39 protein-coding genes and 1 pseudogene (2 of these 40 running past the window's edge) are annotated in these 57,671 nt (G+C 29.2%); 21 read left to right on the top strand and 19 right to left on the bottom strand.

What is annotated here, in order from left to right:
- The 3 genes and pseudogenes from V3255_RS02620 to V3255_RS02610 form a co-directional block, all read right to left on the bottom strand.
- Window positions 1-722 (bottom strand): annotated as a pseudogene (locus V3255_RS02620) (DUF3137 domain-containing protein) (its annotated part extends 86 nt beyond the left edge of the window); the annotation flags it as partial.
- Between the two features lie 108 nt (window positions 723-830).
- Window positions 831-2,078, bottom strand: a complete 1,248-nt coding sequence (locus V3255_RS02615) for a DDE-type integrase/transposase/recombinase (protein WP_303437772.1) — start codon at window positions 2,076-2,078, stop codon at window positions 831-833.
- Window positions 2,079-2,122: 44 nt separating this feature from the next.
- Complete coding sequence (locus V3255_RS02610) at window positions 2,123-2,398, bottom strand: hypothetical protein (RefSeq protein ID WP_341516230.1); 276 nt, start codon at window positions 2,396-2,398, stop codon at window positions 2,123-2,125.
- Between the two features lie 409 nt (window positions 2,399-2,807).
- Here V3255_RS02610 and V3255_RS02605 point away from each other — a divergent pair, with 409 nt between their 5' ends.
- Window positions 2,808-3,434, top strand: a complete 627-nt coding sequence (locus tag V3255_RS02605; RefSeq protein WP_333503579.1) for a hypothetical protein — start codon at window positions 2,808-2,810, stop codon at window positions 3,432-3,434.
- A gap of 226 nt (window positions 3,435-3,660) precedes the next feature.
- Here V3255_RS02605 and V3255_RS02600 read toward each other — a convergent pair whose 3' ends face one another.
- From V3255_RS02600 to V3255_RS02575, 6 genes are all read right to left on the bottom strand, one after another.
- Entirely contained in the window at window positions 3,661-4,656 is a 996-nt protein-coding gene (locus tag V3255_RS02600; protein ID WP_277446776.1) for an IS30 family transposase, read from the bottom strand.
- Window positions 4,657-5,264: 608 nt separating this feature from the next.
- The gene (locus V3255_RS02595) at window positions 5,265-6,170 is read right to left on the bottom strand and encodes a type I phosphomannose isomerase catalytic subunit (RefSeq protein ID WP_341516229.1); all 906 of its coding nucleotides are present in this window, start codon (window positions 6,168-6,170) and stop codon (window positions 5,265-5,267) included.
- On the bottom strand, window positions 6,171-6,440 hold the full coding sequence (locus V3255_RS02590; protein WP_333503578.1) for a hypothetical protein: 270 nt from the start codon (window positions 6,438-6,440) through the stop codon (window positions 6,171-6,173).
- On the bottom strand, window positions 6,440-8,428 hold the full coding sequence (locus V3255_RS02585) for a fructose-specific PTS transporter subunit EIIC (protein WP_318084987.1): 1,989 nt from the start codon (window positions 8,426-8,428) through the stop codon (window positions 6,440-6,442). The genes V3255_RS02590 and V3255_RS02585 overlap by 1 nt, the downstream gene beginning before the upstream one ends.
- A gap of 115 nt (window positions 8,429-8,543) precedes the next feature.
- Entirely contained in the window at window positions 8,544-9,377 is an 834-nt protein-coding gene (locus tag V3255_RS02580) for a MurR/RpiR family transcriptional regulator (protein WP_333503577.1), read from the bottom strand.
- Between the two features lie 109 nt (window positions 9,378-9,486).
- Window positions 9,487-10,701 carry a phosphoglycerate kinase gene (locus V3255_RS02575; protein ID WP_333503576.1) on the bottom strand — a complete coding sequence of 405 codons (1,215 nt, stop codon included), beginning with the start codon at window positions 10,699-10,701 and terminating at the stop codon, window positions 9,487-9,489.
- A 612-nt stretch (window positions 10,702-11,313) separates the two neighbouring features.
- Here V3255_RS02575 and V3255_RS02570 point away from each other — a divergent pair.
- The 5 genes from V3255_RS02570 to V3255_RS02550 all read left to right on the top strand — a co-directional run bounded on the left by V3255_RS02570 (window position 11,314) and on the right by V3255_RS02550 (window position 18,374).
- A complete protein-coding gene (locus tag V3255_RS02570) occupies window positions 11,314-11,442 on the top strand; it encodes a hypothetical protein (RefSeq protein WP_265347896.1) in 129 nt (42 codons plus the stop codon).
- Window positions 11,443-11,922: 480 nt separating this feature from the next.
- Complete coding sequence (locus tag V3255_RS02565) at window positions 11,923-14,922, top strand: hypothetical protein (protein ID WP_341516228.1); 3,000 nt, start codon at window positions 11,923-11,925, stop codon at window positions 14,920-14,922.
- A 658-nt stretch (window positions 14,923-15,580) separates the two neighbouring features.
- A complete protein-coding gene (locus tag V3255_RS02560) occupies window positions 15,581-16,192 on the top strand; it encodes a diadenylate cyclase (RefSeq protein WP_044283912.1) in 612 nt (203 codons plus the stop codon).
- A 6-nt stretch (window positions 16,193-16,198) separates the two neighbouring features.
- Entirely contained in the window at window positions 16,199-17,662 is a 1,464-nt protein-coding gene (gene mgtE / locus V3255_RS02555; RefSeq protein ID WP_341516227.1) for a magnesium transporter, read from the top strand.
- Between the two features lie 28 nt (window positions 17,663-17,690).
- Entirely contained in the window at window positions 17,691-18,374 is a 684-nt protein-coding gene (locus V3255_RS02550; protein ID WP_258824923.1) for a PQ-loop domain-containing transporter, read from the top strand.
- A 57-nt stretch (window positions 18,375-18,431) separates the two neighbouring features.
- Here V3255_RS02550 and V3255_RS02545 read toward each other — a convergent pair whose 3' ends face one another.
- Window positions 18,432-19,235 (bottom strand): HAD family hydrolase, encoded by an 804-nt coding sequence (locus V3255_RS02545; RefSeq protein ID WP_337892681.1) that lies wholly within the window; start codon window positions 19,233-19,235, stop codon window positions 18,432-18,434.
- Window positions 19,236-19,380: 145 nt separating this feature from the next.
- On the opposite strand from V3255_RS02545, the gene V3255_RS02540 reads away from it, so the two are divergent.
- From V3255_RS02540 to V3255_RS02510, 7 genes are read left to right on the top strand one after another with little or no spacing between them, the layout of a single operon-like run.
- A complete protein-coding gene (locus V3255_RS02540; protein ID WP_333503573.1) occupies window positions 19,381-20,922 on the top strand; it encodes an MSC_0624 family F1-like ATPase-associated membrane protein in 1,542 nt (513 codons plus the stop codon).
- Window positions 20,923-20,966: 44 nt separating this feature from the next.
- A complete protein-coding gene (locus tag V3255_RS02535) occupies window positions 20,967-21,512 on the top strand; it encodes a DUF2714 domain-containing protein (RefSeq protein ID WP_282861013.1) in 546 nt (181 codons plus the stop codon).
- A 25-nt stretch (window positions 21,513-21,537) separates the two neighbouring features.
- Window positions 21,538-22,404 (top strand): MSC_0622 family F1-like ATPase gamma subunit, encoded by an 867-nt coding sequence (locus tag V3255_RS02530; protein ID WP_337898897.1) that lies wholly within the window; start codon window positions 21,538-21,540, stop codon window positions 22,402-22,404.
- Window positions 22,405-22,875, top strand: a complete 471-nt coding sequence (locus tag V3255_RS02525) for an MSC_0621 family F1-like ATPase epsilon subunit (protein ID WP_341516226.1) — start codon at window positions 22,405-22,407, stop codon at window positions 22,873-22,875.
- Window positions 22,868-25,102 (top strand): MSC_0620 family F1-like ATPase-associated subunit, encoded by a 2,235-nt coding sequence (locus V3255_RS02520; protein ID WP_333503572.1) that lies wholly within the window; start codon window positions 22,868-22,870, stop codon window positions 25,100-25,102. The genes V3255_RS02525 and V3255_RS02520 overlap by 8 nt, the downstream gene beginning before the upstream one ends.
- Window positions 25,102-26,628, top strand: a complete 1,527-nt coding sequence (locus tag V3255_RS02515) for an MSC_0619 family F1-like ATPase alpha subunit (protein WP_333503571.1) — start codon at window positions 25,102-25,104, stop codon at window positions 26,626-26,628. Before V3255_RS02520 ends, V3255_RS02515 begins: the two co-directional genes overlap by 1 nt.
- A 2-nt stretch (window positions 26,629-26,630) precedes the next feature.
- Window positions 26,631-28,004: an MSC_0618 family F1-like ATPase beta subunit gene (locus V3255_RS02510; RefSeq protein WP_333503570.1), complete on the top strand. Its 1,374-nt coding sequence runs from the start codon at window positions 26,631-26,633 to the stop codon at window positions 28,002-28,004.
- 882 nt (window positions 28,005-28,886) lie between these two features.
- Here V3255_RS02510 and V3255_RS02505 read toward each other — a convergent pair.
- The 5 genes from V3255_RS02505 to V3255_RS02485 form a co-directional block, all read right to left on the bottom strand.
- Entirely contained in the window at window positions 28,887-29,933 is a 1,047-nt protein-coding gene (locus tag V3255_RS02505) for a zinc-dependent alcohol dehydrogenase family protein (RefSeq protein WP_333503569.1), read from the bottom strand.
- 748 nt (window positions 29,934-30,681) lie between these two features.
- Window positions 30,682-31,032, bottom strand: a complete 351-nt coding sequence (locus V3255_RS02500) for a hypothetical protein (protein ID WP_333503568.1) — start codon at window positions 31,030-31,032, stop codon at window positions 30,682-30,684.
- Window positions 31,022-32,335: a hypothetical protein gene (locus V3255_RS02495; RefSeq protein ID WP_333503567.1), complete on the bottom strand. Its 1,314-nt coding sequence runs from the start codon at window positions 32,333-32,335 to the stop codon at window positions 31,022-31,024. The genes V3255_RS02500 and V3255_RS02495 overlap by 11 nt, the downstream gene beginning before the upstream one ends.
- A 72-nt stretch (window positions 32,336-32,407) precedes the next feature.
- Entirely contained in the window at window positions 32,408-34,903 is a 2,496-nt protein-coding gene (mip, locus tag V3255_RS02490) for an Ig-specific serine endopeptidase MIP (protein ID WP_333503566.1), read from the bottom strand.
- Entirely contained in the window at window positions 34,887-36,998 is a 2,112-nt protein-coding gene (locus V3255_RS02485) for a putative immunoglobulin-blocking virulence protein (RefSeq protein ID WP_341516225.1), read from the bottom strand. Before V3255_RS02485 ends, mip begins: the two co-directional genes overlap by 17 nt.
- A gap of 176 nt (window positions 36,999-37,174) precedes the next feature.
- Between V3255_RS02485 and pepF the strand changes: the two genes are divergently transcribed.
- Window positions 37,175-38,998, top strand: coding sequence for an oligoendopeptidase F (pepF, locus tag V3255_RS02480; RefSeq protein ID WP_333503564.1), 1,824 nt, complete (start codon window positions 37,175-37,177; stop codon window positions 38,996-38,998).
- Between the two features lie 947 nt (window positions 38,999-39,945).
- Here the strand turns inward: pepF and V3255_RS02475 are convergent.
- Genes V3255_RS02475 through V3255_RS02465 form a run of 3 tightly spaced genes read right to left on the bottom strand, consistent with a single transcriptional unit; the run spans window position 39,946 to window position 43,252 of the window.
- Window positions 39,946-40,908, bottom strand: coding sequence for a hypothetical protein (locus tag V3255_RS02475; RefSeq protein WP_333503563.1), 963 nt, complete (start codon window positions 40,906-40,908; stop codon window positions 39,946-39,948).
- Between the two features lie 14 nt (window positions 40,909-40,922).
- Window positions 40,923-41,888 carry a DnaD domain protein gene (locus V3255_RS02470; protein WP_333503562.1) on the bottom strand — a complete coding sequence of 322 codons (966 nt, stop codon included), beginning with the start codon at window positions 41,886-41,888 and terminating at the stop codon, window positions 40,923-40,925.
- A gap of 20 nt (window positions 41,889-41,908) precedes the next feature.
- On the bottom strand, window positions 41,909-43,252 hold the full coding sequence (locus tag V3255_RS02465; protein WP_333503561.1) for an HAD-IIB family hydrolase: 1,344 nt from the start codon (window positions 43,250-43,252) through the stop codon (window positions 41,909-41,911).
- 159 nt (window positions 43,253-43,411) lie between these two features.
- Here V3255_RS02465 and V3255_RS02460 point away from each other — a divergent pair, with 159 nt between their 5' ends.
- The 3 genes from V3255_RS02460 to hinT are packed head-to-tail and all read left to right on the top strand — an operon-like array spanning window position 43,412 to window position 47,497.
- The gene (locus V3255_RS02460; RefSeq protein WP_333503560.1) at window positions 43,412-45,520 is read left to right on the top strand and encodes a HinT-interacting membrane complex protein P80; all 2,109 of its coding nucleotides are present in this window, start codon (window positions 43,412-43,414) and stop codon (window positions 45,518-45,520) included.
- Window positions 45,521-45,535: 15 nt separating this feature from the next.
- Window positions 45,536-47,137 carry a HinT-interacting membrane complex lipoprotein P60 gene (locus V3255_RS02455; protein WP_333503559.1) on the top strand — a complete coding sequence of 534 codons (1,602 nt, stop codon included), beginning with the start codon at window positions 45,536-45,538 and terminating at the stop codon, window positions 47,135-47,137.
- Window positions 47,138-47,161: 24 nt separating this feature from the next.
- Window positions 47,162-47,497 (top strand): histidine triad protein HinT, encoded by a 336-nt coding sequence (gene hinT, locus V3255_RS02450; RefSeq protein ID WP_044283894.1) that lies wholly within the window; start codon window positions 47,162-47,164, stop codon window positions 47,495-47,497.
- Window positions 47,498-48,202: 705 nt separating this feature from the next.
- On the opposite strand, the gene V3255_RS02445 is transcribed toward hinT, so the two are convergent.
- Window positions 48,203-49,894 carry an Mhp366/Mhp367 family surface (lipo)protein gene (locus V3255_RS02445; protein ID WP_333503558.1) on the bottom strand — a complete coding sequence of 564 codons (1,692 nt, stop codon included), beginning with the start codon at window positions 49,892-49,894 and terminating at the stop codon, window positions 48,203-48,205.
- 187 nt (window positions 49,895-50,081) lie between these two features.
- Between V3255_RS02445 and V3255_RS02440 the strand changes: the two genes are divergently transcribed.
- The 4 genes from V3255_RS02440 to V3255_RS02425 form a co-directional block, all read left to right on the top strand.
- Entirely contained in the window at window positions 50,082-51,575 is a 1,494-nt protein-coding gene (locus V3255_RS02440) for an APC family permease (protein ID WP_337903122.1), read from the top strand.
- Between the two features lie 1,466 nt (window positions 51,576-53,041).
- Window positions 53,042-54,817, top strand: a complete 1,776-nt coding sequence (locus V3255_RS02435; protein WP_337903121.1) for a hypothetical protein — start codon at window positions 53,042-53,044, stop codon at window positions 54,815-54,817.
- A 402-nt stretch (window positions 54,818-55,219) separates the two neighbouring features.
- The gene (locus V3255_RS02430; protein WP_333503503.1) at window positions 55,220-56,467 is read left to right on the top strand and encodes an IS3 family transposase; all 1,248 of its coding nucleotides are present in this window, start codon (window positions 55,220-55,222) and stop codon (window positions 56,465-56,467) included.
- A gap of 22 nt (window positions 56,468-56,489) precedes the next feature.
- Window positions 56,490-57,671 carry the 5' portion of a hypothetical protein gene (locus tag V3255_RS02425; RefSeq protein ID WP_337905388.1) on the top strand. 447 nt of this gene lie beyond the right edge of the window, so only the first 1,182 of its 1,629 coding nucleotides appear in the window; the start codon lies at window positions 56,490-56,492; the stop codon falls past the right edge of the window.

The following is a 57,671-nucleotide window of genomic DNA, read 5'->3' as shown; positions in this document are numbered from 1 at the left end:
TAATAAAGTCGTCCGCCGTTTTTATGTGTGTTGGAAAATCAACATACATAAAATTTCAGTCACATTTGTAAGTAAAATAGATCGCATTTCCTGAAGATTCAATGATAACATCCGTAACTTTAACGCCTTCACGGTCAAAATATCTTTTTAGCGAAAGTTCCATTGCAAGCGGGGTATACATTTTTCTGATTTTAAATCTGTCACTGGATTCTGGATTAAAAACCTTGTTAAATTCTTCGTTTTCAAGTTTGATTTTGTCTTTTTGAGAAAATCAGCCCCTCGGTTTTAAAAGTTTAAAATCAAACGCCTTTTTCACCTAACATTGAAGTATCAATTTTTAAAATTCCAGTAAAACTTTCCCTTGTTACAGTTTCTTTGTTTCTTATTTCTTTTCATTGTCAGCGGACATTTGTAAAGCTAACATGGAATTTTTCATCAATTAATAATTCTTTCAGAGGTCTAAGTTCACTAATTTTAGCCTTTGATGAGCCAATTATTTCAACAGGAGTAAGACTGCTAATTTCATTTTTTGAAATTTGAATACTGTTGCTAGGTTGGTCATTAAAGCCTAAATAATCCATTCCTTTATCTAAAATTGAAAAGGCAGCCTTGTAAGCAACTTCTGGTCTAAAATCTTCAAGGACATCTTTTGAAACTTCATTGCTGATTTTCCTAATTTCTTTTTTTTTGACTCCTAAGTAAAAAGTAGAAGCAACTGCAATAAATAAGTAGAAAAATCTCAGACAATTAGTTTTTTTTCTATGATTTTGATTGCTCCACTTTTGTTAATTTTTTCTAGCATGTTCATTTTAAAAATTTGGACAAATAATTTACCTCATATAATAACTTGGAGTTTTATATGATAAGCAACTTTGAGGCCTTTCATAGTTATACCAATCAATAAATGAACTTATTTTTTGATAAGCGGTAGGCACATTTTCAAAATTTTCGCCCTCAATATTAAGCAATTCTCGCTGAAAAACTGCATAAAAATATTCAATAGGCCGGTTTGCAAGGGCATAACCTTTTGGGGACATTGATTGTTGGATATTGTTTTGTTTTAAAAAATTAGCAAATTTGTAGTTTGCATATTCCACACCATGATCTGAATGGAAAAATTTTGGTTTAATATTATACTTTTTAATTGTTTCTTTTACTAAGTTTATAGTTTCTTCTGAAAATCTTGTTTTAGAAACTGAAAAATTTAGCAGGTAATTGGATTTTGTTTCAATAATTGAGTGTAGGTAAAATCATTCGTTGTTAATTTTGATAAATTTAATATCAGCAAACCATTTTTCGCCAAAATTTTCTGAGGAAAAGTCACCTTTTATATGATCTTCAGTCCAAATTCGCGTAAACTTTTTCTCTTTTGGTGCTGGTTTTCCTTGCTTTTTATAAGCTAGAGATTTTAATCCTAAAAATTCGTAATGTTTTTGAAACACGTACGTGCTTACATAATTTCCCTGATTTATGTAAATATTATATAGAACGTCGCGCCCTTTAACTTTTCGATTTAAATTGAAATTTTCACGAATTCACTCAAGTAACTTTTCATCATAAATCATTTTCTTTGGTGGTTTTTTCACCCTTATCTTTTCATAAATCGAAGTGCGATTAATGTTAAAAACACTACAAATTCTAGTGCAATTTTCGATTTTACCTTTATCTTTTTCTTGTTCTTGTTTTCGCTTTTTAAGCTCCTCAAGAACAATTGCGGGGTCAATCCCGTATCTTCTAAGAACATTCTCCATTATTTCTTGATAAACTTCACGATCATTTTCAGAAAGATCGTTAATTGTATATTTCTTCTTTGGTTTGCGCGGTGATTTGATTTTCCCGCGGACACTTATCAAACTTTTCATATCATTATTATAAAACTTTTTTTGCCAATTTCTTATCAAATTATTAGCATATATATGCAGCATTCATTCTTTATCCGCTTTTTTGCTTTTCGATTTGCTTTTGTAAATTTCTCTAAATTCTTCAGCAAAATGCAAAATTGCGTTTTTTAATCCTTTAGATTCGGCAATTTTTATGTATCTAAATTTGTCTTCAATTGTGAATTTGTATTGTTTCATTTTGACACACCTTTTTTCGAATGGTCTGAAACTAGTATACTAATTTAAGAAGCAACTGCAATTATTCCGAGAATAATTGCAAAAATGGTGCCACCAATCCCTAGATGGTAATTGAGAGTAACAAAAAAAGCAATCGCAGTTAAAAAGACTGAAATTGACGAGACAATATTAAGTGTTTTTGCCATACTTTGTATTCCAGCAAGTTTTTCAAGAGTCTTTGAATGTTTTTTCTTGATAATTTCGTCTAATTTAGGCCGAAATTCCTCTTTTGCCTTGATTTTATAGTCTTCAAATTTAGAATAATCATTTATTATTTTCATTTTTACTCCTTGGTCAATTTTAAAAGGAATTATTATAAAATACTCTTTTTTAATGCACTTTTTAGTTATTTTCCAATAAAAATTGCTAAAAAGTGGCTAAATTTGTGAAAAATTCAGACAGCTAGTTTTTTTATCTATGGCTTTGATTTTACCACTTTTATCAATTTTTGTAGTAATTTATTAGTAATTATTGCACTTTTTCCTTTGATTTTCAATAAAATATACCATGTAAATTTTTAAAATCCAAAAATATAAAATTTTTTTGCATTTTAGCATTAATAATTTAAAAATTAATAGTATAATATTGTAATTTAAATTTAAATTAAGGGTCTGTAAAATCTTATTGCTTTATTTAAATTCTTTGTTTTTCAAAGTAAAAAAATAGAAAACAGACCAAAAAAGGAAAAAAATGTTCAAAAATATAAAAAAAATTGCAAAATTAAGGCTTCTTCCAATCGCTTCTGTGTTGCCAGTTTTTATTGTCTTATCATGCCAACACAATAACCAAACAGCTCCTGAAACTAAAAAAGGTTCCCAATCTAGTCAAGAAGACAAAAATAAACCTGTAAAAATGGACACTCAAACAACAACAACTAGAAAAACCAACCAAACAATCGACTTTCATTCTGCTCCATTTAATATTCCAAAAAAAGATAATGTCAAAACTCGAACCTTATTATTTCCAGCTGCAAGAAGTGAAAATAGGCTAAATAGTGAAGGTGTTTTCCGTTTCCAATTGCATCACTCACCGGTAAAAGGTGTTACAGGAAAATGAAGTGCCTATGCTAGTGAAGTAAAATCACTGACTGACAACACTTTAGTTGATCCTTTAAAAGTTAAGGTCGCTCGTACAACCGCAATCGAAGGTGATAATATTGAATTTCCTTTAGTTTTTCGATGAGATGAGCAAGATCAGAAACTAGAAAAAGGTAAATTTTACACATTTATTTTCTGAAAAGATGATGGTTCAGAAAAAATTGTTTTTAAACCAGAACATGTTGAAAATAGTAGAGATACTTTTCAAGCAATTGAGTAAAATTTCAAAGTTTTTCAAAATAAAAACCGCAAATGCGGTTTTTATTTTTGCAAAAAAAACAAGGAAAATTAAATCCTGAGTTTGACAGCTTGATGGCAAAAATTCACTTTTATTGAGTATAAATATGCAAAAATACCCTGATTTACGGGTATTTTTCCCAAATTAAAAATATAAATGCAACACAAAGATATTTTTAAAACCGCCGTTTGGCGATTTTTTTTAAACCTTAAATCACCAAGTTATCATTAAAGACCTCTAAAGCGGATTTTCAATTAAAAATTTCCCTAGGCATTGAGTTAATTTTACCAATTGTATTTTGCAAATCATCATCGCTGATTAGGTTGAAATCAAAACCTTTTGGATAAAACCTTCTAATTAATCCATTGGCATGCTCGTTAGAACCTCTTTGAAATGAAGCATATGGCTCTGCTTTATAAACTATTATTTTTAACCAATATGCCAATAATGCAATTTGCTCAAATTCCAATCCATTGTCGCAAGTGATAGTTTTGATATGTAAATTATTTTCATTTGCAAGATCTTTGATGGCTTTATTGATGGCTCTGGGATTTTTATTTCGTACTTTTTTAGCAAATAATTTTCTGGTTTTTCTTTCTACTAAGGTAAGGATACTATCGTGTCCGCTAGTCTTTTTGCCAACAACTAAATCTAGCTCTCAATGTCCAAAATCTTGCCTTGAATCTATGGATTTATCGCGTGCTCAAATGGGTTTTACATAGCCTGCTGGAACTAATCTTTGCACGGCATTTCTGGTTCTTTTTCCACCTTTTTTGTAATATTGTCTGAGTCTGTCACTCCTAACTATTACCCATTTATTAGTTTTGATTCAGTTAAAAACAGTCTTTAAAGACGGTCTTTCAATGTTCGGAAAATTTTCTGCTATATAAAAATATGTCGCTTTAACTCCATGGACTTTTTTGTCGTATTTTATTGCAAAAATTTTGCTAAATTCCTCATATTTTCCTAACTCAACAAATCTAAAATAATACCTATGATAATATCTTTTTCGTCTTTTTGTTATTGCTAAATTAGCTTCATAAATTCCATATTCATTTAGATTTCTTTTAATTTCTCTTGAGACAGTTGAGGGCGAAACATTAAGTTGTTTAGCGATATACCTAATACTTTTATTGTTCTGCAATAAAAACTCAATTTTTACTAAATCTTCGAAACTAAAATGTTTAAATTTTCTTTTTTCCATGATACTTCCTAAATAAAAAAATGCAACAATAATATTATTATATCATACGTTGCATTTTTATCTTCTATTTAGGAAAAAATACCCTGATTTACGGGTATTTTTGCTTAAAATCTTAATTTTTGATATTTTCAAATTAAGCTTTTGCAAAAAAAAAAAAAAATGCTTGGTTTAAAATAAAATTATGTTATAATAAAACTCACTTAAGAATAATTAATAAATTTGATATTGAATTAAGGAGGATAAGATATGTTTTTTGGTGTGATAAAATAAGATATTGCGAATTTTCCATTATATTTTTAAATATGATGGTATGCCTTAAATTTAACCGTTTAGAAATCTACAAATTTAGAGCTTTTAGTTATTGTTCTTTCAAAACTTCATATATTTTTTTAGGCTCAATTTAAATAAAATGAGTTTTCTATTTGCATTGAGTTTAAATAGTAGTTGTATTTTTTATGATTTTTGTTGTTTTATCCGTAAATTGATTTTTGCCAGTGTTTTAAAATAGGTAATTAACTTTTGCCAAAAAAGTTAAAAAAGTGCCCAAAAATCGGACACTTTTTAAGATTATCTCATCAAACTGGGAAATTCGGGGAAAACAAGGAAAATTAAATTATTTTGTTTATTAAAATTAGTGCATTTTCTGCTTGAAATTCAATTGGTTTTTCAATTTGACCTGATATTAATATGGCATCAAACGGCTTAAAAGGAGCATCATTAATTTTTCCTTGACCAGAAATTATTATAATTTCATACCAAAAAACATCATTTTGGGGAAAAAGTAAAAATTTTTGGCTAATTTTTACTTTTTCAAGGTTAAAAAATTTATTTTTAACTAGCAATTGTTGATTTTTCTTGTTGTCATGAATAATTTTTGGACTTAATTTTGGTTTTATTGCGACCTTTGCAAGTTCAAAATGAAGTTCTCTTTTTTGTCCATTAGTGTCAAGTCGATCAAAGTCAAAAATTCGAAAAGTTAAGTCTGAATTTTGCTGAATTTCATAAACAAGGGCGCCTTGAGGAATAGAATGGATAAGTCCGGCGCTAATATAGGCGAAATCATTTTTTTCAAGATCAGAAAAATTACAGTATTTGTCGATATTTTCGTTATTAATTTCTGTAATTTTCTCAGCAAAATCATTTGATTTTGCACCAATTATAAAAGGATCATCGCCTTTGTTTAGCACGAGTCAAGCCTCATCTTTGCCAAAAGAATTTAATTTTTTTGCTAATTTATTATCAGGATGAACTTGGAGACTCAGTTTTTGCCCGGCATCAATAATTTTATGAAGATTTGGGTAAGTTTTATGTGGGTAAAAACCAAAAAATTGGCGGTTTTGTGCAAAAAATTCATCTAAATTTTGCCCACTAACACGTGAAAGACCGTGTTTTTGTGCTGAAATTAGTCAAAGTTCGCCAATTTTTTTGCTAGATTTCAGCTGATTTTGTAAATTTTGCCCAGCTCATAAAGTATTTTTTTGGTATGGTTCAACAAAAACAAAATAATCTTTCATTTAGTTAGATTGACCTAATTTTTTGTTAAAAACATCATTACCGATAAATGCTGATAAAATAAGTCCTAAAATTCCCATAACTAGTAAAAATACGCCATAAACAAAACCTTGACTTGGTACCGCTTCTTTTTTGGCAATTGTTGCGTTAATAAATTCTTGGTGTTCGGTAATATTTAAACTAATAAGGATAATTCCAAAAATAAGGACAGCTAAGGCCGAAAAAATCACAATATAAAACAGTTTTTTATTATCTATTTTCTTAATTTTCATTATTTAGCTCCTTTTTTGTGATTTTTTCGGGTTAAATTGCTAAAAATATTAAAGTTACGATCCTTTCAAAGTCCATAAATTAGTGCGGTAGTAAAACTTCCGACAATAACTGACAAAAAGAAAAAGGCAATTCCAAGACCAATTCCGTGTTTTATTGAACCAACAGCACCAAGAATTGCAACAATTGGTCCCCCATGTCCGGCTTGATTTGTAACAGCAAGAAGTCCAGCAAGTCCACCAGCAACTGCTGAACCAATAACATTAGCACTAATTACCCGTTTTGGATCAGCGATTGCAAAAGGAATAGCACCTTCAGAAATTCCAATAAACCCCATTATTATTGCTGAAAGTCCAAGTGATTTTTCTTCTTTTGTAAATTTTCTACGTCAAATTAAGGTTGTAATTCCCATTCCAATTGGTGCAACCGGTATTGCTGCTGCCATCATTCCCATTGGTTCATAAACTTGAGTTGAAACAAGAGCGGTTGAAGTTAAAAAAGCAACCTTATTTACTGGGCCACCCATGTCAAATCCGGCCATTCCACCAAGTAAAAGACCTAAAAGAAAGGCAACACCAATCCCAATTCCGTCTTTGTTTTCAAAAACATGCTTTAATCCAGCGATTAATTTGTCAAGCACTCAACCAATAGGAGCCCCAATTAAGAAAATTACGATTAAAGATCAAAATAGACTGACTCCAATTGGAATTACAAAAATTGGTAAAATTGCACTTAAAGATTTTTGGATTTTTAGTGAGTTAATGTATTTAACACTGTAACCAACAAGAATTCCAAAAATTACTGCGCCAATAAATCCCATCGGTGTTTGAACAGAAATTCCGCCAATTCCATAAAATAAATCGTTCGTATTACCGACAGTTGCAACAATAAATCCTGGAGCAAGTGCGGCCCGTCCGGCAATTGAGTAGGCAATGTATCCACCTAAAACACCGATCATTAATTTAAAGGCAATTACCCCAATTTCGAGCATTCATCAGAGAAAATCACCTTTTGGGGCTGCCTCAGCATTACCATAAATGGCTTTTCCAATTCCTAGCGAAAGGGCGATCATAATTCCACCAAAGACAACATAAGGAATCATGTATGAAATTCCGGTGATAATATGTTTAACAATGCTAGTTCGATTTTCCTGATTTTGCGTTTGTTTTTTTTGTTTATTATGTAAAATTGGTGCTTTTTTTGCTTTTTGGATTACATCTTCAGTTTCATGGATTGCGGCTTTAGTGCTTGTAAAATAGACCTTTTTTTGGTCAAAAATTGAGCTGTCAATTTCAAGATCACTGGCAACTATGACAAATTCGGCCTCTTCAATATCTTCTTTTGTTAAAACATTTTTAGGACCAACTGACCCTCGAGTTTCAATTTTAGGGATATAGCCATTTTGTTTTAGTCCCATTTCTAATTTTTCAGCTGCTAAATAAGTGTGAGCAATTCCAACGGTACAAGATGTGATTCCAACAACTTTTTTTGCATTTATGGGAATTTTTTGTGAATTTGTCTCGTGATTTTCCACTTGGTCTTTTTCAAAAATAAACTTTGAAATGCTATTAAAAATAACATTTTCATCTTTGGATAAAATTATTTCTTTAATTTCGGGATTAAGAATAATTCGTGCAACTTTTGCCAAAATTTCAACTTGATTTTGTTCAAAACCAGACTTTGGCAGCAAAATGCAAAAAATAAATTTTGCCTTAGAATCATCAAAATTTTGCCAATCAAGCCCAGATTTTAGACTTAAAAACAGCAGCGCCGGTTTTTCAATAGCGCTACTTTGAGCATGAGGGATTGCAAAATTTGACTCAAGTCCAGTAGAGATTTCATTTTCACGAGCCAAAAGATCGTCAAAGATTTTATTTTTTTCAGTTCCAATTCCAAGATTGACTGCTTTTTGAGCAATAAATTCAAAAACTTCTTCTTTTGAATTAAGATCTTGGTCTAAAAAAATAAAATCTTTAGAAAAAATACTCATAAAAACCTTCCTTTCTTTTAATTTTATATACTTAAATAATCCATTATTTAGTTAAAAATAAAAGAAAAATAAAAAAATTTTTGCAAATTTGAAGTTTTTTATGAATGTTTTTCAACTACTCGTTTCATTCTTTAAGAATTTCAAGGTTTTTCTTGTAATTTTCTTCATATTGCTCAGAAATTAAATTAGCAACACTGAAAAAAATAACATCAGAAATAAATTGTTGGTTAATTTTCGATGAGATCGAAATAAAACGGTTTTTTTGCTCGAGTGTTTGGTAAAAAATTAAATTTTTTTTGGGAATATCGATTTGTTTTTTTGCTGTTATTACAATAAAATTGTCGTTATTTTCAATAAACTTTTTAATAACAAAATTAATTTCTTTTGTTTTACAAGATTTTGAAAACAAAATTTTTAGCGCTTGAGATTGAACACTAACTAATAAAAAATTATGAAAATCACGAAAACTAACTGAATTTAGCCCTAATTTTTGCAAATTAATCGCTAGTTCGCTGGCCCCAATTGAAGAAGAACCAGCCCCATAAATAAAAATTTTTTTGCTCTCGATAATTTTACGGGCAAAATCCTGGATTTTTTCAAGATCAACAAGTTCTAATGTTTGAACTAGTGAATTATGATAATATTTATAAAGTTGTTCGATAATTAGCTTGTTTTTATCGGTTTTTTGCTGGTTTTTTACTTTATTTGAAATTTGTTCTGAATTAAGGAATAAATAATAAACATGAAACTGCATTTCTTTAAAACTAGAAAAGCTTAACTTTTTTGCTAAATTTGAAATGAGCGTTATTGAAGATTGGGTTTTATTTGCTAATGATTTTAGATTGGACTGATAGAAAAATTGTGGATTTTCTTCTGCCAATTTAATAATAATTTTTTCAGTTTTAGTTAGAGATTCAACAATTTTTTCGTCAAAGAAAACACTTTTCATAAAAATTAATCTACTTTACTTATAAAATAAAAAATGAACAAGTCCTGCTTTTTTGGTTTTAAAAAACAGGACTTGTTAAGTGAGAAAATTAAAAAAATGCTATAAATTCTTAGGCTTTTTCCTGAATTGGGCCTAGACCGATTAGATCGCCTTTTTCAATAAAACTAATTGAAGCACCACCACCAGTTGAAACATGACTAAAAGCATCACCTAATTTTTCAGCTTCAATTGCGGCAACTGAATCGCCACCACCAATTACGCTGTAGCAATTTTCAAGTTTTGAAATTACTTTTGCAATTTCACGAGTTCCGGTGGCAAAATTAGAAAACTCAGCAACACCAAGAGTCCCATTTCACAAAATAGTTTTTGCATCTTTTAAATGTGATTCAAATAATTTAATAGTCATTGGGCCAATATCTAAACCTTCAAGGTGATCTGGAATTTCAAGTGGATTTTTTTCGTTATAAACTGGGGCTACATCTTCAAATGTTTCAGACAAAGCAGCATCAAGCGGTAAAATTAATTTATCATTGTACTTTTTAATCAAACTTAGGGCTAATTCAATTTTGTCTTCTTCAACAATTGACTTTCCAATTTTGTATCCAAGGGCTTTTTTGAATGTATAACCCATTCCTCCACCAATTAAAACTTTGTCAGCTTTTTCAAGTAGAGTGGAAATTATCCCAATTTTGTCAGAAATTTTTGCCCCACCAACAATTGCATAAAAAGGCTTTTGTGGTTCAAAAACAATTTTTGACAGTGCATCAAGTTCTTCTTTTACAAGATAACCGATTGCTGACTCTTTGATGTGAGTTGCAATTCCGACATTGGATGCATGAGCACGGTGAAGTGTCCCAAAGGCGTCATTTATAAAAACATCACCTAATGAAGCTCAATATTTTCCAAGTTCTGGATTATTTTTTGATTCAGCTTTGTTTTCAAGATCTTGGAATCTTGTGTTTTCAAGCACTAAAATTTGTCCGTTTTCAAGTTGATTAATTGCTTCTTCAACTTCTTTGCCATGGTTTTGCCCAACAAATTTGACTTCTTTTTGTGAAATTTTAGCTAATTCTTCGGCAACAATTCGTAGCGACTTTTTTTTCAAATCTTCAGGGGTTTTAACCCTACCAAGGTGTGATAAAATTATAAGTTTACCACCATCAGTAACAATTTTCTCAATGGTTTTTAAACTCGCGGTAATTCTTTTTGTTGAAGTAATTTTCCCTTCAAGAATTGGAACATTAAAATCAACACGTAAAAGAACTTTTTTATTAAAAAATTTAATTTCATCAATAAATTTTTTAGTTTTATAGGTTGGTATCATTCTTTATTATTTTCCTTTAAAAAAAATTAATGTTACGCTTAAAATTATAAACTAATAAATTAATATATCTAAAAAAACTAGAAATAAATTTTGTGTTATGAATTTATAGCTTTTTTGTCTTATAACGGTTTTATTTAATATTCCCGCAAAAAAAAAAAAAATGCTTGCTCTAAAAAAAATTTCTGTTATAATATGACTCACTAAGAATAATTAATAAATTTTGATATTGAGTTAAGGGGGAATTAAGAATGTTTTTGCCATAAAAAAATCAGAAAATGCGAATTATCCATTATATTTTTAAATATGATGGAATGCCATAAATTTGACCGTTTAGAAATCTACAAATTTATGGCTTTTAGTTATTGTTCTTTCAAAACTTCATATATTTTTTTAGGCTCAATGCAAATAAAAACGAGTTTTCTATTTACATTGAGTTTAAATAGTAGTTGTATTTTTATTATTTATGTCAGTGTTTTAAACTAAAAAAGCAGTTTAAATATTTCATAATTTTGCTTTTTAAGCTAAAATTTTAGCTTTTTTAGTTTGTTTTATTTGATTAAAGAGTAGATTTTTCTTTTTATGAGTCTTAGATTTAAAATTTAGTGTTTTGCTTTGATAGTTATTTTTCCTGATTTTCCTAGTTTGATGGCAAAAATTAAGACAAAGCGTTGAATTTATACTTCAAATCAGCAAATCATGTTTAAAAATCGCGATGGTGTTCCTAGTAACCCGAATATTTAAAATAGGTTATTAACTTTGACAAAAAAGTTAAAAAAGTCCGAAAATCACACACACTTTTTTTAAGATTTTCTCATCGAACTGCGAAACTCGTGATAAACTAGTAAATTAACATATCTAAAAAAACTAAAAATAAATTTTGTGCTATGAATTTATAGCTTTTTTGTCTTATAAGCCTTTTAATTTTTATTTTTGCAATTTTTTTTGTTAAATGAAAAAAAATGCAAAAAATAATATATAAAAAATTAAAATATGCTTTAAAATTATAGTATAATTTTCAAAAAGGCAAAAAATCAAAACTAAAATGTAAAAACAGAAAAATTTGTGAAAATAACATTAAAATTTATTCGTTTTATGTTAAAATTGAAATAGATTTTGCGTTTGTTCAAAAGCAAAATTTATTTTTTATTAGTATAATTACAAATTTTATTCTATAATTTACATTACTTTAAATATAAAGATCAAAAAGAAGTCGCTAGAAAAATGAACAAAACCAAAACGTTAAGATTTTATCTCACAGAGATTTGTGACGAGTTTCACAATGAAAAAGACTGTTATTATAGGCTAAAATTCGCAAAGGAAACCGTTGGTCTTTTTAACTCTCTAGTTGATGTTTTTCTAAAAATTGAAAGTCTTAAAACACCAGTTCGGCTTTGAGTTTTGCGTAATAAGAAATTTGGATCTGTAATTTCCTTTCCTTTAGCGATTAATTTTAGGTCACTTAGTCAAGAAAAAAAAGAACAATTTATAGCTAAAATTTTGGCTGATGACCCGAATTTCAATCTAAATGAATCAACTCAGCCAAATCAAAAAACTAGTCAACCTAAAAATTTAACTTTGCACCAATCACAAGATTTTGATTTACAAAGTTTAAAATCTAAATTAAACAAAGAAAAACCAAAAACCGAAATTTTAATTACTGAAAATGAGAAAACTATCGAAGAAATTCTCTATGCATTAAAACAAAATAACACCGATCACCCAATTGAGTGTCCAGTTTGTGATGATGAAAATCATCTTGAAGAGCTTAATAGTGAATGTCCTTGTCATTTAGTTGAGCTTGAAATTATTGAATCAGCAGATGATTTAGACCAAGAAGATGACAAAAATTCTTCTTTAGTTAATTTAGAAAACTCAGAACTTTCAGCACAAAAGACTCATGAATCTAATCTAGATTTACAAGATTCTAAAACTTTAGAAGAATTTGACCAAGATCAAGACCAAGAAGATTACCTTAATTCATCAGATGAAAATGAGCAAAATTTAGCTAAAATTTCACCAAATTTAGTTTTTAATCAAGATATTTCTGATCAATTTGACAATGAATTACTTGAAAAAGTTGACTCAGTAAGTCAAGCATTAGTTGAAAAAGTCAGTGACCATGAATTTGAAGATGAACTTTTGGAAAAAGATAATCACTCTGATCATGATCAGTCCGAAAATCAAATTTATTCGTTAAAAACAGCTAATAATTTTGCTCAAGAAGAAAATCACCAAATTCATTCAGAATATTGCGATTTTTCTCCTGAAAATTCAGACTCATCTCATTCTTGTCAGACTTGTGGACATAATAAAAGTTGCTCTTGGTGTCAAAGATATCGTACTTATTTGATTGAAGCCAAAAATTGTCCAGCTTGCCTTGATAGATTTAAGCAAAAAAATTTTGACTATCTTGGAAAAATTTCCGAACTAAGACTTCCTGCCCAAAAAAGTCTTAGCTATTCCAAAAAAGAGCCGAAAATTTGCAAAACTTGTGTTCATAATGCCCTTTGTTCTTGGTGTCAAAGATATCGCACTTATTTAAATGAGGATCAAAATTGCCCTAAATGTAAAGCGCTTTTTGAAGCTAAAAATATTAGTATTAGCCAAAAAATTCGTGAACTTTCACATCCGAGCTATCCCTCTTATTTATTAAAAAACCCTTATTTTAGTAATTGCGTTGCTTGCAACCATAATGCAACTTGCCCTTGGTGTCAAAAATATCGTACCTATTTACTTGAGGCCAAAAATTGTCCAGCTTGCCTTGATAAATTTAAGCAACAAAATTTTGACATTGACGCTAAACTAAATTTACTTCGTGATAATTCATATTTTAGTCATTTAGCTTCATTAAAATTAACTGTAAATTGCAAAGCTTGCAACCATAATGCAACTTGCCCTTGGTGTCAAAAATATCGTACCTATTTACTTGAGGCCAAAAATTGTCCAGCCTGTCTTGCTAAATTTAAGGAGCAAAATTTTGACCTTGATGCTAAGATAAATTTACTCCGAAGCAATTCATATTATAATAATTTAGCAAATAATATCAAATGTAAAGCTTGTTTTCATAATGCATCTTGTCAGTGATGTCAAAAATATGCAACTTATTTACTTGAGGCTAAAAATTGTCCAGCCTGCCTTGCTAAATTTAGAGCACAAAACCTTGACCTTGAGAAAAAATTAAAAGAACTTCGAACAAATGATCTCCAAAAATTAACCTCATTAATTTGACAGCAAACTTATAATTCACCTTGTCCGGCTTGCAATCATAATTTCTTCTGTCCAAAGTGCCGTAAATTAGCTGCTTATTATCGTGAAGCCCGAAAATGTCAAGCATGCCAGCTAATTCTTAAAAGCAAAAATATCGACATTGAACAAAAAATTGCTGAACTTTCATTTTATCCTTATTATGAATCACGAGCACTTTTAAGATATAATTTATTTGAGTCAGATTCACTTTTTAATCAAAATTGTTCCTCTTGTCTACATGTTTATTCTTGCCGTTTTTGTCAAAAGTATCGTGCTTTTTTACTTGAGGCCAAAAATTGTCCAGCATGTAAATACCTTTTTGCCAAAAAAGGAATTTCAATTGACTATTTATTAAAAGTAATTAATTTCTGAAATCACCCTGATAGTTTCAATCACGTTGACCCACTTTCAGTTTTAAAACATGGACGCCCAATTGTTCATGAAAAAATTGTTGAAATAGTTGATATTCCTAAAATTGAAATAGTGGAAATTCCTCAACCTCAAATAGTTGAGATTCCGCAAATAGTTGAGCTAGTTCTTGATTATTCTTGAGTCAAAATTCACCCTTATTATCCACAAATTGGGACTTTTGAACTAAATAAATTTCCAGCAATTATCCCATTATTCCAGGGAATTGTCTATCAAGCTTTCCTAGATCTTAACCGTAGTGATCACAGTTCAATCGTTGATGATGAATTATTTAACACAAAACGTGGCTTTGGTGGTTATAATGTCCAATCATCTGGCGGACTTTCAGTTGGCCTTGGTGATTTAAGTGTTGATGAGGCTACCCGAGTAATTGCCGCTTCAACTTCAAGCGTGGATGAAGATGAAGAAATTATTATCGTTGCAACCGAAAAATCAACAATTTGAGGTCTTCCTTCTTATGTTTTATGATTTATCGTTTTTGCCTTGATTGCTGTAATTCTTGTTGTTGTGATTATGTTTATTTTATACGGCGCTGGTATTATTTAAAATTTTTATTTTATTTAACATTTTATATAAACTCCTTTTTCTTAAAAATTTTTAGGAAAAAGGAGTTTATATTTTTTAAAAAGTAAAGTCTGAAAAAAATAATTAAAAATAATTGTTTCTCCTGAGTTTGACAGTTTGATGGCAAAAATTCACTTTTTAGTGAATATAAATGCGGAAAAACCGCTAAATCCGTGTTTTTTGAACTAAAGTCCTAATCTTTATTATTTTAAATTTAACCCTTTGTAAAAAAAAAAAAAAAAATGTTTGGTCTAAAATAAAATTATGTTATAATAAACTTCACTAAGAATAAATTAATAAATTTTGATATTGAATTAAGGGGTAATCAAGGATGTTTTTGTCATAAAAAAATCAGGCAGTGCGAATTTTCCGTTATATTTTTAGATATGATGGAATGCCTTAAATTTAACCGTTTAGAAATCTATAAATTTAGGGCTTTTAGTTATTGTTCTTTCAAAACTTCATATATTTTTTTAGGCTCAATTTAAATAAAAATGAGTTTTCTATTTGCGTTGAGTTTAAATAGTAGTTGTATTTTTTTAAAAAGTAAAAAAACTGTAAAAAAATAATTAAAAATAATTGTTTGTCGAAAATAAAAAAATAATATATAATATTTTAAATAAAGTAAAAAGGGGCTATTATGGATTTAGATATTGTTGTTTTGATAATTTCAGCGTTAACCCTAGTTTTAGGTCTTTTTTTTGCAGTTTTTTTTATTTACAATCATATAAAAACACTGCATAAAAACAAGGTTAATCGTAGTTTTGTTGATTTAGGCATATCTACGCAAAGAAAAATAGTTTATGAACTTTATTTTGCAGTTAAATATTTATCCAAAAATAAAGTCGGTGCAATTATCACTTTGCAACGTAATATTCTTCTTGATAGTCTCCGTACTGACGGGGTAAAAATTGATTCCTTAATAAATTCCTCGCTTTTAATCGCTATTTTTCAAAAAAGTTCGCCATTGCATGATGGGGCAGTTATTATTGTTGATGACCGAATTTTGTATGCCTCTACATATTTTTCGGTTTCTGAATCAACACTTGAAGACCGATATGGCGCCCGCCACCGGGCTGCTTTAGGTATTTCTGAGGTTTCTGATTCAATAACAGTTGTTGTTTCAGAACAAAGTGGTGAGGTTGTGATTGTTCGTGATGCAAATTTTTTTAAGGTTACAAATCTTGAAACTTTTACTGAAGTTTTAACAAAAGAACTAAATTCAAGTCAAACAAATACTGCTAAAAAATAACTTTTAATGCAAAATTTTGAACCAAAAAGTTCTTTGTTAATTGATTTAGTAAACAATAAAAAAATTAATCAAGTCCGTGAATACACAAACCAAAAACCACTTTCAGAAGTAGCTGAAGAAGTATCTAAATTTAGTCAGTTTCAGCGTCTTTTATTTTTTAGAATGCTAGACACCGTTACAGCCGGCGAAATTTTTACCTTTTTTTCACCTGAAATTCAATCAGAATTAGTCATCAGTTTGCCAAATGAGATGATGAATCAACTTCTTGATGAACTTTATGCTGATGAAATTGTTGAGCTTTTAGATGAAGTTCCTGATAATGTTGCTAAACGAATTTTGCGTAATATTGATCCAGATACAAGAAAAAGGGTTAACCAACTTTTACAATATAATTCAAATCAAATCGGCTCTTTTATGTCCGTTGATATTGTTTATCTTTCAAATGAATTAACTTGTGCCCAAGCGATTGAAAAAATCCGTAAATATAAAGATATTTCTGAACTTGTGCATTATTATTATGTTGTTGATTCGCAAAAAAAAATGATTGGCGCTGCGACACTTGAAGATATAGTTTTTTCTGATCCTAATTTAAATATTGAAAAAATAGTTTTTCAAGTTCCTTTTTTAGTAACAACTGACAAAAAAGAGCATGCCGCTGAAGTTTTCGCTAAAAATGATTTTTCCGTTTTACCAGTTGTAAATACCGCCCAAAGATTAATTGGGATGGTTACAAGTGATGATATTATTGACATTGTTAAAGAAGAAGCAACAAGTGATATTTATAAATTAGCCGGAATTTTACCGCAAGAAGTTGAGGATTCTTATCTTAAAACCACAATAATCCAGATTGTTAAATCCCGTGTTTTTTGACTAATAATTTTAATGTTTGGTTCAACCTTGTCGCAATTTATTATTCAAAAATTCACTGATGCAATTAGCGAAAATGATTCAATTAAATCAATTGGCCTTTCATCTTTTATTACCACAATTGTTTCAATGATCCCGGTAATTTCTGGATCGGCCGGAAATGCTGGTTCCCAATCAGCAACAACAATTGTCCGCTCGATTTCATTAAAGGAAATTAATCGTTCTAACTTTTTTTCTAAGGTTCTTTTAAAAGAAATTGGCGTTGGAGCTATTGTTGGCACAGTTTTGATGGTTCTTAACTTTATACGGTTAGTAATTTATTTTACTCTCTCAGGTGAGATTAAAAACTCGCAAATTCCCGAAAATTCAATTTCAAATTTAACGATTCGCGATTATGTTTTAATTATTTCTTTTGCCTCATCATTTTCACTTTTAACTGTAATTATTTTTTCTAAAATTCTTGGCGCAATAATTCCAATGATTGCAAAAGCAACAAAAAGAGATCCTGCTGTTATGTCAGCGCCAATTTTAGCAACTGTAACAGATTCAATCTCTACTTTAATATTTTTTGGTGTAACAATTATTATTTTTTTATTATTGTAGTATAATGTTCATTTTTTAGGCAGGAGATATGACATATATAACAATAATTGGTTGAATTGCAGCTTCTTTAACTTCGATAATCGGTTTACCTTTAGTAATAAATACTTTTTTAGCAAAAAAACCACCAAAAGTTTCATTATTAAGCTGATGAATTTACTATTTGGGAATTTTTGGATTTGCACTTTTAGGCTTTGCAATTCGTGATTTACAAGTTTTTATTCCGCAAGTATTTAGCGGACTTTCTACTTTTATCTTTTTAGCTCAAATTTATATTTTTAAAGCAAAAACAACAAGAAGACAACTAATAAATTTTAGTTTTTTGTCTTTTGCATTAACAGTTTTTCTACTGATTGTACTACTTGGAATTTTCTTTTGGGCCAACATTTCTTTAGGAAATCTTGTTTTTTATGCTAAATATCTCGGAATTTTTGCCGGATTTTGCGTAAATATTGCCTTTTTACCACAAACTTTGTTAGGTATTAAAAACAAAACAACTAAATTTATCCCACTTACTTTTTTGCTAAATTTATTTCTCTTAAACTTTGCTTGACTGATCTACTTTTTCTTGCAATTTGTTATTGAAAAAAATGACGTTTACCTTCCGTCATTCATTTTTCAAATTATTGGTTTCTTGATTTCGACAATCCAACTTGTTGCTTATTTTTATCAAATCAAACAACAGAAAAAACCATTTAAAATTAATTGAATTTAAACTTTTTAATTATTTTAATATTAGAAAAACTAAACAAAATTTGACTAAAACACTTTTTTAGTCAAATTTTGTTCGATATAAAAAGTCTTTAATTGCATAAACTAGCCCTTGTTGATCGCAAGCGCTTGTGTTGAGTTTTGCTGTTTTTTTAACAATTTCATAGCCATTTGCCATTGCATAAGAAAAATTAGTTTTTTCAAGCATTGAAATATCATTAGGACTATCACCAATTGTCATTGTTTTTTGGACATCAATTCCAAAACTTTTTGCGACAAATTCAACAGCACTTCCTTTATTTGTTCCCTTTTTACCAATTTCAATACTTATGTTATTAATTAAAACCCCTTCAAGATCGCCATCTTCTTCTAATAATTTATAAGCCTTTTCTAAAGCTTGGCTTGGGCCAATTAGTTCTAATTTTATTACATCTTTTTGTGGGCTATCAGTAAAAAATACCTCATTTTCAGGATCTAAAAGCGGGTAGTTAAAATAGGAATAATTTTGCTCTTTAAAATTAAAGCTAAAATATTTTTGACTTGTTCAAAAATTTAGTTGCATATCTAAATCTCTGGCAATTTTAAAAACAAACTCTTGTGATTTTTGTGAAATTGGCCCGTGAATTAAAGTATGTTTGTCTTCTTTTAAATCACTAAATAAAGCACCATTAGATGTCAAAACATAACGAATTTCTAAGAGTTTTGCTGTTTGTAAAATTCTTGAGCCCAAAGGATTACCTGTATTTAAAATTAAGGTAAAGTTATCCTTATTATTTTTTAGAAAATCAATTGTTTCCTTATCAACGGAAAAATCACCGCAATAAAGAGTTCCGTCAATATCACTAAATATTAATTTTTTAACCATTTCTAAAATTATAAAATAAAACACTAAAAACAAAAATTATTTTAAATTAGATATTTTTTTAGGCAATTTTTTTTACATTTTTGTCAACAAAAAAAAAAAAAAAAGGTTATAATGTTAGCATTTCAACACGAAAAAGGAGGTCAAAATGAATGCGGTTAGTGCTGAGGCTTATAGCTTAAATGCAAAGCTAGCTAAAAAAGACAAGAAGAATTTAGCGCGTATTTTTCTTCGTGTCCTTTTTATTCTATTTTTGCTCGGTTTAAGCACAGCAATTTTCTTTGACGCCCGTCGATCATTCCTGAACATAGTAGATATTGACCAAAACGCCCCGATTTCAAGGGTTTCAAGTATTTCGCTAATTTTTAATCCTATTGATGATGAAATTCGGGAATTTATTGCTCCAAGAGTTGCAAGATCGGTTTTTTTGTTATTTTTTAGTATTATCTTTTTATTTAAAGGTTTAAAATTTTTAGGCCTTAAAAATAAAACGCATAAATACATAATTTTATCAGTATATTTGTTCCTTTCACTAGTCAATTTAGTTGTTTATTTTGCTTGACTAACGACAGAATGGAGTCATATTCTTGGCATTTCTGCCCAAATTTTTATTTATATTTTACTTGATTATTCCCTTTGACTTTGGCTAGGGCGAACAGATGACAAAATTAACTATGACTATAAAAAGCTTTTCACTTTTAAGCATATAAGTTTAGCGTCTGCCATTGTTACATCAGGTACTTTATTTGGAATTTTTGCTTCAATGGTGTTTTCTACCCCTGAAAACTCATCAGTTTCGACCGTTACTTATGACAATCCAGTTGCAAATTGAATTTATACTTTTATCACAGAAGTTGCAAAACTAACTAATTCGTTAATTTTAATTGCAATTTTAATGGGAGTTTTAGTATTAGCTTTATTATATTATAGTCCGCAAATTTATTTTTACCGTCAAAGTTTTATTCGACTTAAAAAATATACTCCAGCACTTTCGGTCTTAATTTTTATAGCTATTGGAATTTTTATATATAGTGTTTATATAACTGTTTATTCGATAAGTAATTTTGTTCAGTTTCTTCCTTTTGGAAATAATATCGTGCCCAATTATTTGCCGACAATAATTGGTATTTCGATTCATGTTGTTTTATTAATTCTTTATTTTGTTTTAAATCTTACTCGACTAAAAAATAAAATTAAAGATTATCAATTAAATACTCTTCCATTCATTTTTATTCTGCTATCTTTTATTGTAAGTTTTGTTGTTTCATATTTAAGTTATTCAGTTCATGAGACAATTTGGATAAACTCAACTCAGCTAGTATTTTTCCTTACCATTTATTTTGCTCTTGTTAGAATTAAACCCGAATTTCCACTTTGGATGAAATTAATGGTAAGTTTTTTTATTGTTTTATACACAATTTTTAATTTCATTTATTTATTGAATATTGATATTTATACATCAGTCGTTTCACAAGTTAAGCCAGAAGACTACCAAAAAGATTTAGTGTCAGTTTTTTATATTGACTATAGTTTCTATTTTCTTGGGATTTTAACTCTTTTACTAGCAATTTTTGTTTTGACAAATTTATTTATTGCAATTGGTAAAAATACTTTAATTCTAACAACAAAAAACAAATCATCTCAAGATCAAAATCAAAAAGTTGAAAATGAAAAAATAGAATCATCTTAGATCTAAGACTCCAAATCTAAAAGTTAAAAAATAAGGAACAAATCATGAAAATTTTAGGAAAGAAAAAGCAAGCAAATCCAACCCAAATTGATACAAAAACAGAATTTCGCGACTATTATGATTTAATTAATCATCCCAATTTTATTAGTTTTGATGCACTAATGAATTTAACTTTGCTTGTATCTTCGCAAAAAGCAAAATCCTCAATGAAGGAAAAATACCAAAAAAAAGTTGTTGACTCTTACAAGTCAACCACAGAGTTAGTATTTAAAAATTTTGTTATTTCTTGACAGCGCTCAAGTCGTTTTGGCTCAAAAGGGCTTGTTCCGATAATTGCTCAGGTTGAATCTTCAAATGTTAGAGCAAGTAATTTTTATTCAGACAGTTCTGATTCAAGATTTTCAGCACTTCTTGGGAATCTAAACACACTTGCTTGAGATTTTATTGCTAACAAAAGCCGTTTTGTTGAAGTTGTCGAAGGATGCATTGTTTTTCTAGATCCGCAAACAAAAACACTTAAAGTTATTTTCAGCGAAGTTTCTTTGGCATCAAGTTTAGAAGATCAAAAGGAACCAAATAAAAAAGGATAAATACTTTAATTTGGGAGTCTAAATTATGAACATAAATGAAAAAAAGGAAAAAAGAGACAATTTCATCAAAATTTATGATTTAGTGTCACTAAATCGAAATATTTCTCTAATCCAAATTAATCTTCTTTTAAGAACAATAAGAAATGTTTATGAATTTTTCTTGATTGGCCAGTTTTTACTTGCTCAATTTAGTCCGCAAAGATCTTTTAGCGCAAAACTGTCACTACTGACAAAAAAAGCTTTTGCCTGTCAGAATATTAATCTTTGAATTTATCCTTCATCAAATGAAAAATATACGCAAAACTTTTTTGATCAAATTGAAGCTAAAATTTTAGAAAATTATACTGAAAAAGATTTTATTGTTCCTCTTGGTGTTCGGGCAATTAATTTTGCAAAGAAAAACAATATGAAAATCATAACTAGTTTTGAAAATCTAGACAATTCCTTTGAAAATTCAGTAAAAATTGGTCAAGTTATTGAATATGGACTCAAAACTCGTCAGTTTTCATCAGTAAAAATGGCCGTTTATTCAAATAAAATCCCTAATTTTATTGCAACAATTTTCCCTTTAAACCAATTTGAATTTAAAATGGAAACAACTCAAGAAACAATTGACAAATTCAAAGCTAACCTTGATAAAGTTCGTTTTTTCCCTAATTTTGAAGAATTTTACCAAACCCAAATTCAGACATATTTTGCTACATCAGTGCAAGTTTTACTGCTTGAATCACAATTTATCGTCTATAAAAATAAACTTATTCACGAAAATACCCTTTTAAAAGAAATCGAGGAAAAAATTTTACGTCTTAAGACAACAATTTTAAAAATTGAACGTGAGCTAGAAATTGAGGAACTAAACTTGATTAAGAGCAAGCCGAAAGGAATTTTTTAAATGGAATCACAACTTTGAAATTTCCGAATTTTGACCCCTGAAAATAAAACTATAAATTTTAAAGATTGCAAAATATATATTAACATTGAACAGGAAAAATATTTTGCACCACTTGAACCATTTATTGTTTCAAATCTTGATTTTTCGCTCATAAAAATCGAAATTTCTTCCGGGGTTTTTTATTTTTTTGCCCACAAATCATTGCTTTTTTCCTTAGAAAACAGCGCTTCTATTCGACTTTATGATGATTTGATTTTTTATAAAACTGATAAAAAAGAATATTATATTCAGAAAAAATCAAATCAAAAAAGCAAAAACACACTTTTGCACAAATTGCAAATGCAAGCAAATTTAGAACTAGGCTCAAATTTGGAATTGTATAATAATTATATGCTTGCTAAACAAGAAAATGAACAAAACCGTTTGATGCAACTGTTTTTTTTAGTTCAAACCGAGGTGAATCATGTCTAAAAAATTAAAAAATAAACTAGTTTTTGCGCCTATTTTATCAGTCTTTTCAATTTCATCTTTATTTTTCCTTTCATCAGCTTCAACTTTTAGTCCTGCTGTTGTTGAATTTCAACAAACTACCCCATCTCCTGCAAATCCACCAGCAAACTCTGGCCAAAATCCTGGCGGACAAGGCCAAGCCTCAGCTGGCACAAGTGAAAAAAAGGCTGAGCCAATTACTGAAGAAGATTTAAGGCAAAATAAAGCATACTGAGAAGCCCAAAAAGAATCATTAATTGACCAATTTATTAATAAAGTTGACGAAGATATTAAAATTAAACTCGCTGATATTGCTTCAAAAACTCGTGATAATCTTGAAGAAAAACTACAGCAAAGTTTTTTCTGAATTCAACTTCGTGATTATTTTAAGCGAAACCGTGAAGGTCTAAAAAAGAATCCAAGTGAATTTGGCCTTAATATTATTAGCCCTTTTGCTTTTGCCAATAATCTAAAACTAAAACGTGGTGATGTTAGTTTTGACAAAGAAAACTACCAAGGTCTTGAATGAGGAACTAACAATGACGATAATTATGAAAAAATAAATAATGTTAAAACCTCAAAAGTAACAGAAGTCCCAAACACGCTTAAGGGCAAAGATTTTGAAAACCGAATTAAGACTTATTTTCAAGGGCTTACATCCCAATATAAACAATATCTTTTTAAAGAAGAAGAATTTCCTGTTTATAAAAAGAATTTTAACCTTGATAAATTTTCCGAAAGGTCTGATACTGAAGAAAACCTTTTGTTAGCTAGCAAGCCAATTGGCAAAGAAGGAATAACTTCTTGAAATGACTGAATTAAAAACTACTTTGAAAAACAGTCACTTTTACTTGATTTTACTTTAAATCAACTGCCAAATCCAAGTTCATCTCAATCAGCCCAGGAACAAATTAATTTTGCAATTAAAAAAATTACTAACCAAAATCCACCTGATGTGGCCGAAAAACCTGAATTTGAAGTGCGAATTGCCCCCGATTTGCCGCCAATTATTGCACCTCAATATGCAGCTATGACGCCTCAACAAGTAGTTCAACTCTATAATTCAGCATCACAAGAAGAAAAAAATAACATTTTTTTCTTCTTAAATCCGTTAAATTCACGTTTTAAATATTTTATTGAATCAGTCTCACTTGATCCGGCTGGAAATAAAATTAATGCAAAAGTAAAAATTGTTGACTTTGTTAATCAAGTTCGTGATCCAGCTGACAAGTCAAAAGCTGAAAAAGTCTATGATACTCCCCATTATACTGATTTTCCTGAAGGGGCGACTCCGGCACAAATACAAGCAATAACAACAAATTTATACAATTCAAATTTAGGTGTAACTGCTGTAATTGACCAGTTTTTCTCAACATTGAATATTCAAGACCAGTTTAGTTTTGACCAAATTCGTTATTATTCTCCTGGTTCACAAACAACAATTTATAATTTCTTTTATTTATTAACTAAAGTTTTTTATAACCAAGATTTTCTTGATGCTCAGAAAAAATTGGCCCAAGATTATATAAATTCTTCTAATGCAACTGTGTTTTCCGCTTCACAATTTCAGTTTTTATCTTACTTAAAAAAATCAGAAATTGACAATAATAAAGCTTGATCTCATTATTATTTAATTTATTTTTTAAACCTAATTGTTCTTCAAGATAAATTTTTCCAATATTTGGCAAAACCAAATGCAGTTGACAAAGCAGCTGCAGAGCAAAAAGAAAAACAATTTGACGAAAATCTCAAAAAATTGAATTTAACTCGCGAAGATATTAACCGTTATTTTGCTCAAGCACATGAAAAAGTTGCCCTTTTTCATAATGAGTCTAACAAAATAAGTTCTAATTTAGTTAATCAATTTGTGGCAATGACTAAACTTGGACGCCAAATCAATCTTTTAAACCAAATATTAGGTCATGTTGCTTATTTTGACGAAAAACCTCAGGCAAATCAAGGATCTTCTTCAATAAATAACTCTCAACAAAACTCTGATCCAATTCAGAATTTTTCAGCACTTATTGAACAATTCAACAGCGAACAGCAAAGTCAGTGGTTAGCAAATAATCTTGCTTATTTAATAGTCGGGACACTTTCAATAATTTTAGTCTCAATTGCTGTAATTTCAAGATTGTTAGTTTATAAAAAAAATCAATTAAAAAAAGTTGAAAATAATTCTGAAAATCAAGAACAAGGAGAAAAATAATGTCATTACGTGTCGCTTCAGTTTTAGACTATGTTATTTTAGTTAAAGGACAATACAACTGAAAAGAGCAGCAATTTTTTCAAATTAAAAATAAACCCGAAATTAAAGCAGTAGTAATTCAAGCCTCATATATGCAAGCTTATTTACTTTTTAACAACCAAAAAGGTAAAGTTGAAATTAATGACGAACTAGTTGAATTACCTGATTTTGACCGCGTGGCCACTTCAATGGAATTTTTTGGGAAAATTATCGATCTTTCTGGTAATATAATTGAACCAAAATCAGTCAGACCACAAACTTTTTTAACTTATCGCCACTCAGCTTTTGCAACTGCCGCCGGTGTTTTACAACGTCAATTGCTTGATCGTCAAGTTTATACCGGAATTTTGTCAATCGACCTTTTTAACCCAATTGGATTTGGTCAGCGTGAACTTATTGTCGGTGATCGTCAAACTGGAAAAACACATATTGGAATTAATACAATTATTAACCAGAAAAATTCGCCAACAACAAAATGTATTTATGTCTCAATTGGTCAAAAACGGCAAAATTTAGTCTCTTTATACCATGATCTCTTAAAAAATGGGGCAATGAATAACACAATCGTTCTTCATGCAGCTTCAACAAGTCCGTTTGACCAATATTTAGCTCCTTATTTTGCAATGGCACATGCTGAAAATCTTAGTTATAATTACGATGTTGTTATTGTTTTTGATGATCTTTCTAAACATGCAAGTGTTTGACGTGAGGTTGCACTTTTAACTAATCAGCCAATTGGAAAAGAAGCTTTTCCGGCTGATATTTTCTTTGCCCACTCAAAACTTTTAGAGCGTTCAGGTCGTTTTATTGGGCGAAAATCAATTACAGCCTTGCCAATTCTTCAAACAGTGGATAATGATATTACCGCACTTGTTTCTTCAAATGTAATTTCAATTACTGACGGTCAAATTATTACTTCTTCAGCGCTTTTTGCCGAAGGTAAAATTCCTGCAGTAAATATTGGACTTAGTGTTTCGCGGACAGGTTCATCAGTTCAAGCAAAAAATATTCGTGCAATTTCCAAAGAAATTTCATCATTATACTATAACTACCAAAAGCAAATTAAATTGGCAAAATTAGACTATGACCTTAATAAAGAAACTTCAGATTTACTTTTTAAAGGATCACAAGTTGAGCAGTTTTTAGTTCAAAAAGGTTATTCTTATTATTCACCAACAAGTGTTTTAATGGGAATAAAAATAATTTCTTGAGGTCTTTTAAAAGATGTAGCTGATCCAACTAAAGTCGTGAATTTTGTTCAGGCCTTAATTGAAACTGATCCATTTGCCAAACAAATTTTTGCTAAATACACAAATAATGAATTTATTGACGATCAGCTCGCTGGTTCATATTTTGCAACAGTAGTTAACCAATTTTTGGAAAAAACAACAAATACTCAGCTCGAAGTTCCGCTTGCATTTCCAAAAATGGAGCAGTTATTACTTGATTCAATAATGCAAAAAGCCCAAAATATCGGAGGTAGATAAAAATGATTGGCTTTGTTTCCCAAATTTGAACTAATGTTGCTGAAATTAAATTTCAGACTGATCTTGATAAAATTCAACTTGAACAAGCTCTAACAATGCACCAAAACACAACAGTTTTGGTTATTAAAAAAATTTTAGATGCAAATACAGTTCGGGCAATTGTTATTGCTAAATCTCAGCCAATTGCCGTTGGTCACCAAGTTGTCAATACACTCACTTTTTTACAGGTTCCAGTTGGTCCTACTGCTAAAAATCAAGTCTTTAACATTTTAGCCCAGTCACAAAATAATGCCCAATACAAACCAAAAACAATTCCGATTAATTCAACAGTTAATGTTACCAAAGAGAATTTTAATGTTCGTCACAAATTACTCGAAACCGGAATTAAAGCGCTTGATTTTTTTGTACCTATTTTTGAAGGTTATAAAATCGGAATTTTTGGTGGTGCCGGAGTTGGTAAAACTGTTTTGATGAAGGAAATAATTTTTAACGTCTCAAAACAAAGACAAAAAGTTTCGTCAATTTTTGTCGGTTCAGGTGAGCGTTCCCGTGAAGGTCTTGAGCTATTTTTAGAACTTCAAGAGTCAAATTTAATGTCAAAATCAACAATGTTTGTTGCTCAAATGAACGAAACTCCTGGCGCACGTTCAATGATTGTGCCAATGGGAGTTACAGCCGCTGAATATGCTCGAGACTACGAAAAAGAAGATGTGCTTTTATTTATTGACAACATTTACCGTTTTATTCAAGCTACTAACGAAGTCTCAAGTGCGCTTGAAAAAAATGTCTCAATTGGTGGTTACCATGCAACAATGGACTCTGATGTTTCCTTTATTGAAGATCGCCTTTATAAAAATGAAAATGGTTCAATTACTTCATTCCAAACTGTTTTCTTGCCAATGGATGATCTTTCTGATCCAGCTGCTATTTCGCTCTTTACTCACCTTGATTCTTCATTTGTGCTCTCACGTGATAAAATGTCAAGAAATATTTTCCCAGCTTTCGATCCTTTAGTTTCAACCTCAAACTCAGTTTCGGTAAACGTTATTGGTGAAAGACATTTTAATGCAATTATTGCCGCTAAGTCAATTATGAAAAAATACAAAGACTTAGAAGATGTTATTCTGATTCTTGGATTTGATGAACTTGATGCTGAAAGTAAAATAATTGTCCGTAAAGCGCTTCAACTTGAAAACTTTTTCACCCAGAATTTCTTTATGGCCGCTGCCTTTACTAAAGAACCTGGAGTTTATGTTCCACTTGAAAAAACAATTAACTCAGTAATTCGAATTATTGATGGTGAATTTTTAGATATTTCCCCATCAGAATTCGCCTTCATCGGCTCAGTTGATGATCTTGCTAAAAAGGAAGTCTAAAAACTTCAAATCACAAAGTAAAATTTCACCTTAAGTTTAGGGGAAATTTTTTTTATTCCGAGCTTCCCAGTTTGATGAGATAATCTTAAAAAAGTGTCCTGGTGTTTTGGACGCTTTTTAACTTTTTTGGCAAAAGTTAATTACCTATTTCAAATATTTGGTTCACTACGAATACCATCGCGATTTTTAAACATGATTTGTTGATTTGAAGTGTTAAATTCAACCCTTTGTCTTAATTTTTGCCATCAAACTGGCAAACCCAGGAAAAATAACAATCAAAGCAAAAACACTGAATTTTAAATCTAACCATAATGAAAGAAAAAATACAACTACTATTTAAACTCAATGCAAATAGAAAACTCATTTTTATTTGCAGCGAGCCTAAAAAAATATGTGAAGTTTTGAAAGAGCCATAATTAAAAGCCTTAAATTTATAGATTTCTAAACGGTTAAATTTAAGGCATTGCATCATATTCAAAAATATGACGGAAAAGTCGCATTTTCTGATTTTATCATGCAAAAAACATAGCTAATTCCCCCTTAATTCAATATCAAAATTTATTAATTCATTCTTAGTGACTCTATTATAACAGAAATTTTTTTTAGACCAAGCATTTTTTTTTTTTTTGCAAACGGTTAATTTTAACCCATTACACTATCTTTAAAACACAGTCCAAAATTTGCTTTATCTGATTTTTTAGGAAAAAAAATAATTAAGCCCCCTTAATTCTAATATCTAAAAATTTATTAATTCATTCTTAGCAAGGTTAATTATAACTAAATTTTTTTATTTTTAAAATTTAAAATAAAAAATAAGACTCGCAATTTTAAGGTAGCGAGTCTTACAAAACAATTTACAAATAATAAACGAAAATAATAACTTTATTTTGTCGCGTCAATGAAAATTTTCATTGCTTTATTGTCAGATGCATTTAAGAAGGTATCATAAGCTTTCATCATATCAGAAAGGTTGAAGCGGTGGGTAATTAGTCCATCAACTGGTAGTTTTCCGGTTGAAACAGCGTTAATTAGCATTGGTAGTGTGTTTGTATTTACTAGTCCGGTTGTAACGGTGATGTTTTTAATTCAGAGATTTTGGAGATTAAAGTCGACTTTTTTACCGTGAACACCAACAACAGAAATATTTCCACCTGGTTTAACAATTTTTTGGCAAGTGTCTCATGTCTGAGGAAGTCCAACAGCTTCAATTGCCACGTCAACACCATCAGCACCAACAATATCGTGTAATTTTTCTAACAATGAATCATCAGGAACTAGTGTGTGAGTTGCTCCTAATTCTTTAGCTTTTTCTAAACGGTTTTTGTCAAGATCAATCACGATTAATTTAGATGGTGAATATAACTGGGCAGTTAAAAGCGCCCCCATTCCCACTGGACCAGCACCAATAATTGCTACTGTTTTACCAGGTGAAACTTGACCATATTGAACACCAATTTCGTGTCCAGTCGGAAGCGCGTCTGATAACATAACAGCTACTTCGTCAGAAATTGTATCAGGATATTTATATAAACTATTATCGGCAAAAGGAACTCTTACATATTCGGCTTGGGTTCCGTTGATCATATAACCGAATTTTCAACCACCTTCTGCTTCACGGCAGTGAGAATATAACTGTACACGGCAGTTGTCACACTTACCACATGGAGTTATGCAGCCAATTAAAACTTTGTCACCTACTTTAACATTAGAAACACTTGAACCTATTTCTTCAACAATACCAATACCTTCGTGACCTAAAATTCTACCTGAGGCAACTTCGGGATTTTTACCTTTAAAAATTCCTAAATCTGTACCGCAAATAGTTGTTTTGGTAACTCTAACAATTGCATCTGTTGGTTTTTGTATAACTGGTTTGTCAACATCTTCGAGGGCGATACTGTGATCGCCACGATAAACTAATGCTTTCATTTTTATATAATGACCTCGTATATAATTATTTGCATAAATAATTATATAACTTTTTTTATAATAAATAAGTATTTTTATTGAAAATTTTTTTAGTCAACGTAGCGTAAAATTTCCGCCTTATTTACCCAATGTTTTGACATTAATTTTGTACTTAGTCACAAAAACCAATTTTTCCTGAGTTTCCCAGTTTGATGCGATAATCTTAAAAAAGTATCCGGTTTTTCGGCGTTTTAACTTAAAAAGCAAAATATGAAATATTTAAACTACATTTTTTAGTTAAAACACTGGCAAAAATCATAAAAAATACAACTGCTATTTAAACTCAATGCAAATAGAAAACTCATTTTTATTTAAATTGAGCCTAAAAAAACATATGAAGTTTTGAAAGAACAATAACTAAAAGCCATAAATTTGTAGATTTCTAAACGGTCAAATTTAAAGCATTCCATCATATCTAAAAATATAATGGATAATTCGCACTATCTTATTTTATTATGACAAAAAACACAATTAACCCCCTTAATTCAATATCAAAATTTATTAATCATTCTTAAGTGATGCTAATTATAACATAACTTTATTTTAGACCAAACATTTTTTTTTTTTTTTTGCAAAAGGTTAAATTTAAAATAATAAAAATTAAGATTTTAGCATCAAAAAACACCGATTTACCGGTGTTTTTGCTTATTTATATTCAATAAAAGTGAATATTTCTATCACACTGTCAAACTCGCGTATTAAAAATTTTTTAGTCAACGTAGTGTAAAATTTCTGCCATATTTTCCCAAGATTTTCTCATTAATTTTCTACTTAGTCACAAAAACCAATTTTTTTCTAATAGTTTGCCAAGAATTTTTGCACTAACAAAAAAATAAATAGAATTTATTAATGTTTGTAAAAACAAAGGCACTGCCAAAATACAAAGGGGTATAAAAACAAAAATATATGGCGGAACCGGAAGGTCATAAAGATCCCAAAATAAAATTCCAGCTGCTATTAGTCCGACAACTATTGCTAAAATAAATCAACGAAAAATGATGTATGTAAAGGGAGCTGTTGATTTATAATATAAGGAAATTTTTTTATAATTATTTTTCATTTTCTTCTAATTCCTTAAATTTCTTAGCAATAAAAATTGCAAAAATATGTCTAATATCAATGCTATGATCGTTTTTGTATGAAAATACTAAATTTGGACTTAAGTAATTTAATGATAAATTGCTTATTCCGAGCTTTTCTTTGAAAGCATTAAATTCGTCTTTTGAGCTAAATTCGAGCAGCGGTGAGTCAGATTTATAATGTGGATCAGGTAAAATTATATCGTTAAAAAATTTATAAAAATCATTATCAAATGCAAGACGTAAATTTTTAATTTTAGTGTCATTCTCAAATTCTTTTATTAGTTCCAAAACTGAAATTTTGAAAGGTTTTCCATAGTTTGAGAACAGATTTTCCAAGGTTAACTCGATGTTTTCAGTGAAATTTTCAATAAGTAAATTCAAATCAATTTTTTGAATATTATTCAGTATTTTGTCTTGATCTAAAACACAAATATATTGGCTTTTTTGTAAAATTGCATCAAAATAGCACTGAGAAAGCTTAACTTTTGTAAAAGGTAAATTAAATTTGGAAATTTCCTTTAAATCATTTATAGTATTTTTGAATTCAATTTCATAATTTTGACTTAAATTCTTTATATTTGAAAGTAATACAAATTTGTTAATTTTATTTGCAATTTGGTAAACTGGCGAGGTTATTGTTAAATTTTCAACAGTTGTTTGATATTTTTTTGGTACAAAAATAAAACTAAATCCTTCACTTTTAATTGATATATCATAAGGGTCAGTGATTTGTTTATTATCAAGAATTGTTGTTTTTTTAGCACCTAAATCATAACGTAAATTAGAAGTTGAGCAAAAATCTACATCGTTAATTTGGTCTGATTTTAAAAAAGTCATACTTTCGGCAAAAGGTCCGCAAAAAACAATTAAAGGGTTAATTTTTGCTAATTCATTGGCTTTTTTATAATATTTGTCAAAATTTTCATCTTTTAATTTATGCAAAAGTCCAAAACTCAAGCGACTTATTAAAAATAATTTTAAAAATTTTATAGATTTAGCAATGGAATTATTATCAAAATAATCAACAAATTTTTTTCTAAGGAAAAGACCTAAAACAAAATAAACTCAAACAAAAGGCAAAGGTCAAAATGCTGCAGGACCTACTCATCATATATTTTTGTCTCAAAGTAAGCCAGCCCCAATTGCAAAAATGATAAGAAAAACCACTGAAATTATTGAAAGTGCAAGAATTTGCAGTCCTTTTTCTCCTTTTCTAATAAAATAAGAGTTTGAAAACTTAATATAATTGTTCAAAATGACAGAATGTCTTGCTATTTTCATGAAAGTCCAACTTTATAAAAAAATTAATAATATCATACCTAATTATATTGAAAAAATTTTTAATTTAAAAGCTTAGTTGCCCTCTTCAATTTTTGATACAACCCGTGAATATGTGCGTTTTTGGATATCTTCTGGCAAATTAACGACATCAGACTTTGAGGCAAAAACGTCTTTTCGTGTTGATTCGCTAAAGCCATCTGGAAATAAGTTAGTTTTTAATTTTTTGTTAGATTTATCGCCATAAAGTTGTAACATTGCATCAAAATAGGACTTAAATTGATTTTTTGACCCATAAATTATATCATAAGAAGGTAAATTATATTTTCCATAATAACCTTTATAGTCATAGCCATAAGAACGTAAAGCCAGAACAAAAGCCGCTGAGGCAGTATTATCTGAAGCAAATTGGAGTCCGTAAATTTTTTCATTGCTGTCGCGAATTGAAGTTCCACTAACTCCACCACCAGAGGCAAAATTATCAATTAAAAAGCCTTGCCCTGAAATCAAATAAGGGCTTGAAACATCACCTTTTTCATTAGGAGCGTGCTGAATTTCAAAATACGAACTTGTTAGTGTTGGATTTGTAATAAAATAGTCAGTAATTCCGGGTAAATTTACAAAAGAACGGTATGAGCGAGTTCAAGAAAATTCGCCACCTTTTTCTCAACGTTTGTCTTGTGGGTTATTATTAAAATAAAGATTTTCAGATTTATTAAATCAAGGCGAAACTTGAAATCGTCTGTTGGCAAAATCGGTCGGATTTTCATGACGGTCAAGCGTTCTTTGACTTTCATTTTGTGTTGAAGGTCAACCAAAACCGTAGAAATCAGTTGGCGGAATTTTTTCATAAACCTTAGGGTCAAGAAAGTTTTCTTCACGGCCTTGATAATGATTTTGTTTTTGGGCTGCATCATAATAGTCTTGAGTCATTTTTTTTGCTTGATCTTCATTGTCAAAATTAACTTCAACAACAGCAAAATCAAGAACTTCTTCAATATTTTGGTAGACTTTTTGTGAAGAAAAGTCTTTTGGCGAAGACTTTAGCGCGTTTGTTCCAATTACAATTGTGCGCACATTTAAAGGTTTTTTTGGCGTTTCGTGCACAAGTAGTGAGTCGCGTTCATATTGGCCATCGCGACCGTTATTATATAAAGTTCCGTCTAATTCCTTAACGCGAACTTCTTCGCTGTCATAGTAATTCTCAAATCCTTCGCCGATTGATGTTGGCAATTTTGAATGAATTGGAGTTGTGTTTTTTAGTTTTCTTAGAGTAATTGTTCAAGTATTATATTGTCGAAACTGTTCGCTATAATTTGACTCATCCCGGCCTCAGACTTGAGATTTGTCAGTCGGCACGTCATTTGCAAGTCGTAAACTTCCGGCAACGTGAGCATTTGTTATGAAAAATCACTTTAGAGGATAAGAACCATTTTCTGTTTTTTCAAAGTCAAGAATTGCCGCTGTTCCAAAAGACATATCTGAACGAACTACACGTTTTGTTGCATCAGGATTTTCAATATTGTCATTAGGATCACGTTGTTTACCGTTTCTTATTCCAAAAGAAAACGAATTTTTAGCTATTTTTCGATAAGTATCATTTGGCAGAACTCGCGGCAAACCGTTGCGATTAGATCCACCGGTTCGCTTTTCATTTCCTCAATAAGCTGGAACTGCTGGTGGTTGTACAAAATTATTAATTAAAATACCTTTGATCTCACCATTAGTTCCAATTTCAGGTAAAGAAAAGCCACGTAATTGTGCATTTTGATAGTAAGGTTGATTAGCATTTTTTGCTTTTTGGTTTAAATTTTCAAGGACAGTCGCACTTGGAAGATTAAAACTTTCAGGACGAGGTTTTAAAACACTTGCGGTAGTAGATCCAGCTTGACTAGAAATATTGTTCAAACTTCGATGGTATTCTAGCTCTTTTTTAGGGTCATCATATTTATATTGGTCTTCAACAATACGTTTGTTATCTTTTTCACTTCACCTTGAAAAAGTTTGACCTTGAGGTACTAAAGATGAAATTTTTTCAGGAGAAACTGGATCAGGACGACGATGACCTGGATTTGTGCCTAGATTTTGACCTGGATTTGGATTTGGATCAGGGATTGGGTTTGGAGTTGGATCAGGGCTTGCACTGTTAGTTTGACCTTGACTTGTACTTGGATTTTGAGGTTTTGGAGTGTCTTTTTGATTTTGAACTAGACTAACAAGTTCGGAAAATGTCTTTTGAAATTCCGCATTTTTTTCTTGATTTTGTAAGTCATTATCAGAAAAAGTGCTTAGTTTTGATAGTATTTTTTCTGATTCTTGGTTGAATTTACCTAGTTTATCAGAATTTAAAATTTTTTTTAAATTCTGAATTTCTTCGTTAATTTTTGTAAGTAAATTATTTAGGTTTTCTGAACTATTATTTTGCGTGGAGTTGAATTGATTTTTTAGATCAGTTAAAGATTTTTCAACGTCACTAATACTTTTTAAATTAGAATCAGTATTAGCGCACGAAATAGCAATAATTGGTAAAATGCTTGGTAATAAAAATAAAATTTTAGACCTCAATTTCATCGCTATCTCCTCCTTGTTGACTGTTTTGGTCAGCAATTTTAGTTTGCACTAAAACATTTCCAATTTGACCACCAAGTTGCGATTTTAACTCATCACTTTCGACATAAATATGGGTAATTCGTCTTTGGCCATTAGCATTTGCCGCCCTAATGAAAGACTCAAGTTGACTTTTTGCATCACCGGTCAAATTTTGGCCTTTTAAATAAAGGGGAATTCCGTAAATTTCCTGACCATTTCGCCTAAATTGAATTTCAGGTGCCGGCGGCGGATCATCAAAAGCTAACCGCTGACTAAATTGGGCGCCATCAAAATCAGAAATATTAACAACATATGCATCTGACCCGCCAACAATGTCGGGTTGAAAAATCATTCGCTTGAATTTTAAGGTTCGATTGCCTTTAAAATTTTCTTTTGCAAAAGGTTCAGGTCAATTTTCAACATTTATATTATAAACACGGTTAAGTTCGTCAAACCAAATTCCTTTTAGAGTTTTGATATTAGTATCAGAAAAATCTAAAAAAGTCGGTCAACCACCTTTGCCACCAAAATTACCTTGAAAAACACGTTGGTTAATTTTGGAATTAAAAACAATTTCAAGACCTTCGTTAATTTTAGCCACATCATCGCCCTTGTCAAACCGAAGTGTGTTAAAAATTATTGAAGAAGGAAGTTTTTCGCCTGAATTTTTTGTAACGTTAAACTGATTTTGATAGTCAAAACTAATAAAATCAACGTTTTTGAGTGCATTTGGATTAATTGATCAATGTTGTGAAACCGCATTTGAATCTGAATAGAGTTCTAATTCTTTTAATTTGACATTTTCAAGCCCTCTTAATCCACGAGTTGCAGCTGGGTTATTTAAAAATAAAGTCAATTTAATAACTGAATCAGGAATTGCTTTTAGAATTGGATCAATATTTTGCAATGAATTAAGTGAACCGACATTTTTAAGAACAACAGCTTGAATTTTATTGTCTTGCTTGATTGCCTGGTTCATAATTTTTTGAAATTTATCAAAAGCATTAGAATCATCTGCATTTAGAACAATTGCTTTTATCGGACTTCGATTAGCTCGGTCTTCATTTTGTTCATTTGGAGTGTATTGGTAAATTTGGATTGAATTGTTTGAGACGCCGTGTTCTGAAAAAATGTTAGCAAAATCATTTGAAACATCAGTTTTTGTTCAACCTGTATATTCAAGGCTCGAAATTGAACTTGAAACTCGAGAATAATAACCTGGAGTGTTAATAACACGGGCAAGATTTTCAGCTTTTAGCCGATTTAGTGTTGGATTTTTAGCCTCATCATCATAACCTCAAGCATAAGGATTGGCAGCATCAGGCAATAAACCTTGTTTTACAAGTTCAATTTCATCGGGTCTCAAGGGTTTTGGGTTAGCCGCTTCGTGTCTTAGACGCTCTAATTCGGCTTTATTTTGTTCAAGTCGAATTGCTGGACAATCAATTGCAGGCTCACAAGAATACAAACTAAGTCGGCGTCCTTCTTCTCAACTTCTTCGCGAACCAGGAGCATCATTACCATTATTTCTATTGTATTCTTCGTCATAATAGCGATTTATTTCTTTTACTTGGGCATCGATATTAGCAATACGCGATTCGAGTTTTTTAATTTCAGCGCTAAATCCTGATGCTTTTCGTTGTAAGGCAAGTTGGGTGAGCCGATTTAATTCAGTACCAACTATTAAATTTGGGCCTGAAGTTGCACTTTGAGGCGCAAATTTTGGTTTTAAAGTTGGTGCTTGCTGTGGAGCGGCGATTTCTGGCTTTTTTTGTTCAACTTTTTCAGGGTTTTTTATTATAATTGGTTGTTTTGTATCTTCAATTTTCTGAGTTTGGTTAGGTTTTTGTTCTTCTTTTTCCTTAAAAATTGCATTTGTAACTGGAGAATTGAATTTTAGATCTTTATCGATTTCGTTTTTGGCAATTGTTGATGGACTTGAGTTTGAATATGTGTTTTCAAAAGCCGGAAAATTTAGCGCTGTTAAATATTGATTAAGAACACTAGCGACCGGAATAATAATTATAGGCGTGGCAGCCAAGAGTACAATTTTGCCTCTTTTGGTCAAAAAAATCATTGTCACCCTCCAAGTGTATCTTTTAGTTAATTATAACATTTTTTTATTTTTTAGGATTGCAATTTTGAAAAAATAAGGTACAATTATATTCTAAAATTAATTTTTCCTTAAATTATATTATATATATGTAATATTTGAAGTTAAGGGCGAAATTTCACAAAAACAAAGGAGAATAAATGCAATTTAAAAAATATTCAGAAATTCCCGAAAAGCACCGTTTTGACCTAGAAGTTTTACTTGAAGGCAAAACAATTGAGGAAAATTTTGCCGAAATAGTCCAAATTTCGCAAAAATTAATTGAAATGAAGGACCAACAATTTGATAATGTTGAAAATTTTCTTCATTTTAAAAAACTTGAAGAAGACTTTGGAATTAAATATAACAAAATTTATAATTACATTTCAAACAATATAAGCACAAATGTTGTTAGTCCTGTTTTTAGCCAACTTAATGAAAAATTTTCTTTCTTAATGTCAGAATTTGAGGCTAAATTAGGTTCACTTGATGTTATTTTTTACAAAAATGAAGAAAAAATTCGCAGCTGAATAAATGATGAGCGCGTAAAACCTTATTTAAAAGATTTAAATTATCGACTTGATAATAAAAAACACAAACTCGATGATCAAGTTGAAGAATATCTTACAAAAACATCTTTTGGTGAAGTTTCAGTTTATAAAATTTTTTCAATTCTTTCAAATTCAGAAACTAAATTTGCCGATATTATCGACGAAAAAGGTGATAAATTACCACTTAATTCGACAAATTACTTTAATTATTTAAAAACTGGAAGCCCTCATGTTCGTCAATTAGCCTATCAAAATTATTATTCAGCTTATTTGGAACATAAAAATACTTTTGCAAATTTATTTTATCAACATATTAAATCTGCCTCAGTTGATGCAAAGACAAGAAATTACCCTTCATTAATTCAAGCTTGCTTGTCTTCTGATCGGTTTTTAGAAGATAATTTGCAAAACTTATTTAGTAATGTCGCTGCTGCTTTTCCAATTTTTGATAAATTTTTTCATGCTCAAAAACAATTTTATAAAGCAAAATTTGGAACAAAAATGAATCATTGAGACCGTTTAGTTCCACTTGTTGAGATTAAAGATAATTATTCTGTTGAAGATGCCCAAGAAATTGTCCTTAAATCTATAGAACCAATGGGCGAAGAATATGTAGAAATTGTTAAAAAGTCTTTTTCAGATCGTTGAATCGACTATCACTACGTGCCTTCTAAGCGTTCTGGAGCATATTCGATTGGTGGGTCTTACGGTCTTGAAAAAAAATATATTCTTATGAACTTTGATTTTACAATTAATTCAGTTCATACTTTAGCTCACGAATTAGGACACTCACTTCACTCTTATTATTCTGATTTACACCAAGATTATCACAATAGTTCATACCCAATTTTTCTTGCCGAAATAGCTTCAATCTTTAACGAATTAATAGTTGATGATTATCTTTTGAAAAATCAAGATGATGATAAGCTCAAATTCGATATTGTTTTCCAAAAAATTTCAACCTTTATTTCAACAGTTCAACGCCAAGTTATTTGGGCTGATTATGAGGCTACTTTATATAAAAAAATGGATAGTGGTGAGCTAACTGGTTCATATGATGATTTTGTTAAGGTTTACGAACAAATAATTAAAAAATATAAGCCCAATGATGATGAAATTGACGAAAAATCCTTTATTTATAGCGTAATTGTTCCTCATTATTATTACGGATATTATGTTTATAAATATGCAATTGGTTATCTTGCTGCTAATGTTTTCTTCCAGAAATACAAAAAAGAAGGAAAAACAGCAATAAAAAATTACATCGAAAACTTCCTTTCAAAAGGTGGGTCTGATTGACCAAGCGAAATTCTCAAAAATGCTGGAGTTGATCTTAGCGATCCAGAAATGTACCGTCAAGCGTTTACACTTCTTGAAAGTCAAATTGATGAGTATATTCTTCTAGGTAAAAAAATATTTAATATCAATTTTTAGTCAAATTTTAAATATTTTATCCAAAATTAAAAAGCATGTGATTATTTTTCACATGTTTTTTTGTTTTTTTGAACAAAAAAACAATTAATTATGCTCATTTAGTCAGTCAAAACCGTTTATTCCGTGATATTACCGAGTTTACCAGTTTGATGAGATAATCTTAAAAAAGCGTCGGGTTTAAACCAGGACAAAGAAAATTAACACTAAGGTGTTGGTTTTTTTGTCCGAGTTTAGTTTTAGGACTTTTTTAACTTTTTTGGCAAACTCAGGAATAATAACTGTCAAAGCAAAAACACTAAATTTTAAATCTAATACTCATGAAAGAAAAATTTACTTGCTAATCCAAATAAAGCAAACTAAAAAACCTGTAATTTTAACTTGAAAGTAAAATTACAAAATATTTAAACTGCTTTTTTAGTTTAAAACACTGACAAAAATCATAAAAAAATACAACTAGTATTTAAACTCAATGCAAATAGAAAACTCGTTTTTATTTGCAGCGAGCCTAAAAAAACATATGAAGTTTTGAAAGAACAATAACCAAAAGCCATAAATTTGAAGATTTCTAAACGGTTAAATTTAAGGCATTCCATCATATTTAAAAATATAATGGATAATTCGCATTTTCTGATTTTCTTAGACAAAAAACATAACTAATTCCCCCTTAATTCAATATCAAAATTTATTAATTCATTCTTAGTGCTACTTATTATAACATAATTTTATTTTAGATCAAGCATTTTTTTTTTTTTTTTTGCAAAGTTTTAATTTTAAAATTATAAAAATTAAGATTTACCGTCAAAAACACGGATTTACCGGTATTTTTGAATATTTATATTCCTAAAAACTAAATTTTTGCCATCAAACTGACAAATTCAAAGTAAAAAAATTTAATATCAATTTTTAGTCAAAATTTAAATATTTTATCCAAAATTTAAAAAAAACAATTAATTATTTTCATTCAATCAGTCAAAGCCGTTTATTCCGTGATATTTAATAAGACTAGCGATTTTTTGATTGCCACTTTTGTTATAAAAATCAGAATCAAAACTTAAAATTGTAAGTTTATTTGTGATTATTCTTTCAGCAATAATTTTTTCTAATTCAGCCAAAAATCAAGTTGTAAAATTACTAATTATATCTAATTCAACAATTAGAACATCAACATTTTTTAATTTTTTGGTTAATTTTGCCTTGTTTTCGGTAATAAATTGGCAAATTTCCGACAAGTTAAAGTAACCAACATTAATTTTTCGAATTGCAAAAAAAACAGTAAAAGATTTCAAAAGTAAGGTTTGTGAAACACTATCTCAATTAGTTCAGTAGACCAAACTTTGGTTTATTTTGTTTTTATTTAAATAAATTTTAAATTTTTCTAATAAAGGTAAAATTGTACCGAATTTCCCAACATTAAGTTGTTTCATAATTTTGACAAAATCTTTAAATTTAGGAAAACTTATTTCTGGCAAAAGTAAAAATTCAGCTCATTTTTTATTGTCTTCTGATCAGAGAAAAACACATTTTTCTTCAAGTTTTCTTGTTTCAGGCGTCCTTATTATTTCAAATTTGTAATTAGGAAACTTTTCTCACTCAGTTGCGCGTCAAAAAAGGTCTAAATTTTCGTAATACTCATTTTTATCAATTTTGAGCTGTTTAATTCAGCTGGCAAATTTTGGATTTTTAAGCGCTGATTCATAAGTTAAGTCTAAAAATTTTTCATCTAAATTGACTAATATTTGACTATTTTTAAGGTCATTTTTATCATTTTTAATAACTTCATTATTTTTAGGACCATCATGATCATCATTAGTTAAAATTTTCTCTAAAACGTTAATAAGTGATTTTGCTATCTCTTTGTTGTTGGAATTGCTGCTAGTTGTTTTTTTAGTTTTTGGGTGAATTTCTGTCATATTTTACTTAGTTTTTAATTAATTTCATTTTCATCAATAAATCAGGAAATTGCATTTATCATTTCAGGTGTTTCAACTTTTGATTTTTTAGGACTTTTTGGCTTAGCGATTTTTTTAGCACTTGATTCAGGGTCAATTATTTTTTTAGTTTTTGCACTTTCAGATTTATTTTTATTTTTTATTTTTGTTCTAAAAATCTCTTCAAGTTCAAGCTCAACATCTTCGCCACTAATAATTTGATCATCTCACAAACTATCAAGAATCTTTTTAATATAATTAAATTTTACTTGATTACCAACTTTAAAACAATATTCAATAACATTGTTAATCGCTCAATTAGAAAAACTTCTTTCTTCGACATATTTTAACAGTGAATTCCGAAGTCGAGGTTTCATTGAATATCCAGTTAAAAACAAGTGGTATTTTTCAAAGTTTAGCTCTTTTTTTGCTTCATTGTTGTCAGTATTTTTGACACAATTAAAAATAGTTGAAATGTTTTGGTTGTTCTGTCCAAAAATTTCATAAAATTTTTTTGAAAGATTATGGAAATTGTCAGTTTTAATTTGCCTAGTGTCAAATTCTTCAAAATTATTTTTAAATTTTGATATCAGGCTTAAGTATCTTTTATCAGTAATTTTTTCAGTGATTAGTGGTTTTAAATAAGGATTTTTGTCAATTTGCTCAGAATTTAAAGGTTTTTTTATTTCAATGAAATATTTTTCCTTTTGGGAATCATAAAAGGTTTGAATTAAATTTAGACATTCCAAAATTTCACGAGTTTTATTAAAATTATCAAGACTAATACTGTAAATTTTGTCCAAAAAATCAAAGTTAATTGGCTCGTTTGCGTTTTTGATAGTTAAAAAATATTGGAACAAAAGATAACCTTGAAATTTAACAACGGGAAAATAAAAATATAACAAATTATTTAAATCATTTTGATCAATATCAGAATTTGAAATTACATAACAGGAATGCATAGCAAAGTGAAATTGTAGCCCTATTTAAAAATTTTGGTGAAAAATTTTGGGAAAAATGACGGCCTTTTTCACTTTGAATTTGAGATTTTGACATTATAAAATTTTATTTTATTGCCATTTAATGCCTGGTTTTTTTGGCAAACTTCTTTTTTGACCTTTTTGGATTTAATGTTTAAAAGTAGTTGTTTCCTTGAAGTGCTAATTCAGACAGTTTTTCAAAAAAACGCCTGAAAATCGGCATTTTTTGTCCATAAATTAGGTATTTCAACAAAATGGTAATAATTGGTTTTTAAATGTTCTTCTAAAATTGGATAGATTTTCTGTTCAATAAAGTCACGATTTTGCTGGTTTGTAACCATAAAATCGCGAAGTTTATTTTTATCTAGGATGTTGTTATCAATAAAATCAGGTTTGAACTTTTTAATTATTTCAAAACATGGCTTATTTTCTAAAAAGCAATTAAAATAAAATTCATCTGTATACAAAACAGAATATCCAAATTTTTCAACCGCTTTTAAAAAAGTTGTTTTTCCACTTGCATAAAAGCCAACTATAGCAATAGATTTTGGCTTGAAAATGAAATTTTCAAGCGCTTTTGCTACCCCGAATTTTCTTTTATAACCGACAATGTGTGCATGTTTTTTTAGTTTTCTGGGCGAATTTTTCATCAAAATTAAGGTGTTGACAACATTTTTTGCTGAAATGTCGTTTTCAGAATCGCCAATATGAAATGAATAATTTAGTGAGATATTAGTAACTTTTGAAATAAAAACGGCTGCTTGACCTTTTGAGGCGTTAAAATCGGTAATTTCAATAACAAATCCCTTTTCAATAGTATAAATCTGGATTTTTTCAGAAAAAAATTCCTCAAGAAATTTTCCAAATTTACTTATTTTAAAAATATTAGGTGAAAAAATCAAAATTTTTTTGACACTTTTTGGCAAATCAGCTTTGTTAATGTCTTTTACTTCAAGATTTGAAAAAAATTTTGAAAGAAGATACAAAAAACTTTTTGAAGGAGAAAAAATAACTTTTGAATCAAATGAAATTGAAACATTTCATTTTTTTGCAAAAGCGAGAATTTGTTCTACAATTTTCTGATTAATGCAGGATTCAAAGATTAAATTTAAATTTTGGTCATAAATTTCAGCGCCATTTTGACAAACATAAAAATTTGCAGAAATTTTTTTGCCAATATTAATAATATCAGGCGAAAATTTTCTTCCTGTTGAAATTACAATTTTACATTCTTTAGCTAATTTTCTCATTGAATGCAAATTTGTATCTGAAATTTGGGCATTTTTGCCCTTTCCAATGTCTAAAAGGGTACCATCAAGATCGATAAAAGAAATTTTATAGAACATATTTAAACCAAATTTGCAATATTTTCAGCAAAATTATATAAAAAATGCTAAAATTATATAATATTTTAATAAGTGTTTTTTCTAGTTGAAAAAATGTTTTTTTAATATTACTAAATTATAATATAATTTTGAGTTTTAGTACAAATTAAGGATTTATTTATGAAAAAGCAAAATATATTTCAAAAGATTGCCAATTTGAATTCAGATTCAAGGAAAAAACAACAAGAAAAAGCGCCAGCCAAAACTAAAAAAGTTTGAATTCCAATTACTTTGACTGCCGGTTTTTTAACTGTAATTGGCCTTGGGGTTGGAATTCCTTTGTCTTATTCAAGTGGTTCTAAAAATAATCTAGAAATCCGCGATCCTAAATCCGATATAGTAATTCTTAAGTCCCCTATTGCAGACAAAAATATCAAAGTTGAAGAATTATTGAGCGTTTTTAAATCTGACAATTCAAAACAACGTGATGATCTCCGTGAAGCTCAAAAATATTTAATTGAATTTTTATATAATCAAGAATATGAAGCATCCAAAGTTTTTCAGGCAGCCTGGGAAAACACAAACACTGACAAAACTCAAGGAAATTCCCGCCGCTTTACATTGCAATCCTTTGAAGAAATACGTCAATCCCAACGAAATTTTCTTAATGATGAGCGTAGTAGATACCAAACCACTTTTGGCTTTAATAATTGAGAAACTGAATTCAATAAGTATTTAAATTCAGATCCACGTTTTAATAATGCAGTTAATATTGAACAAGCAGTTGAAGCGCTTTCAATTAATGCAGCACAAAATGTCGCTTTTGCCCGTTTTAAATTGGGAATTAATAAAAATTTTACTAAAAGTGATATCGAAGATCGAATTTTGAAAGATGATATTAAGGACGAAAAAGGACAAGTAGTTTATAAAAAAGGCGAAAAATTATTTGCTAACTTAATTGAGATCGGCAAAAACGGCTTTGGTCCAAATATTGTTAGTCCAAATCCGACCTCAGCATCAAATGATCCTAAAATTTCTGCTTTTATTACTAACTCTTTTATTAAGGAATATGTAAATCCGACTAAAATAATTAACGAAATTTATTTTGATCCAAAAGCACCTTTGGCTGGAAATTTCAATTTTTTTGAAATTTCGCAAATTTCAATTAATGCAAAACCAAATGCAAAAGATGCAAAATCACCATGAACTGTTGATAAAAAAACTCTCCAAGAACTTTTAACTTATAAAGTTTTAAAAACAAGTTCTGAATCATCACTTGCTGAACAAGTTAGCAACAATTTGGAATTAATTGAAAATTTTAAAGGCGGAAATTCTACTGATCCAACTCAAAATAATCAAGATAGAATTCTACTTTCTACTCTGGATTATGAAAATAATAAAAAAAGTGCTGAAATTTTAGGGCAACTTCCAATTGCTTCACTTAGTCAAACTCTAACAAATAATGAAGCTGGTTATATTTTTGCTTTTTTAGAAAATTCAACCTCAGCTGGACCAAAAGCAAAACTTTTTAGCAAAACTTTAATGGAAAAACTTAAAGATTTGCTCTTTAAAAATGCCCAAAGTTTGCTTGTTGATCCATCTGAGTTAAATTCTAAGCCAATTAGTGAAATTAGAAGTTTAAATCAACGACTTCATTCATACATTCAAGGTCTTTCTGATAATGAACTGGCTCAGGCAGGAAGGGCATTTTTAGAAACTTTTGGTGCAGATGAAAATGATAATCGTACTCATTTAGTTTATAATTTAGGTGATAATTTGAAATTAGTGCTTGACTCAAAAGGAATGAAAGTTTTGAGTTTAAATAAAATTAGTAGTCTTGAAGACTTTAACAAAATAATTTCGCACCAATTGCAATTAAGTGCTAATAATCAAATTGACTCAAAACAAAATTCAACAATAAATATGAGTCAACTTTTTGCCGATATTTCGAATAATAATTTTATTCAGTCGCTTTTAGTTCGTGATGCAAATTATCAAAAACAACTTTTAGATTCAAAAAAAACAACAGTTGAGCAAGAAAAAACCAACTTTTTAAATTCAGTTTTACAATCGTCAGAAAATTTTTTGAATTTTTACGTTCTTTCTCAAGTTTTAAATATTAACCAAAAGTTACAAGATTATATTTCCAATGCAACTTTAAATGATTTAAGCGCAGATTTTTGGTATAATAATCAAAAAGAACGTTGAGAATTGAAAGCCGATCCATCAAAAGAGTTGCGTCAGGCGATAATTGACAAACTTGAAAGTCTTTTTCGATTTAGTCACTAGTTGAAAGGAACATTTGTGAAAAATCACCCCAAAAAAAACAAATTTTTAAAAAAATTACCGGTTTTCTTAGTTTTAGGTACATCTTTTAGCGCTTTAGTTTCCTGCACCGTTGATGTTAATTCGGGCGGAAGGTTTGATGAAGACCGAAAACTAAGTTCAAATGATGTTAAGGATTTTGTTGAAAATGCCTATGTTGAAAATATTTTAGCCCAAAATATTTTCAAAACCGGCTCAAATTCACTAGCTAGTGAATTTACAAATACAAATTCGCAATTTTTTACCCAAGCAAAAGCGGCTTTTGATTTTTACCAAAACTACCAAATTAGTTTAGATCCAACTTATAGTTTAAAATTAATTGCCCAATTGCAAAGCACTAATGCAATTTCAGCCAGTGATTTTGCACTTTTATCACCTCAGGCTGGTTATAATAAGACTTTTAATGATCAAGCTTTTATTGTTTTATACAATAATTTTTCAACCGGAATTACCCGTGAAATAAATAAAATGTTGCTAGTTAAGGCTTATTTAACTCAACTTGATCAGCCAAATTTGATTAAAGATTCTCAAATTTACAAAGATGGTATTTCAACAAGAACATCCTTTACATCACGGCAAATTTTTCAAAATATTGATCCAAATTCACCTGATTTTTTTCTAATTCACTTAATGTTAACAAAAAATCCGGTTCAAGTTTGGCAATTTGAATCAAGCGACCCAAATAGTATAAGTACTTTTTCACAACTAAAAATTAAAGATACTAATACTTTTAACACACTTTTACGTAGTGAAAATATTAATTCTAGATTAACTCGCAAAGAGCAACAATTTGAAAAACTTGGTAAAAATGACGAGATTGATACAACATTATTGCTTGGATATGCCGGAATTTTGTACCGTCAAAATGCTTCTTTAGGTGATTTATCATTCCAATTTAACGATCTTAGAATTCAAGGTCAAACTAAGTCTGGTTTTTTAGATCCAGCATCAAATCTTCTTTGGTCAGCTAAAGATTTTCAGAATTTTAACTTAATTAATCAAGCAAAAATGTTTCCTGTTGAGCTAAGTCCAAATTTTGACCGTAAAAAAACTAAAGATCAAGTCCAAATTTCTGACTTTGAGCTCAAAATTCCTGCTCAGATTCCAGGAGTATCATATAAAATTAAGAACGTAATTCCGACAAAAGATAACGATGCTAATAAATTTGCTGTTGGTGTTCTTGTCGAAATTAGCATAAATTCATCAAAATTTTATTACAATGTTGATGTTAGTTGGGATGAAAATAAAGTCCTTTATAATCCCCAAATAAATGCTGATGGTCAAAATTTACCAAAAATTGATAACGGAATTGCGGCAGTTAGTTCTGATTTGTCAAAAATATCGGTCAAATATTATAACAAATTAGCTCCTCTATATGATAAAATAGTTGAAGAAAATAACACAAAACAAGTCTACTTTTCGCTTGAAAATACACCTTGAAATACCCAAGAACAAAAAACAAAACTAGCTTATTCATTATATCTTGCTGATCAAGGTGGAATTTTCCGTGATGCTAAAAACTTTTTTGAATCAATTGGATATAAAATCGAATCTAAGGATCCAATTGTAAAAATTAGTTAATTGTTAGAAAATTTTAGGGAAAAAATGGAAAATACAACATTATTTTTAGATATTATTGCAAAAAAATCACCAGCAAAAATTATTTTTGAAGATGATCAAGTTATCGCTTTTTTTGACAAGTTTCCGGTTTCACCTGGTCATTTTTTAGTTGTCCCTAAAAAATATTCACGAAATTTATTTCACATTTCCGATGAAGATCTTACTTACTTAATAAAAATTGCAAGAAAATTAGCATTAGAGCAAGTTAAGCAACTTGGCGCAACTGGTTTTAGACTTCAAGTTAATAACGAAAAAGATGCAAAACAAACAATTTTTCACACACACATTCACATTATTCCGTTTTATAAAAAAGAAGAATAGTAATAACTAATCCCCCTTTTTTGAATTAAATCTCAAAAAAGGGGGATTTTATTTTACATAAACTTTCAAAATCCTTTCAACTAAATTATAATTATTTGCTCTTCCCGAGTTTCCCAGTTTGATGAGATATCTTAAAACAGGTGCGGTTTTAGGACTTTTTTAACTTTTTTGGCAAAAGTTAATTACCTATTTTAAAACACAGGCAAAAATCAATTTACGGATAAAACAACAAAAATCATAAAAAATACAACTACTATTTAAACTCAATGCAAATAGAAAACTCATTTTATTTAAATTGAGCCTAAAAAAATATATGAAGTTTTGAAAGAGCAATAAATAAAAGCCCTAAATTTGTAGATTTCTAAACGGGTAAATTTAAGGCATATCATCATATTTAAAAATATAATGGAAAAATTCGTATTTTCTGATTTTTTTTATAGCAAAAACATTCTTAATTCCTCCTTAATTCAATACAAAATTTATTAATTATTCTTAAGTTAGATTTATTATAACATAATTTTTTTCTTAGACCAATCATTTTTTTTTTTTTTTGCAACTGTTAATTTCAAATTATAAAAACTTAGATTTTAGCGTCAAAAAACCCGGATTTACGGGTATTTTTACCTACCTGTATTCACTAAAAAGTGAATTTTTACCATTAATCTGCCAAACTCAAGTTTGAATTAAACCCAAAAAAAGGGAATTTTATTTTACATAAAGTTTCAAAATTCTTTCAACTAAATTATAATTTCTTGCTCTTAGGGCAATTCCGGAAGTTAAGTGGGATGTTAGGCCGAATTGATCATAAAAAAGTGAATGAGCATTGCCATTTACAGTTAAAATTGAACGATTAATAAAAGCAAGGCTGCCATCTGCATTAAAAATTCCACTTCCTGAAGCTCCAGGTCCGTTTGTTGCAAAAAAATTAGCGGCAACTAAACGAGGGTCATTAGCATCTCGGCGGAAATTTATACCTTTAAAAACATTTTTTGAAAATAAATTATTTGCCCAAAACATCCCTATTTTTGTTGTATAGTCAAAATCACCATCCTCTCAAATCCGGTCTGAAATTTTCAATGGTGGAAATTTTGAAATTTTTTGTCAATATTTTTTAAATTCGGCAAAATCGTTGACAAAATTTTGGAATTTCCCATTGTTAAGTGAGTGAGTTGAATTTATAAAATTTTGTTGTTGTTCGCTAAAAAATTTTATAAGTTTGTCAACATCGCTTATAAATTTTGAGTAATTAAAATAAAAAACTGCAATGTCAAAGTCGTAATTGTCTCATTCAGCCAGTTCGAAATAATTTTGATACAAATCCTCCATATATTGATTAATTTCTGCATTATTTTGGAAACTAAATGGTAAGTTAGGTACTCCTTTTTTTATTTTTTCTTCTTGTTCAAAAAGACGAAATAAAATGCGATTATCCAGTTCTTTTATCTTAAAATCATCATAATATTGTAAAAATTTAATTAGTTTTGCATTTAGTTGATTTTGACCAACCTTTTTATTCATTAATTTTCAAAAAGGTATTTTGCTATTTCCTACATGAATAACGTGAGCATTAGTCAAAAAAGCTGCTTTTTCGGCATTTGCATTTAAAAAAATGCCTGTCCCAGACGCAAAACGCATGTTTCTTGTAAAAATATTGGAAAATCTTTTTTGCTCAAGACTATCAGAATTAAACCCAAATCAAGGTAAATTATAATAATTTCCTAAAGCGGGGCGGTTAAAATAAGCAAAATGATTTTGTTTAGCCGCAATACTAGCGACTAAATTTGGATTCATTTTATTAAGCAAATAAACTTTTAAATTATTATTTTGCTGCCCAAGAAAGGTGTTTTGGTTTTCTTTTTTAACAACATTTTCCCAATTTCTAAGAAAATAGCGGCTATAATTTGAAACTTGATTGTTTGGGGCTTTAAAATCATTTTCTGTAAGATTTGATAATAAATCTGTGCGGAAATTGCGAATTGATTTATTGTTTACTTGAACAAAATCAAAAACAGGTTGATTTTGTTCGACTGATTCAATATCATTTCCGGTTTCAGTTTTAACTTCCGTGTCAGTTGTTATTTTAGAATCCGGCTTTAATGAATCAATTTTTTCTGGCTGTTTTTTCTTATCTTCATTAGTTTCAACTTTGGGCGGATTAGTTTGAATTTCGGGTGGTTTAGTTTCAACTTTGGGTAAATTATCTTCAACTTTGGGCGGATTAGTTTGAATTTCGGGCGGAGTAGTTTCAACTTTGGGCGGAGTAGTTTCAATTTCTGGCGAATTATTTCCAACTTTTGGCGGATTATTTTTTACGAACTGAATTTGCGAAGTGCAACTTATAACTACAAAAGGACTTAGAAAACCTAAATAAAACAGATATTTTGATAAGTTTTTCATAATATATCTCTCTATTAGTTATAAAACAGCAATTTTTTAGATGTTAAATTGAAAAAATTGCTTTGATTTTGTAAATTATACAATATAATTTTTAAATATTTAAAATTTTATCAACTTACAATTAATCAAAAAGGAATCTCATGAAAATTCAAAGCGCCCGAAAACTTGGTTTTTTGCAGCCTTATCGATGCTCGTTGGCTCAGTTGTCGGAATCGGAATTTTTTTCAAAAATAACAGCATCGCCGCAACCACTAATAATAATGGTTATGCATGACTTTTTGCTTGAATTATTGGAGGAATAATTTCGCTTTTTGCTGCAATTAGTTTTTCTGAAATTAGCTTTTTAAAACAAACCAAACTAAATGGGCTAGCAAACTGGTCTTACCAAATTGGTGGCAAAAAAAGTGGTTATTTTGTCTTATTTAGTTACGGATTTTATTATTTAGGAATGCTAAGCCTAATTTTAGGAATATTTTCGTCTGAAATTACAATTTGGTTTTTTCAGACAGCTAGTGGCTCTAGTTTTTCATTTCCGTTTTGGGCTCACATATTATTAGGTGCTTTTTTTACTATTTTATTTGTAACAACAAATTATGTTTCTGTTAAATTTTCTGGATATGTTGCACTTGTTTCAACAGTTTTAAAATTTGTTCCATTAATTATTGCTGTCTTTGCTGGGATTTTTTTTCCAACAACTCATAATGCTGGTGGTTCTAGTGCTTTTGTAGTAACTGAAAAAAATAGTTTTGATTTTTCAAAATTAGTGCTTGCACTTCCAGCGGTTTTGTTTGCTTATGATTCATTTCTTTCAGTTGGTTCAATTCATAATAAAGTTCAAAAAGCAAGTAAAAGAGTCCCTTTGATTATTACAGCGGGGATGATTTTAATTGCTAGCGTTTACACTCTTATTGGTTTATCATCAGCGCTGCATAATAAGGGAACAATTTCAGGTCTAATTAGTGACGTTTTCCCGGCTAATGCAGCCCGTGGCATTACTATTTTTGTGGCTGTTTTCCTTTTGATTTCAACATACGGTGTGGCTAATTCTTTAAATGCTGCATTTGTAAATCAAGTTAGAGACCTTGTAAAATTAAATGCAATTGTTGGCGCTCATAGTTTAAAAAAGAAATATTCTAACGAAAAAGTTACAATTTTTTATCTTTTTATTACATTAGTGTTTTGGGCGCTTGTTATTTATATTCCTTCGCTAGCCATTAAACTTCCAAAAAAAGATGGAACAGGAATTGGATTTGGTAGTGATGTTATTGTTGATTCGATGTCCAATTTCCCTTCACTAATTTTCTTTGGTGTATATATGGCAATTATTGTCGCCTATTCACGCAAAAAAATAAAGTATCCTAATTCAATTGAGCGTAAAATTAACCCAAAATTATATTGAATTTCAGCAATAATTTCTTCAAGTTTAATTCTAATTGCCGTTGCCGCCTTTATTTATTCACAAATTTATGCCGTTGCAACACAAGCTCATTCTTCTTCTGGTGCTGGAGTTTTTGCTGATAATGGTTTAATGCTTACAAATATTGGTAGTTTTCTAATTTTTATTACACAAATATTAATATTTGTTTCTTTCCCTTATATTAATTACTTCTTAATTTCTAAAGTTGATAAATTTGATTTGTTTGATAATTTTGACTCAGCTAAAATTGAAAAAGCTGAATAAAAATCAAATCTATTAAGAAATTTATTTAACCTGTTTTTTCATTTTTATCTATTTAAAAATAGTAATTTTGCTAGTTAAATTTATGTTTGCTTGCAAAAATGCACCTCCCAAGTTTACCAGTTTGATGAAATAATCTTAAAAAAGTGTCCTGGTTTATTAGTTTGGGCACTTTTTTAACTTTTTTGGGCAGCTCAGAAAAAATAACTATCAAAGCAAAAACACTGAATTTTAAATCTAAGACTCATGAATGCAAAATCTAATTATTAATAAAATAAGGCAAACTAAAAAAGCAAAGTTATAAAATATTTAAACTGCTTTTTTAGTTTAAAACACTGACAAAAATCATAAAAAAATACAACTGCTATTTAAACTCAATGAAAATAGAAAACTCATTTTTATTTACATTGAGCCTAAAAAAATATATGAAGTTTTGAAAGAACAATAATTAAAAGCCTTAAATTTGAAGATTTCTAAACGGTTAAATTTAAGGCATTGCATCATATTTAAAAATATGACGGAAAATTCGCGTTTTCTGATTTTTTAGCCAAAGAACATAAGTAATTCCCCCTTAATTCAATACAAAATTTATTAATTTATTCTTAGTGAAGATTATTATAACATAATTTTTTCCTAGACCAAGCATTTTTTTTGCTAAGGGTTAATTTCTAAATAATAAAAATTAAAGCTTTGTTGTAAAAAACATGGATTTACCGGTATTTTTGCATATTTGCATTCAATAAAAAGTGAATTTTTGCCATCAAACTGGGAAATTCAGGAAAATATGCCTGAATTTAGCGCGGTTTATTTTTAGCGATTGATTAACATAATAACTTATTCTTTTAAAAAACAATTTTTTAGGTATTTTTTCCTAAAAAATTTTTAATATATGGTATAATTATAGCAATAAAGAATTAATATTGTATATAAAAAGGAAAAACATGAAGAATAAGTTAAAGTTTTTTAAGTTTATGGCTAATTTTGTCGCTTTTTCTTGATTAAACCTAAGTGTTTTAGGGTTGCTTCGGCATTTTTAAAATAGAAAAAGCTATTTAGATTTTAAAGTAAAAGTCCACGATTTAGATTTATTAAAGTCAAAAAACCACTAATTTTGATGATTTAGCCCATTTTTTTAGCCAAAACCAACAAAAGTCGCTTGTTGTCAATCCAAATATTAAAAAAGTAAAACACATCTAAACAGAACAAACACTAATTTAACCCCTAATTTAGATGATATTAAAATTCAAATTAATCAAGAGCCCTTCTAATTTTAAATAGATCTTTACTTGAATTTCTTAACAAAGAAAGTGAACTACATTTTGAAAAGGTCTACTAAAACTAAAATTTGACGGGGATGTTGTTGAATTTAGAGAACTTCAAAACCAAATTTGTGTTTAAAAATCTTCTTTTTTATAAATTACTATATTAATAATAAAAAATGTTAACCATTGAAAAGGTGAGTGTTTCTTATGAAAAACCAAGTAAAATTTTTAGCGTTTAAGGCAAAAAAACAGTTAGAAAAACTAAAATATTTAGAAATTAATATTAAATCTTTTTGTTCAACTTATAATATGTTCAATCACGATGATTTTCGGCGTGATAATTGCGACGACAACGACCGAGCAATACCAAATTTTTTATGAGTTTACCTTACAGATAATTGTTCTATTAGTGCTAACCCAATCGAAACAGTTATTGGCATAAACTATAAACAAAATGATTATGTTTATAATTTAAAGTTAGAAGATATACTAAAAACTACTTTTTTTTCTAAAGAACTCACAAGTTTTCATTTTTACAACCAAATCAAACCCCTAATCGATGAATGAGAAGATAGTATTCCTTGGCCATTTGCTGGAGGAGAGGAAAATGATTCCACAAAGCAAGGCTATTTTTCTGATGGCTTATATGACACTAAAGGTCGAAGAATGGTTGTTGTTGCCTTTGAAAATTTTGGTGATAAGAAAAAATGTGAATTTTCAATTTCGTATCCTACCCTTTTTCGGGCAATTTTTAAATCAAAAAATAAACTAAAAGAAATTGAAAATTTAATTATCAAAGAAATTCAGGAAAGTGTTCCTTATGCAAAGCCAAAAAATTTAGCAAATTATGGCGAAAAAATCTTTGATTTTTTATCAAATATATATGAATATAATTCAGAGTTTCTAGATATAAATAGAGCATATTTAGGACAAAATGTAGAAAATATCTACAATTTGTTATTAAAAGAGAATTATAATTTTAGTGAAAAAACCAAAATTCAACCAATTCAAAATGTATTTACTTTTGAAACTTATGAAAATTTGCTTAAAAAATTTGAAAAATATGGGATTAAAAAACTCGATTTAAACATTGAAAATCGTGATAAATTTATTCTTAGTTGGTTTGATAAATTTGGGCCGGAATATCGAAAGTATTGTAGTAAACTTTTTGGTGAAGAAGGCGAATATTATTATGATAATTTGAATAGATGGACAAATAAAATTGAATTTATCTATTTATTGCAAATTTTATTTGGACCTAGATATGATGTAAATACTGAGTATTTTCATAGTGAACCTGATTTTTTCATTTTACCAAGTTGAGCTAAACTAAAACTGGAAAATTTCCAAATTTTCTACTTTGGCGGGGAAGAATATGGACTTTTTGATGAAATAATTGAACAATTTGACTCAAAAAAGCCAGTTTTTTGATTCCAACCATATTATCGCTCAGCATATAGAACAAGTGTTGGTTGAATTTCACCAATTTCCTTAAAAAATTTTATTTTATTGTATGTTGATGGCCAAAAAATTTATTACTGAATTGGCCACTCAAATTTATATGATGATATTTATCAAGGTAAATACGAAATTTTAAAATATTATTTTAAACAAAAATTAGTCAAACTTGAACAAGATATTTTTCTGCGCGATAGTCAAGATCCACCGTTCTTTGTTTATTTTACAAAAAATCACGATTATCTAACTAAAAATGTAATGGGGTCTTCAATCGAAGAACTAATTTTATTTCGTGATGCAGTGAAAAAATATGAACAAGAAACGCTTGATGAGTACCAATCTTTTCGAAAATTTGTAAAAAATTCAAGTTTTTATAACGAGCAGGAAAAAGCATTAATTTTAGAACGACACTTTGATTTTTCTTGAGATTATGGTAGTAAAAATTGTTACTATGATGAAATAGAAAAAATCGATTTTCGTGGCTATAAAAGCAAAAAATATCTTGAGATGGAAGGGAAATCGTAGATCTTTTTGTTAATTAATAGATTTAAAGATAAAAGATTTAAGTTTATTTTTAAAATTTTTAACTTGTTTTTCATTTTTATCTATCTAAAAGTAGGAATTTCGCGACTAATTTATGTTTATTTGCAAAAATGCGCCTGAATTTTAAACCAGGACAAAAAAGCCAACACCTTGGTGTTAATTTTTTTGTCCTGGTTTATTTTAGTGTAATTTATTTTTAGCAATTGATTAACATAATAACTTATTCTTTTAAAACACAATTTTTAGGCATTTTTCCTAAAAAGTTTTTAGTTATGTTAAAATTTTAATACTAAAAAAATTAATTAAAAAAAGGAAAAAACATGAACAAAAAGTTAATAAATTAGTATATTAATTTCAGGCACATTCAAAAAAAGGTGTGTCAAAATGAAACAATACAAATTCACAATTGAAGACAAATTTAAATATATCAAAATTGCCGAATCTAAAGGGTTAAAAAATGCAATTTTGCATTTTGCTGAAGAATTTAGAGAAATTTACAAAAGCAAATCAAAAAGTAAAAAAGCACATAAAGAATGAATGTTGCATATATATGCTAATAATTTGATAAGAAATTGGCAAAAAAAGTTTTATAATAATGATATGAAAAGTCTAATAAGCACTCGTGGAAAAATCAAATCTCCGCGTAAACCAAAAAAGAAATATACAATTAATGATCTTTCTGAAAATGATCGTGAAATTTATCAAGAAATAATGGAGAATGTTCTTAGAAGATACGGGATTGACCCCGCAATTGTTCTTGAGGAAGTCAAAAAACGAAAACAAGAGCAAGAAAAAGATAAAAACAAAATCGAAAATTCCACTAGAATTTGTAGTGTTTTTAACGTTAATCGCAGTTCGATTTATGAGAAAATAAGGGTGAAAAAACCACCAAAGAAAATGATTTATGATGAAAAGTTACTTGAGTGAATTCGTGAAAATTTCAATTTGAATCGAAAGGTAAAAGGCCGAGACATCCTATATAATATTTACATAAATCAGGGAAATTATGTAAGCACGTACATGTTTCAAAAACACTACGAATTTTTAGGATTAAAATCAATTGCTTATAAAAGGCAAGGAAAACCAGCGCCAAAAGAGAAAAAGTTTACGCGAATTTGGACTGAAGATCATATCAAAGGTGAATTTAGCTCAGAAAATTTTGGTGAAAAATGGTTTGCTGATATTAAATTTATCAAAATTAACAACGAATGATTTTACCTACACTCAATTATTGAAACAAAATCCAATTACTTGCTCAATTTTTCGATTTCTAAAACAAGATTTTCAGAAGAAACTATAAACTTAGTAAAAGAAACAATCAAAAAGTATAATATTAAACCAAAATTTTTCCATTCAGATCATGGCGTGGAATATGCGAACTACAAATTTGCTAATTTTTTAAGACAAAACAATATCCAACAATCAATGTCACCAAAAGGAAATGCTCTTGCAAACCGACCTATTGAATATTTTTATGCCGTTTTTCAACGCGAATTGATTAATATTGAGGGCCAAAATTTTGAAAATGTGGCTATTGCTTATCAAAAAATAAGTGAATTTATTGATTGGTATAACGATCAAAGGCCTCAAAGTTGTTTATCATATAAAACTCCAAGCTATTATATGAGGTAAATTATTTGCCCAAATTTTTAAAATGAACATGCTAGAAAAAATTAACAAAAGTGGTGTAATCAAAATCATAGGTAAAAAACTAATTGTCTGAGATTTTTCTACCAATTTAATGAACAAAAAGTTAAAGTTTTTTAAGTTTATTACTAATGTTGTCGCTTTCACTTCGCTGACACTAAGTGTTTTTGGTCCGCTTTGGCATTTTCAAAATACAAAAATCAACTCAGATTTTAAACTTGAAACTCGTGATATAGATTTATCAAATTCAAAAAAACCGGTAAATTTTGATGATTTAGTGCAAATTGTTTCAGCAAAAAACCAACAAAATTCGCTTGTTATTAATGCAAATATTAAAAATACCCAAACACGTCTAAACAAAACAAGTACTAATCCAGACTCTCCTAATCTAGATGATATTCAGATTCAAATTAATCAAGAAGGTGAGGTAATTTTAAATAGTGCTTCACTTGAATTGGTTAACAAAAAAGCTGAACTCTATTTTGAAGAAGGTGTACCAAAACTAAAATTAGAAGGTTATGTTTTTGATTTTAGAGAGCTTAAAAATCAAACTCGAGTTGAAAAAACCTTCTTTTTCCTTTTTTCTATTCCATTTATTGTAAAAGCTGCTGCAGCTGTCGTTGCCGCATTTGCAGTTTCCGCAGCTGCCCAACCATATATGGGAACTTTTCCAAATGTTGCTGGTGTAGGTACATGATATGGGGGCGGAGGAAGTTACTATCCGTCAGTTGGTTATAATCCTGTTTATCCATCAGTTGGTTATAGCCCTGTTTATCCATCAGTTGGTTATAGCCCTGTTCATGCGCCAGCTGATAATAACCCTATTACTGAAAGAACTGAAAGCTCAATTGTGGTTGACTTAGATAAATTACCAAAAGCAAAAGGTGAGCCTAGTATTAAAGAAATAACAAATATAGCGGCTTTAGAACTTTCTATTGTAAAAGCAAAAGAAAAGGAAAAATTAAGACAATACACTGGAATCCATCTTGCCTGATTTTTTAATTTTCACAGTGAAGACTTAGAGCCTCATTTTGTTATTAGTAAACAAGCAATTCCAGAACCTGCCGCGTGACTTTTAGCGGTCGGAAGTTTGCTAGCCCAATCAGAATTAACCAAAATTATTATTAAAAACTTGCTACCTAGCTCAGTAAGAGATAAAATGTATGAAAAAGATGAAGACCGTAAAAAT

It is taken from the genome of Mesomycoplasma ovipneumoniae (assembly GCF_038095975.1).
GTDB lineage: Bacteria > Bacillota_I > Bacilli_A > Mycoplasmatales > Metamycoplasmataceae > Mesomycoplasma > Mesomycoplasma ovipneumoniae_C.
Note: the sequence above shows the minus strand (reverse complement) of the source record. Positions and strands in the feature narration are given on the sequence as shown.